57 protein-coding genes are annotated in these 54,825 nt (G+C 67.3%); 19 read left to right on the forward strand and 38 right to left on the reverse strand.

Translation table 11 applies throughout. From position 1 onward, the window contains the following. Positions 1 to 418: 418 nt before the first annotated feature. Positions 419 to 814, forward strand: a complete 396-nt coding sequence (locus F793_RS0111420; protein ID WP_018882464.1) for a hypothetical protein — start codon at positions 419 to 421, stop codon at positions 812 to 814. Between the two features lie 184 nt (positions 815 to 998). Here the strand turns inward: F793_RS0111420 and F793_RS0111425 are convergent, their stop codons facing one another. After that, positions 999 to 1,472, reverse strand: a complete 474-nt coding sequence (locus tag F793_RS0111425; protein WP_026279162.1) for a YhcB family protein — start codon at positions 1,470 to 1,472, stop codon at positions 999 to 1,001. Positions 1,473 to 1,578: 106 nt separating this feature from the next. Between F793_RS0111425 and F793_RS0111430 the strand changes: the two genes are divergently transcribed. Beyond that, positions 1,579 to 2,130 carry a hypothetical protein gene (locus F793_RS0111430; RefSeq protein ID WP_018879928.1) on the forward strand — a complete coding sequence of 184 codons (552 nt, stop codon included), beginning with the start codon at positions 1,579 to 1,581 and terminating at the stop codon, positions 2,128 to 2,130. A 6-nt stretch (positions 2,131 to 2,136) separates the two neighbouring features. Next, positions 2,137 to 2,766, forward strand: coding sequence for a hypothetical protein (locus tag F793_RS0111435; RefSeq protein ID WP_018882465.1), 630 nt, complete (start codon positions 2,137 to 2,139; stop codon positions 2,764 to 2,766). A 223-nt stretch (positions 2,767 to 2,989) separates the two neighbouring features. Here the strand turns inward: F793_RS0111435 and dacB are convergent, their stop codons facing one another. The 3 genes from dacB to efp all read right to left on the reverse strand — a co-directional run bounded on the left by dacB (position 2,990) and on the right by efp (position 6,119). Continuing rightward, on the reverse strand, positions 2,990 to 4,390 hold the full coding sequence (gene dacB, locus F793_RS0111440; RefSeq protein WP_026280883.1) for a D-alanyl-D-alanine carboxypeptidase/D-alanyl-D-alanine-endopeptidase: 1,401 nt from the start codon (positions 4,388 to 4,390) through the stop codon (positions 2,990 to 2,992). Between the two features lie 174 nt (positions 4,391 to 4,564). Then, complete coding sequence (gene epmA, locus F793_RS0111445; protein WP_018882466.1) at positions 4,565 to 5,530, reverse strand: EF-P lysine aminoacylase EpmA; 966 nt, start codon at positions 5,528 to 5,530, stop codon at positions 4,565 to 4,567. Between the two features lie 25 nt (positions 5,531 to 5,555). Then, entirely contained in the window at positions 5,556 to 6,119 is a 564-nt protein-coding gene (gene efp / locus F793_RS0111450) for an elongation factor P (RefSeq protein ID WP_026280884.1), read from the reverse strand. A 77-nt stretch (positions 6,120 to 6,196) separates the two neighbouring features. On the opposite strand from efp, the gene epmB reads away from it, so the two are divergent. From epmB to F793_RS0111465, 3 genes are all read left to right on the forward strand, one after another. Beyond that, on the forward strand, positions 6,197 to 7,225 hold the full coding sequence (epmB, locus tag F793_RS0111455; protein ID WP_018882468.1) for an EF-P beta-lysylation protein EpmB: 1,029 nt from the start codon (positions 6,197 to 6,199) through the stop codon (positions 7,223 to 7,225). A 134-nt stretch (positions 7,226 to 7,359) separates the two neighbouring features. Beyond that, a complete protein-coding gene (locus tag F793_RS0111460) occupies positions 7,360 to 9,252 on the forward strand; it encodes a hypothetical protein (protein ID WP_018882469.1) in 1,893 nt (630 codons plus the stop codon). Beyond that, positions 9,249 to 11,321 carry an EAL domain-containing protein gene (locus F793_RS0111465; RefSeq protein ID WP_018882470.1) on the forward strand — a complete coding sequence of 691 codons (2,073 nt, stop codon included), beginning with the start codon at positions 9,249 to 9,251 and terminating at the stop codon, positions 11,319 to 11,321. Before F793_RS0111460 ends, F793_RS0111465 begins: the two co-directional genes overlap by 4 nt. 292 nt (positions 11,322 to 11,613) lie before the next feature. On the opposite strand, the gene dnaJ is transcribed toward F793_RS0111465, so the two are convergent. From dnaJ to hrcA, 4 genes are all read right to left on the reverse strand, one after another. Beyond that, the gene (dnaJ, locus tag F793_RS0111470; RefSeq protein WP_018876097.1) at positions 11,614 to 12,762 is read right to left on the reverse strand and encodes a molecular chaperone DnaJ; all 1,149 of its coding nucleotides are present in this window, start codon (positions 12,760 to 12,762) and stop codon (positions 11,614 to 11,616) included. A 121-nt stretch (positions 12,763 to 12,883) separates the two neighbouring features. Beyond that, a complete protein-coding gene (gene dnaK, locus F793_RS0111475) occupies positions 12,884 to 14,815 on the reverse strand; it encodes a molecular chaperone DnaK (protein ID WP_018882471.1) in 1,932 nt (643 codons plus the stop codon). A gap of 137 nt (positions 14,816 to 14,952) precedes the next feature. Further along, positions 14,953 to 15,537 carry a nucleotide exchange factor GrpE gene (gene grpE, locus F793_RS0111480; RefSeq protein WP_018882472.1) on the reverse strand — a complete coding sequence of 195 codons (585 nt, stop codon included), beginning with the start codon at positions 15,535 to 15,537 and terminating at the stop codon, positions 14,953 to 14,955. Between the two features lie 120 nt (positions 15,538 to 15,657). Then, the gene (hrcA, locus tag F793_RS0111485) at positions 15,658 to 16,716 is read right to left on the reverse strand and encodes a heat-inducible transcriptional repressor HrcA (RefSeq protein ID WP_018881216.1); all 1,059 of its coding nucleotides are present in this window, start codon (positions 16,714 to 16,716) and stop codon (positions 15,658 to 15,660) included. A 115-nt stretch (positions 16,717 to 16,831) separates the two neighbouring features. Between hrcA and F793_RS0111490 the strand changes: the two genes are divergently transcribed. Beyond that, positions 16,832 to 17,710 carry an NAD(+) kinase gene (locus F793_RS0111490; protein WP_018865770.1) on the forward strand — a complete coding sequence of 293 codons (879 nt, stop codon included), beginning with the start codon at positions 16,832 to 16,834 and terminating at the stop codon, positions 17,708 to 17,710. A 4-nt stretch (positions 17,711 to 17,714) separates the two neighbouring features. Next, positions 17,715 to 19,376, forward strand: coding sequence for a DNA repair protein RecN (recN, locus tag F793_RS0111495; protein WP_018882473.1), 1,662 nt, complete (start codon positions 17,715 to 17,717; stop codon positions 19,374 to 19,376). Positions 19,377 to 19,474: 98 nt separating this feature from the next. Here the strand turns inward: recN and F793_RS0111500 are convergent, their stop codons facing one another. From F793_RS0111500 to F793_RS0111510, 3 genes are read right to left on the reverse strand one after another with little or no spacing between them, the layout of a single operon-like run. Next, entirely contained in the window at positions 19,475 to 19,957 is a 483-nt protein-coding gene (locus F793_RS0111500; protein ID WP_018882474.1) for a gamma-glutamylcyclotransferase, read from the reverse strand. 2 nt (positions 19,958 to 19,959) lie between these two features. After that, a complete protein-coding gene (locus F793_RS0111505; RefSeq protein ID WP_018882475.1) occupies positions 19,960 to 20,472 on the reverse strand; it encodes a YcgN family cysteine cluster protein in 513 nt (170 codons plus the stop codon). Then, the gene (locus tag F793_RS0111510) at positions 20,465 to 21,166 is read right to left on the reverse strand and encodes a hypothetical protein (RefSeq protein WP_018865774.1); all 702 of its coding nucleotides are present in this window, start codon (positions 21,164 to 21,166) and stop codon (positions 20,465 to 20,467) included. The genes F793_RS0111505 and F793_RS0111510 overlap by 8 nt, the downstream gene beginning before the upstream one ends. Positions 21,167 to 21,266: 100 nt before the next feature. Here F793_RS0111510 and F793_RS0111515 point away from each other — a divergent pair, with 100 nt between their 5' ends. From F793_RS0111515 to F793_RS0111525, 3 genes are all read left to right on the forward strand, one after another. Continuing rightward, entirely contained in the window at positions 21,267 to 22,400 is a 1,134-nt protein-coding gene (locus tag F793_RS0111515) for a hypothetical protein (RefSeq protein WP_018882476.1), read from the forward strand. Between the two features lie 90 nt (positions 22,401 to 22,490). Beyond that, a complete protein-coding gene (locus F793_RS0111520) occupies positions 22,491 to 22,706 on the forward strand; it encodes a hypothetical protein (RefSeq protein WP_018865776.1) in 216 nt (71 codons plus the stop codon). Between the two features lie 53 nt (positions 22,707 to 22,759). Further along, on the forward strand, positions 22,760 to 23,194 hold the full coding sequence (locus tag F793_RS0111525; RefSeq protein WP_018876090.1) for a hypothetical protein: 435 nt from the start codon (positions 22,760 to 22,762) through the stop codon (positions 23,192 to 23,194). Between the two features lie 249 nt (positions 23,195 to 23,443). Here the strand turns inward: F793_RS0111525 and F793_RS0111530 are convergent, their stop codons facing one another. Next, on the reverse strand, positions 23,444 to 24,121 hold the full coding sequence (locus F793_RS0111530) for a tetratricopeptide repeat protein (protein ID WP_018865778.1): 678 nt from the start codon (positions 24,119 to 24,121) through the stop codon (positions 23,444 to 23,446). 206 nt (positions 24,122 to 24,327) lie between these two features. Between F793_RS0111530 and F793_RS0111535 the strand changes: the two genes are divergently transcribed. After that, positions 24,328 to 24,582: a hypothetical protein gene (locus F793_RS0111535; protein ID WP_018877321.1), complete on the forward strand. Its 255-nt coding sequence runs from the start codon at positions 24,328 to 24,330 to the stop codon at positions 24,580 to 24,582. Between the two features lie 96 nt (positions 24,583 to 24,678). Here F793_RS0111535 and F793_RS0111540 read toward each other — a convergent pair whose 3' ends face one another. The 18 genes from F793_RS0111540 to ffh form a co-directional block, all read right to left on the reverse strand. Then, entirely contained in the window at positions 24,679 to 24,867 is a 189-nt protein-coding gene (locus F793_RS0111540) for a hypothetical protein (RefSeq protein ID WP_018865780.1), read from the reverse strand. 229 nt (positions 24,868 to 25,096) lie between these two features. Then, the gene (locus F793_RS0111545) at positions 25,097 to 27,235 is read right to left on the reverse strand and encodes a TonB-dependent receptor domain-containing protein (RefSeq protein WP_026280885.1); all 2,139 of its coding nucleotides are present in this window, start codon (positions 27,233 to 27,235) and stop codon (positions 25,097 to 25,099) included. Positions 27,236 to 27,468: 233 nt separating this feature from the next. Continuing rightward, complete coding sequence (gene hemP / locus F793_RS13870; protein WP_018865782.1) at positions 27,469 to 27,642, reverse strand: hemin uptake protein HemP; 174 nt, start codon at positions 27,640 to 27,642, stop codon at positions 27,469 to 27,471. Next, positions 27,639 to 28,055, reverse strand: a complete 417-nt coding sequence (locus F793_RS0111555) for a biopolymer transporter ExbD (RefSeq protein WP_018865783.1) — start codon at positions 28,053 to 28,055, stop codon at positions 27,639 to 27,641. Before F793_RS0111555 ends, hemP begins: the two co-directional genes overlap by 4 nt. Before the next feature lie 3 nt (positions 28,056 to 28,058). After that, positions 28,059 to 28,808, reverse strand: coding sequence for a MotA/TolQ/ExbB proton channel family protein (locus tag F793_RS0111560; RefSeq protein WP_018865784.1), 750 nt, complete (start codon positions 28,806 to 28,808; stop codon positions 28,059 to 28,061). A gap of 42 nt (positions 28,809 to 28,850) precedes the next feature. After that, on the reverse strand, positions 28,851 to 29,651 hold the full coding sequence (locus tag F793_RS13875; protein WP_369772387.1) for an energy transducer TonB: 801 nt from the start codon (positions 29,649 to 29,651) through the stop codon (positions 28,851 to 28,853). Positions 29,652 to 30,079: 428 nt separating this feature from the next. Further along, complete coding sequence (locus tag F793_RS0111570; protein ID WP_018865786.1) at positions 30,080 to 30,562, reverse strand: peptidylprolyl isomerase; 483 nt, start codon at positions 30,560 to 30,562, stop codon at positions 30,080 to 30,082. A 105-nt stretch (positions 30,563 to 30,667) separates the two neighbouring features. Beyond that, positions 30,668 to 32,578 carry a molecular chaperone HtpG gene (htpG, locus tag F793_RS0111575; RefSeq protein WP_018882480.1) on the reverse strand — a complete coding sequence of 637 codons (1,911 nt, stop codon included), beginning with the start codon at positions 32,576 to 32,578 and terminating at the stop codon, positions 30,668 to 30,670. Continuing rightward, positions 32,575 to 33,483: a 23S rRNA (adenine(2030)-N(6))-methyltransferase RlmJ gene (locus F793_RS0111580; RefSeq protein ID WP_018882481.1), complete on the reverse strand. Its 909-nt coding sequence runs from the start codon at positions 33,481 to 33,483 to the stop codon at positions 32,575 to 32,577. The genes htpG and F793_RS0111580 overlap by 4 nt, the downstream gene beginning before the upstream one ends. Positions 33,484 to 33,573: 90 nt before the next feature. Then, positions 33,574 to 34,260 (reverse strand): sulfur oxidation c-type cytochrome SoxX, encoded by a 687-nt coding sequence (gene soxX, locus F793_RS0111585; protein ID WP_018882482.1) that lies wholly within the window; start codon positions 34,258 to 34,260, stop codon positions 33,574 to 33,576. Between the two features lie 231 nt (positions 34,261 to 34,491). Further along, positions 34,492 to 35,181 (reverse strand): sulfur oxidation c-type cytochrome SoxX, encoded by a 690-nt coding sequence (gene soxX, locus F793_RS0111590; RefSeq protein WP_018877314.1) that lies wholly within the window; start codon positions 35,179 to 35,181, stop codon positions 34,492 to 34,494. 28 nt (positions 35,182 to 35,209) lie between these two features. Beyond that, a complete protein-coding gene (soxA, locus tag F793_RS0111595; RefSeq protein WP_018877313.1) occupies positions 35,210 to 36,019 on the reverse strand; it encodes a sulfur oxidation c-type cytochrome SoxA in 810 nt (269 codons plus the stop codon). A gap of 412 nt (positions 36,020 to 36,431) precedes the next feature. Continuing rightward, positions 36,432 to 36,998, reverse strand: a complete 567-nt coding sequence (locus tag F793_RS0111600) for a methylated-DNA--[protein]-cysteine S-methyltransferase (RefSeq protein WP_018882483.1) — start codon at positions 36,996 to 36,998, stop codon at positions 36,432 to 36,434. Between the two features lie 23 nt (positions 36,999 to 37,021). After that, positions 37,022 to 37,378, reverse strand: coding sequence for a 50S ribosomal protein L19 (rplS, locus tag F793_RS0111605; protein ID WP_018865793.1), 357 nt, complete (start codon positions 37,376 to 37,378; stop codon positions 37,022 to 37,024). A 9-nt stretch (positions 37,379 to 37,387) separates the two neighbouring features. Further along, positions 37,388 to 38,155, reverse strand: a complete 768-nt coding sequence (gene trmD, locus F793_RS0111610; protein ID WP_018882484.1) for a tRNA (guanosine(37)-N1)-methyltransferase TrmD — start codon at positions 38,153 to 38,155, stop codon at positions 37,388 to 37,390. A gap of 9 nt (positions 38,156 to 38,164) precedes the next feature. Next, a complete protein-coding gene (gene rimM, locus F793_RS0111615) occupies positions 38,165 to 38,674 on the reverse strand; it encodes a ribosome maturation factor RimM (protein ID WP_018865795.1) in 510 nt (169 codons plus the stop codon). Positions 38,675 to 38,712: 38 nt separating this feature from the next. Then, positions 38,713 to 38,973: a 30S ribosomal protein S16 gene (gene rpsP, locus F793_RS0111620; protein WP_018865796.1), complete on the reverse strand. Its 261-nt coding sequence runs from the start codon at positions 38,971 to 38,973 to the stop codon at positions 38,713 to 38,715. A 128-nt stretch (positions 38,974 to 39,101) separates the two neighbouring features. After that, the gene (gene ffh / locus F793_RS0111625) at positions 39,102 to 40,490 is read right to left on the reverse strand and encodes a signal recognition particle protein (RefSeq protein WP_018879957.1); all 1,389 of its coding nucleotides are present in this window, start codon (positions 40,488 to 40,490) and stop codon (positions 39,102 to 39,104) included. Between the two features lie 163 nt (positions 40,491 to 40,653). Here ffh and F793_RS0111630 point away from each other — a divergent pair, with 163 nt between their 5' ends. The 3 genes from F793_RS0111630 to radA all read left to right on the forward strand — a co-directional run bounded on the left by F793_RS0111630 (position 40,654) and on the right by radA (position 44,184). Beyond that, positions 40,654 to 41,454 (forward strand): inner membrane protein YpjD, encoded by an 801-nt coding sequence (locus F793_RS0111630; protein WP_018881227.1) that lies wholly within the window; start codon positions 40,654 to 40,656, stop codon positions 41,452 to 41,454. A 97-nt stretch (positions 41,455 to 41,551) separates the two neighbouring features. Continuing rightward, positions 41,552 to 42,838 carry an HlyC/CorC family transporter gene (locus F793_RS0111635; RefSeq protein ID WP_018876078.1) on the forward strand — a complete coding sequence of 429 codons (1,287 nt, stop codon included), beginning with the start codon at positions 41,552 to 41,554 and terminating at the stop codon, positions 42,836 to 42,838. After that, positions 42,838 to 44,184 (forward strand): DNA repair protein RadA, encoded by a 1,347-nt coding sequence (radA, locus tag F793_RS0111640; RefSeq protein ID WP_018865800.1) that lies wholly within the window; start codon positions 42,838 to 42,840, stop codon positions 44,182 to 44,184. The genes F793_RS0111635 and radA overlap by 1 nt, the downstream gene beginning before the upstream one ends. A gap of 275 nt (positions 44,185 to 44,459) precedes the next feature. Here radA and F793_RS14175 read toward each other — a convergent pair whose 3' ends face one another. The 5 genes from F793_RS14175 to F793_RS0111660 all read right to left on the reverse strand — a co-directional run bounded on the left by F793_RS14175 (position 44,460) and on the right by F793_RS0111660 (position 48,046). Then, positions 44,460 to 44,666, reverse strand: a complete 207-nt coding sequence (locus F793_RS14175) for a hypothetical protein (protein WP_081618695.1) — start codon at positions 44,664 to 44,666, stop codon at positions 44,460 to 44,462. 427 nt (positions 44,667 to 45,093) lie between these two features. Further along, positions 45,094 to 45,705, reverse strand: coding sequence for a DUF3501 family protein (locus F793_RS0111645; RefSeq protein WP_018876077.1), 612 nt, complete (start codon positions 45,703 to 45,705; stop codon positions 45,094 to 45,096). A gap of 47 nt (positions 45,706 to 45,752) precedes the next feature. After that, the gene (locus F793_RS0111650; protein ID WP_018142071.1) at positions 45,753 to 46,058 is read right to left on the reverse strand and encodes an encapsulin-associated ferritin-like protein; all 306 of its coding nucleotides are present in this window, start codon (positions 46,056 to 46,058) and stop codon (positions 45,753 to 45,755) included. A gap of 62 nt (positions 46,059 to 46,120) precedes the next feature. Beyond that, the gene (locus F793_RS0111655) at positions 46,121 to 47,473 is read right to left on the reverse strand and encodes a heterodisulfide reductase-related iron-sulfur binding cluster (RefSeq protein ID WP_018865802.1); all 1,353 of its coding nucleotides are present in this window, start codon (positions 47,471 to 47,473) and stop codon (positions 46,121 to 46,123) included. A gap of 153 nt (positions 47,474 to 47,626) precedes the next feature. After that, positions 47,627 to 48,046 carry a rubrerythrin family protein gene (locus tag F793_RS0111660; RefSeq protein ID WP_017940769.1) on the reverse strand — a complete coding sequence of 140 codons (420 nt, stop codon included), beginning with the start codon at positions 48,044 to 48,046 and terminating at the stop codon, positions 47,627 to 47,629. 235 nt (positions 48,047 to 48,281) lie between these two features. On the opposite strand from F793_RS0111660, the gene F793_RS0111665 reads away from it, so the two are divergent. From F793_RS0111665 to queD, 4 genes are read left to right on the forward strand one after another with little or no spacing between them, the layout of a single operon-like run. Continuing rightward, positions 48,282 to 48,587: an exodeoxyribonuclease VII small subunit gene (locus F793_RS0111665; protein WP_017940770.1), complete on the forward strand. Its 306-nt coding sequence runs from the start codon at positions 48,282 to 48,284 to the stop codon at positions 48,585 to 48,587. 10 nt (positions 48,588 to 48,597) lie between these two features. Continuing rightward, positions 48,598 to 49,491 (forward strand): (2E,6E)-farnesyl diphosphate synthase, encoded by an 894-nt coding sequence (gene ispA, locus F793_RS0111670; protein ID WP_018877307.1) that lies wholly within the window; start codon positions 48,598 to 48,600, stop codon positions 49,489 to 49,491. Between the two features lie 14 nt (positions 49,492 to 49,505). Next, positions 49,506 to 51,407, forward strand: a complete 1,902-nt coding sequence (gene dxs / locus F793_RS0111675; protein ID WP_026280390.1) for a 1-deoxy-D-xylulose-5-phosphate synthase — start codon at positions 49,506 to 49,508, stop codon at positions 51,405 to 51,407. Between the two features lie 42 nt (positions 51,408 to 51,449). Continuing rightward, entirely contained in the window at positions 51,450 to 51,833 is a 384-nt protein-coding gene (gene queD, locus F793_RS0111680) for a 6-carboxytetrahydropterin synthase QueD (RefSeq protein WP_018865805.1), read from the forward strand. Positions 51,834 to 52,155: 322 nt separating this feature from the next. Here queD and F793_RS0111685 read toward each other — a convergent pair whose 3' ends face one another. Genes F793_RS0111685 through F793_RS0111695 form a run of 3 tightly spaced genes read right to left on the reverse strand, consistent with a single transcriptional unit; the run spans position 52,156 to position 54,695 of the window. Then, positions 52,156 to 53,574 carry a PhoH family protein gene (locus tag F793_RS0111685; RefSeq protein WP_018876072.1) on the reverse strand — a complete coding sequence of 473 codons (1,419 nt, stop codon included), beginning with the start codon at positions 53,572 to 53,574 and terminating at the stop codon, positions 52,156 to 52,158. Between the two features lie 32 nt (positions 53,575 to 53,606). Continuing rightward, positions 53,607 to 54,083 (reverse strand): peroxiredoxin, encoded by a 477-nt coding sequence (locus F793_RS0111690; protein ID WP_018876071.1) that lies wholly within the window; start codon positions 54,081 to 54,083, stop codon positions 53,607 to 53,609. A gap of 57 nt (positions 54,084 to 54,140) precedes the next feature. Continuing rightward, on the reverse strand, positions 54,141 to 54,695 hold the full coding sequence (locus tag F793_RS0111695; RefSeq protein ID WP_018865808.1) for a glycine cleavage system protein R: 555 nt from the start codon (positions 54,693 to 54,695) through the stop codon (positions 54,141 to 54,143). Positions 54,696 to 54,825: the final 130 nt, after the last annotated feature.

Genomic DNA, 54,825 nt, shown 5'->3' on the forward strand with positions numbered 1-54,825 from the left:
TGCGCCGTGGAATGCGCCCGCTGGGGCTGCTGCGTTCGCTGGGCGTGATCCGCCGTTAGGGAGACGCTGATTGAATCGCACGTCCGCGTTGGTGCCCCCTGTTTTCCGAGACAAGGCGCGTCGTGCAGCGGGTAGTGGTTCTACCCGCAAGCGGCGCAACGCAGGATCGGGGAACAGGGGGCACCAACCCCACAAGCCATTGAAAGCAGGGGCTCGGCCGCTTTTGCGCGGGAACGGCGTTGCGGCTCCCTTGTGCAGAATGACTGCACGGCAGTCACCGCGCCTTGTTCGCACGCAAAAGCGACTCGAGCGCGGACGTGCGATTCAATCAGCGTCTCCCTAGACGCACGCCCCGGTGCCCTTGGAAACGACGCTTCCGCAGGTCTACACTCCCCGCGCATCCATTAAGGGAAACACTATGAATACCAAGACGTTGCTGGTGATCATCTTCGCCGCCCTGATCGCGCTGGCGGGCTGCCGCGGCACGGTTCCCGTGCAGGACATCAGCGATACCACGGTCACGAATGTCGACGGCGACCGTCCGAGCGCCGAGCAGATGGAACGCGCGATCCGCACCGCCGGGGCTTCGCTGGGCTGGCGCATGGAAGAGGCCGAGCCCGGGCTGCTGGAAGGCCGGCTCAGCCTGCGCGACCACGTCGCCGTGGTGGAGATCCCGTTCGCTGCGGGCGAATACAGCATCCGCTACAAGGACAGCGCCAACCTGAACTACGAAGACGGCACGATCCACCCGAACTACAACAACTGGATCCAGAACCTGGACAACCAGATCCGCGCCCAGATCTCCGCCCCCTGATCCATCGCCGAAAAAGGGCATCTACAGGAAGACTGGAAGAGCGGAAGGAATACAGGGGGAATAATCCGCATGGATTTTCCCAACGCCACAACCCATCTTCCGGTCTTCGTACCTTCCTGTTAGCGCTTTTCGCCTTTTTCCGTCAGCTTCGTGGAGTGATAACCGGTTGGTTCCGCGGCGGCGGTCAGTCGGGGCGCGGGCGGTCGTCCGGCTTGCGGGGCTCTTCCCCCGAACCCTTGGCGGCGGGCTCGTCGTCCTGGGCGTCCGATTCGTTGGCGCCGCCGGCGGCCTCGCCCGGGCCGGTCCCGTAATCGCGGCGTGTCATGTGCGACAGCAGCTGGCCGGCGCGGTCCTCGAGGCGGTCGCGGGTCGGTTTGTCCGCCAGCTCCTCGGCGCTCTGGGCCAGGTGGTGATAGAGGTCGCGGTAGGACCCGGCCATGGTCGCGAACAACGTGGCCGTGCGGTCGAAGTGGTCGTTGACCTGGCTGCGGTAGCGCGTCAGTTCCTGCATGCGCCGATCCAGTTCCTCTTCCAGCTCGCGGATCAGCTTGCGTTCGTCACTGGTCACGCGCCCCACCCAGAAACCCACCAGGGCGGCGATCACGATGGCCAGGATCCCGAGGGCCACCCACAGCCCCACTGCTGTCTGCTCTTCCACCACGACATCCTCTGCAAATGGAGGGGCCATTGTGCCGCAGGCCCCGGTCGAACGCACTTCCGGGCATGCTAACCTCGCCACACAGCCAGGAACCCGGAAGACCCGCATGATCGATCCACAACACGCGCAACAGATCCGCCAGGCCCAGGCCGGCCTGATCAACCTGGTGGTCCAGGCCACCCAGAACCCGGAAACCCGCCGCGAGCTGGAGCCGGTCCTGAACCAGGCCCACGAGGCTGGCTGGGGCGAACTGATCCAGCGCATTCGCCGGGTACTCGACGGCGAGCGCGACCCTTCCCTGCTGCAGGGTCTGGACGACGAGGACACGGTGATCCTGACGGCCATCCTGAACGGGCTGCAGGACCCCTCCACCCTGCCCGACCCGGAGCAAAGCGGAGACCCGGCCCAGGCGGCCCCGGGACTGGCGCAGATGATCCACGGAGCCGCCCGCGGCGATGCCCAGTCGCTGCACTGGCTGTCCCAGATGGCCGAGCAGATGAGCCGCGCCGGGGGCGACATGGCCCGCCTGGGCGGCATTACCAAGCGCCTGGTGGACGGCGAGCGCGACCCCGACGTGCTGTGTCGCGGCATGGGCTCGCAAGGCGAATCGCTGGTGCTGTCCATCCTGTCGGAACTGGGCAAGCTCGAACGCCACTGACCCGACATGCGCCGTCGCAGCGACAACGCGGCCCCGCTACGGCGCCGCTTCCGTCTTCCGCCCTGGCTCCTTGCGGTACTCAGTCTGTGGCTGCTGCAGGGCTGCGCGGCCGTGACGCTGCAACCACCGGACGACCCGGAAGGCCCGGTTACCGTGGCCCTGCTGGACCATGGACGACACTCCAGCCTGATCCTGCCAGCCGGGAAACCGGGGGCCTGGCTGCGCTACTCCTACGGCGACTGGGTCTTCTATGTCGAACGCCGGACCGGACCGCTCCAGGGGATCTCCGGGTTGCTCGTACCGACCCGCGCCGCGCTCGGACGCCAGGTACTGACCGGCCACGAGCTCGGGCCATCCACGGTGGGGCAACTTCGGGTACCACTGGCGGACTTTTACCTGCTGACGGTTCCGGGGGCACGAGTCGAGGTCCTGCGCGACGAGCTGGAAGGCATCTGGCAAGCGGGATACGACGAACGCAAGACCTCGCCGGAATGGGACATGGCCTTCGTCGAGCATCCGGAGGCCTACACCCTGCGCAACAACTCCAACCGCATGGTCGCGCGCTGGCTGACGGCGCTGGACGTCGACGTCTCCCGCGCCCCGATCCTGTCCAACTGGCAGACCGAGTCCCCCTGAGTTCGCAAGGCACTTTTCACCACGAAGCACACGAAGGCACGAAGAAACCCGCAAGAGCATTTACAGGAAGATGCGAAGGTCAGAAGGGGGCGAGAGGGTGCGCAATCCTCGTGGCTTGTGCATCGTCTCAGGAATCTTCCGATCTTCGCGTCTTCCTGTTGGCGCTTTCTGGATTTTCTTCGTGCCTTCGTGTGCTTCGTGGTGAACAAACGGGGTGCACCCGTCAGAGGTCGTGGGCCCACTCGAGGACGGCGTCCTGCAGGTTGCGCCCCATGCCGCGGTGGGCGCGTGGATCGTTGACCAGCACGACCACCGCCAGATCATCGCCACCCCGCGTCCGCACATAGCCGGCCACCGCGGAGACCTCGTTCAGATGCCCGGTCTTCAGGTGCATCTGCCCGCGCAGGTCGCGCTGGCTGCCATTGCGGAAGCGGTTGCGCAAGGTCCCGTCCAGGCCGGCCAGAGCCAGGGAGGACTGGAACTCCGGGCGGTGCGGGTGCTGCCAGCCCGCCTCCAGGATGCCGCCGAGCTGCCGCGCGGTCATCCGGGTATCGCGGCTGAGTCCGGAACCGTTGTCGACCACCATGCCACCGACTTCGACCCCCAACCCGCGCAGGGATTCCAGCAGGGCCTGCTGCCCCTTCTCCAGCGTGGCCGGCGGCGTGAAATGCCGCGCCCCCAGGGTCAGCAGCAGATGGCGGGTCATCACATTGGAGCTCCACTTGTTGGAGACCCGAATCAGATCCGCCAGCGGCCGCGAGGTGTGGCGCAGGATCGGTTCGTCATACAGCACCGGTAGCACGCCCGGGCGGATATCGCCGGTTAACTCGCCGCCCCACTGCGACCAGTGCAGACGGAACATCTCGGCGTGATTGGCCTCCGGCGCCAGGACCGAGCGCAGCAGTTCGTAGTCGCCACAGTTGACCGGGTACTCGCCAGCCAGGGTTACGCGCTGCGCCTCCGGGTCGGCGTCAAAGCGGATCCCGCGCTGCCAGGCCCCGCAGCTTCCGCGCGTCGGCTGCAGGCGATTCACGAGTTCCAGCCCCGGCAGCGGCGGGTCCACGGTCACGTCGATCCCGCTTCCATGCCGTTCCGGGCGCACACGAAAGCGCTGCGCGCTGGCATTCACGTGCAGGGCATAGGGCAGCTGGTTGTAGGCCCGCAGCGGCTGGTCGTTGAAGCCAGACGGATCACCGGGCGGCAGCTCGAAATGCGAGGCGTCGAGGATCACGTTCCCGTCGATGCGCTGCAGCCCGGTCTGGCGCAACTGGCCCAGCATGCGCCAGTGCTCCTCGCTGACCATCCCGGGATCGCCGGTGCCCCGGATCACCAGATCCCCCCGCAGCACGCCGTCGCGCACCGGGCGCGTCGCCCAGACCTCGGTGGTCCAGGTGTAGTCCGGTCCCAGCTCGTGGAGGGCCGCCAGCGAGGTCGCCAGCTTGATGGTCGAGGCCGGGTTGTACGGCTGGTCCACGTTGAGTCGCGCGAGCACCGCGCCATCGGACATCCGCTGGACCCACAACCCGACGTTCTCCGGCGGCAGGCGCTGGCTCTCGATCGCACGCTGCAACGGCTGCGGGAGGTGTTCGAACTGCGCCTTTGTCGCCAGCGGCGCAAGCCACAGCGACAGTATCAGACACAGGGCAATGGCCCATCCGGAACCAACCGGAACAGGGCCAGGGCGGCGCGGAAAAAGACGAGGGGGCATAGGGGTCCGACCATCCTGCAAACGTGCGGGGCAACAGCCCCTATAGTGTGCCGGCGCCCCCGCCGGGACAAGCCCTCCGGACGGACGACGTCACGCCCTGGACCAGGGAAAATCGACCACCTGGTCGATCCTGGAGACGCCCAGCAACTGCATCAGCAATCGGTCCACGCCCAGGGCCACGCCCGCGCAGTCCGGCAGTCCGGATTCCAGTGCCGCCTCCAGATGGCGATCCACAGGTGGAAGCGGCTGGCCCCGGGCACGGCGCAGGGCGATGTCCCGGGCGCGGCGCTGACGGAAGACCTCCGGGTCGGTCAGTTCGTGGTAGCCGTTGGCCAGCTCCAGATCCCCCCAGTAGAGCTCGAAACGGGCGGCATAGCCCGGGCGTTCGGCACAGGGGCGCGCGAGCACAGCCTGACTCTCGGGATAGTCATGAAGGATGGTCAGCCGGTCCGGCGGGAAGCCGGGGGCAATCACCAGACTGATCAGGGCGTCCAGCCAGCCGTCCCGGTCCAGTTCTCCGCCCACCGTGAGCCCGTGCGCCGCCGCGACCCGCTCCAGCCCCGCGGCATCCGCCGCGAGCGGATCCACCCCCAGAGTGGTCTGAAACAGGTCCGCGTAGGCGACCTCCTCGCAACCCCGCGGCGCGCGCCATTCGGGGGACAGCCCCGCCTGGTCCGCGATCAGCGCAACCACCTCGCGCGCCAGCGCCCGGTGGTCCAGCCCGTGGCGATACCACTCCAGCAGGGTGAATTCAGGGTTATGGCGTAGTCCCGACTCACCCGCGCGGAAGACCCGGGCGATCTGATAGATGTCCGGGGCGCCATCCGCCAGCAGGCGCTTCATCGGGTATTCGGGCGAGGTCTGCAGGAAGCCCCGCTCGCCACCGAGGGATCGCGCCTCCCAGCTCTCCAGCATCGGGTCCTGGGGTGCGCCCCGGCCGAGGACCGGGGTCTCGACCTCGAGCACCCCGCGCGCCGCGAAGAACGCCCGCAGCCCGGCCAGCAGGCGCGCACGCGCCATCCGGGCCGGCGCCGCACCCGGCCGCCAGTCGCTCATCTCGTGGAGGCCGGCAGGATCGGGATCAGACGCGCGAGACGTATTCGCCGTTGCGGGTATCCACCCGCACCGTCTCGCCTTCCTCGACGAACAGCGGGACCTTGACCACCGCACCGGTCTCCAGGGTCGCCGGCTTGGTACCGCCCTGAGCGGTATCGCCGCGCACGCCCGGATCGCACTGGGTAATCTTCAGCTCGGTGAAGGCCGGCGACACCACCGACAGCGGCTCGCCGTTCCACAGGGTCACGGTGCAGATATCCTGCTCCTTCAGCCACTGCCCGGAATCGCCCAGCGCGGCCTCGCTCACGGCATACTGCTCGAAGGTGTCCGGCACCATGAAGTGCCAGAACTCGCCATCGTTGTAGAGATACTGCATCTCGGTGTCCATCACGTCGGCCGCCTCCACCGACTCGCCGGACTTGAAGGTCTTCTCCAGCACCCGGCCCGTACGCAGATTGCGCAGCTTGACCCGGTTGAAGGCCTGGCCCTTGCCCGGCTTGACGAACTCGTTTTCCACGATGGCCTGCGGATCGCCGTCCAGCAGTAGCTTGAGACCGGCCTTGAATTCGTTGGTACTGTAGGTTGCCATTGCGTGCTGTTCCTCGATGATGCGTGGCGCGGGCATACCGCCCCGTCCGGAAACGATTCATGCCCACAAAGCCCGTCATGATAACGCGCGAGCCGCGCGGAACCCAGCCACCCGCGCCGCCTGCCACGCCGGCCTGGCAGCAGGCGCTGGCGCGCTCGGTCGCCGATCCCGAGGCCCTGGCCGCACGCCTCGGGTTGCCGCTCGACGACCTGCCGGGCATGCAGACCGGGCACCGACTGTTTCGCACCCGCATCCCGGAGAGCTACCTGGCGCGCGTGCGCCCGGGGGACCCGCGCGACCCGCTGCTGCTGCAGGCCCTCCCGGATGCCCGCGAGGCCCTGGAGGCCCCGGGCTTCGTCAGCGACCCGGTCGGCGATCACGACGCCCTGGCCGCACCCGGCGTGGTGCACAAGTACCACGGCCGCGTGCTGCTGCTGACCACCGGGGCCTGCGCCATCCACTGCCGGTACTGCTTTCGCCGCGAATTCGACTATTCCGAGCACAATCCGGCCCGGGATGACTGGGCGCCCGCGCTGGAGTACATCGCGGCGCATCCGGACATCCGCGAGGTCATCCTCAGCGGCGGCGATCCGCTGAGCCTCTCCGATACCCGCCTGGCCCGACTGGCCCAGCGGCTGGACGCCATCCCGCACCTGGAACGCCTGCGCATCCACTCGCGCCTGCCGGTCGTCCTGCCGGAGCGGGTCGACGACCGCCTGCTGGATTGGCTCGGTCAGGGGCGGCTGCAGCACATCCTGGTGCTGCACGCGAACCACCCGCGCGAATTCGCCGCCCCGGCCGACGCGGCACTCGTCCGCCTGCGCGCCGCCGGCGTTATGCTGCTCAACCAGGCGGTCCTGCTGGCCGGGATCAACGACGATGCCGAGACCCTGAGCGAACTGCAGGAGGCCGGCTTCCGCCTGGGCGTCCTGCCCTACTACCTGCACCAGCTCGACCGCACCCGCGGCACGGCCCATTTCGAGGTTTCGGATCGCCGCGCACAAGAACTCCACCGGGCCCTCCATGCGCGGCTGCCAGGCTACCTGGTTCCACGCCTGGCGCGCGAGATCCCGGGTGCATCCGGGAAGACCCTGCAAGCCCCGTAGGCCGGGCGGGAGCAAAGGCCGACGCCTCCCACACCAAAAACACGGTTTGCTGCTACAGTAGCGCCAGACCCGGGGCGTGAACGCGCCCTCCGGAGAGTCCCACGCAACCGGCCCAGCGACCACTGGACACGCCCATGCTGCACGCCCTGCCCGAGCTGCCCGCCCAACCGGCCGGCCCTGCCAGCTTCCCGCACCGGACGCCGCAGGCTCTGCGGGCCTGGTGCGCGGAACTGCCCGGCAGCGAGCCCGAGCTCGGCATGCAGCAACTCGGCAAGGCCCTCGAAGGGCTCAACCAGATCGCGCTGCGGCCCGGGGTCCGCGCCAGCCTGCTGCGCATACTGGAGGACCACCTCCTGCCCCTGTTCCCCGTGCTGGAGCGCCTGCTGCGCCAGCGCCCCCTGCCACTGGGGCGCCGCAGCCGCGATCGTGCCGAGGTCCTCGGGAGCGCCCTGCGCGCTCTGCTCAGGGCCGAACTGCTGGTGGTCCGGGAGCGCATCGACGCCGACGACACCCGGCATGCGGAACGCCTGACCGCGCCCCTGCAGGCCGCCGTCGCGCTGCTGGGCGCGCTCGCCGTGCACCACTGGCGGCTGTATCAGAACCTGCCCTCCGGTCACTGGCAGCAACTCTACGACCTGCTGCGCCTGGCACGGGCCCAGCACATCGCCGACCACGGCCCCGCCACCGACCAGCGCTTCGGGCCGCTGCATACGGATCGTATCGAGGCCATGAGCGCGCGCCTCATGGTGCTGGGGAGCACCGACCCGAACGCCCTGAAGATGGGCGAGATGGACTTGCTGGTTCGCTGGATCAACGCGATCGCGCTGACCTGCACCGCCGCTCCCGACCCGGACCCGCATCCCGACCTGCCGGTGCTGCGCTGCGAGCTCGAGCGCGACCATGCGCCGGGACTGGTCCTGCGCGACCAGCCCGCCGGCGACCTGGCCTGCTTCGTGGAGCTGGGCCCGGCCCTGGCCGCACTGCGCGACGCCCCGGAAAACCTCGAGCCGGTGCAGACCGGCAATGCACAGGCCCTGGCCGAGCATCTCCTGCGCCTGTGGTCGCACCTGCCCACCCGGCGGCACAGTCGCGAGCGCGCGGGCGACCTGCAGCAGGTCTGCGTCATGGGACTGGAGCGCATCCATGACTTTCTGCTGGCGGAGATGGAGCGTCGCCGTGACGCCAGCGCCCGGGAACTCGACACGGACGAGAACGGCGAGGCCGGCCTGAAGTCCGTGCAGCAGCGTGATCGCGGCGTCAGCGTCTTCGAGATGTCGCCCGCGGCACTGCGGGGGTCGGATCTCGCTCTGGTCGACAGCCCGCCCGCCGCCGGTCGCGACAGCGATCTCCGGCCGCTCGCGGACGACACCCCCGGCCCCGCCGCGACCGCCTGGGAAGACGTCGGGCGCGGCCTCGAGATCGCCGGCCACGACGAACCGACAGGGCCCATCACCAAGCGCCATCCGCCGGAACACTGGCAGGTGGACGACATCGGCGCCGGGGGCGTCCGCCTGTGCCTGGACGCACCACAGCAGCCCTTGTTGATTGGCGACCTGGTCGGGCTGCGCGCCGTGGACGGCCACCGCTGGACGGTCGGGGTGCTGCGCTGGATTCGCTTCGACGATCAGGTCGGCGAACGCATCAGCATCGGCGTGGAGTTTCTTGCCAATCGCTGCCTCCCCATGCAGATCCAGGATTTTCGCAACGGGGTCGCCGCCGGGGTCCCGCAGCCGGGCCTGTTTGCGCCACAACGAACGGATGCCGACGGGGCCGCCCTGTTCCTGCCGGCCCAGGTCTTCGACCACGAAAAACGGGTGGTCTGCTGGCTGAACGACCGCGCCCGCGTTCTGGAACTGGACAGCGAGCGCACGGGGACTACCCTGTTCACCGAGGTGGGCTGCCGCATGACTGCGCTCGAGGTCGGCAGCCCGACCGCGGAATCCCCCGGCACGGAGGCGGACCCCGGCCTCGCGAATGACAACGGACTGTCCCTCACCACCCGCAACCGCGACGACCAGGCCCCATGAACGAGACCATTCGTACCCTCTTCGTTACCAGTAATCCGAACCGGGCGGAAGAGGTCATCAGCAGCATCCGAACCCGCGGCAGTGCGATCCGCCCGGAGCAGGTTTCGACCACCGACGCCCTCGCCGAGGCGCTGGAGAACCGGCGCTTCGACGTGATCGTACTGATCGAACCCGGCCTGAGCCTGGCCCGCGAGCACGTGGACGAGGCCCAGCATGCCTCCGGCCGGCGGATCCCGGTCGTGATCCTGACCGAACGCCCGGAAGCGGAACGCGTGGATGACTACGAGGCCGGTGCGTACGCGGTGGTGGATCACGAACTGCACGAACTGGCCAGCCTCCTCACCATTCGCGCCGCCGAACAGTTCCAGCTGCGCCAGCGACTGGGTCGCATGGACGCGTCGCTGCAGGAGTCCGAGCGCCGCTGCCAGCTGTTGCTGGACAACTCGCGCGACGCCATCGCCTACGTCCACGAGGGCATGCACATCTACGCCAACGCCTCCTGGCGCGAACGCTTCGGCATCGGCGACCCGGAGGACGTTGACGGCCTGCCGCTGATGGATCTGGTCGCGCCGGAGAGCCGCGACGAACTGAAGGGCCTGCTGCGACGCTTCCAGAACGGCGAGGAGGGCGAACAGACCCATCAGGCCTTCCAGCTGCAGGCCTTCGACGGCACTCCGTTCGAGGCCAACCTGCGCCTCTCCACCGCCAGCGTCGAGGGCGAGGCCTGCACTCAGGTCCTGCTGGATTCGGCCCAGGAGGACCCGGAACTGGCGGAGAAGATCGATTACCTGTCGCAGCGCGATCTGGTCACCGGCCTCTACAACCGCCAGCACTTCACCGGCATGATCGAGACCGCGCAGGGCCAGGCCGCGCAGTCGGAGAAGCCCTTCGCCCTGATCACGCTGGCGGTGGACCGCTTCGCGGAGATTCGCGCCAACGTCGGTATGTCCGCCAGCGACCTGCTGCTGGCCGACATCGGCAAGCTGATCGAGGACCAGTTCCCCGAGCCGGCCATCACCGCGCGCCTGGAGGCCGAGCACTTCGGCATCCTGGTGCCGGATACCCGCCGCAACGAGGTGGAGAGCCGCGTCCACGGTCTGATGAAGGCGGTCACCGGGCGCGTGTTCGAGCTCGGCAACGCCTCCACCAACTGCACCCTGTCCGCCGGCATCGTGATCGCCGACGAGACTGCGGTGGATACCGAGGAGCTACTGTCGCAGGCCGACCGCGCACTGCAGGAAGCGGTGGAAGCCGGCGGCGGGACCCACTGCTTCTTCCGCCCGGCCGAGGGCGAGATGACCCAGGCACAGGCCGACCAGCAATGGCGGCTACGCATCCAGGACGCCCTCGATCACGACCGTCTGGAGCTGCTGTACCAACCGATCGTGAACCTGCACGGGGCCGACCGGGCGCGCTATTCGGTGTTCGTGCGGCTGCGCGATGCCGAGGGTCATATCCACGAACCGGAGGCCTTCCTGCCCAGCGCCGAGCGCACGGAGATGGCCCAGCCCATCGACCGCTGGATCCTGAAGACCGCCCTGGGCGTCCTCGCGGAACAGCTGAAGAAGGACCCCGGTACCCAGTTCTTCCTCAAGCTGACCAATGGCTCGCTCGGCGATCCCTCGGTGGTCAGCTGGCTGCACGACGACCTGCACGCCCTGCGCATCCCCGCCGACAACGTGGTGGTGGAGCTGAAGGAACCCACCGTGGTAACCCACCTGAAGCCGGCGATCCACGTGGCCCGGGGCCTGCAGGAGATGCACGGCCACCTGTGCATCGACGACTTCGGCAACGGCCTGAACCCGTTCCAGCTGCTGCAGCACCTGGAGGCGGACCACATCAAGCTGGACCCGTCCTACGTGAAGAACCTGGCCGAGAGCGAGGAAAACCAGCAGCTGATCCGCGAGCATACCGAGGCCGCGCACGCCAAGGGCAAGCAGGTGATCGTGCCGTATGTCGAGGACGCCAGTGTGCTCGCCGTGCTCTACAGCCTGAACGTCAACCTCGTGCAGGGCTACTTCCTGCAGGCGCCGATGCCGGCCCCCACCTTCGACTTCGCCTCGACCTGAGCCCCGCGCGCCCTCACTCCATTTTTCACCACAGAGCGCACAGAGAACACGGAGAAAAGCGGTCTACAGGAAGACGGGAAGATCGGAAGAGGGATGATGTGGGCGGTTGCGTGGGCACTATCGGTGCCGTGCCACGCGGCGGTCAACGGTCCATCCCTTCACCCAAAAAATCTGTCTGTCTTCCAAACTTCCTGTAAATCGCCCTTGCGCCCTTGCCCGTTTTTTCTCCGTGGCCTCTGTGCACTCTGTGGTGCAATAAACACGAGTGGTCCCCGGCACGACTATGGCCGGGTTACTTGGACCAGAAGTTCAGGTCCTCGAAGAAGCCCTTCACCCCGTCCACCCAGGACTGCGCCTGCGGACTGTGCTTGGTCCCACCGGCCTGGGTGGATTCCTCGAACTGGCGCAGGAGCTGCTTCTGCTCCTTGGTCAGGTTGATCGGCGTCTCCACCACCACGCGGCAGATCAGGTCGCCGACGGCACCGCCGTGCACCGACTTCACGCCCTTGCCGCTGACCCGGAACTGCTTGCCGGTCTGCGTCTCCGCGGGGACCTTCAGCTTGACCCGGCCGTCCAGCGACGGGACCTCCAGCTCGCCGCCAAGGGCGGCGGTCGCGAACGACACCGGCACCTCGCAGTGCAGGTCCGAGCCCTCGCGCCGGAACAGCTTGTGCGGCTTGACCCGCACCTGCACGTAGAGATCACCCGGCGGGCCACCATTCATGCCGGCCTCGCCCTGGCCGGCCAGACGGATGCGGTCGCCCGAGTCCACACCGGCCGGGATCTTCACGTCCAGGGTGTTCTGCTCCTGCACCCGACCCTTGCCGTGGCAGGACTTGCAGGGGCTGGAGACGATCTTGCCGGAGCCCTCGCAGCGCGGGCAGGTCTGCTGCACCGAGAAGAAGCCCTGCTGGATGCGTACCTGCCCGACCCCGTTGCAGGTCGGGCAGGTCTCCGGCGAGGTCCCCGGTTCGGCGCCGGAGCCGTCGCAGGCCTCGCAGGAGACGGTGGTCGGGATACGGATCTTGACCTCGGTGCCGAACACGGCTTCTTCGAGCGTCAGGTCCAGGTTGTACTGCAGGTCGGAACCCCGGTAGGCGCGCTGACCGCGGCCGCCTCCACCACCCCCGAAGATATCACCAAAGATATCCTCGAAGATGTCGCTGAAGTTGGAGGCCCCGGCCCCGCCGCCGAAGCCGCCGGCCGAACCGTCCACGCCGGCATGGCCATAGCGATCGTAGGCCGCCCGCTTCTGATCGTCGCTGAGGACGTCGTAGGCGGCACGCGCCTCCTTGAACTTGGCCTCGGCCTCCTCGTCCCCCGGGTTGCGGTCGGGGTGGTACTTCATTGCCAGGCGGCGAAAGGCCTTCTTGATATCGGCGGCCGAGGCGTCCTTGGCGACGCCCAGCACCTCGTAATAGTCGCGTTGTGACATGGTCATTTCCAGGTAGATCGTTCGCGCGAACGCGGAGTGCCTTCACGCAAACGCCCGGAGGTACCGTGTACCCCGGGCGTGGCGTGTGGTCGAAGTCTGGCGGCGCCAAGGCGCCGCCGGACGGGCATCAGCCCTGCTTCTTCTGGTCGTCGTCGACTTCCTCGAACTCGGCGTCCACGACATCGTCGCCCTGCTGGCCGCTGTCGGCCTGCTCGGCACCGGCCTCGCCCGCGGCGTCCGCGTTCTGGGCATAGGCCTTCTCGGCCAGCTTGCCGGAGGCCTCGGCCAGCTTCTGCGTGGCCTGTTCGATGGCGTCGGCGTCCTCGCCTTCCATCGCGGTCTTGACCTCGGCCACCGCCGACTCGATCGCGGAGCGCTCGTCGTCGGAGACCTGGTCGCCCAGATCCTTCAGCGACTTCTCGGCGGAGTGCACCAGGGCATCGGCCTGGTTGCGTGCCTGGACCAGCTGCTGGAACTTCTTGTCTTCCTCGGCATGCGCCTCGGCGTCCTTGACCATCTGTTCGACTTCCTCGTCGGACAGACCGGAGGAGGCCTTGATCACGATCTTGTTCTCCTTGCCGGTGGCCTTGTCCTTGGCGGACACGTTCAGGATGCCGTTGGAGTCGATGTCGAAAGTGACCTCGATCTGCGGCACACCGCGCGGCGCGGCCGGGATGTCCTGCAGGTCGAAGCGGCCCAGCGACTTGTTGGCGCTGGCCATCTCGCGCTCGCCCTGCAGCACATGCACGGTCACCGCGGTCTGGTTGTCCTCGGCGGTGGAGAACACCTGGTTGGCCCTGGTCGGGATCGTGGTGTTCTTCTCGATCAGCTTGGTCATCACGCCGCCCATCGTCTCGATCCCGAGCGACAGCGGGGTCACGTCCAGCAACAGCACGTCCTTGACGTCGCCGCCCAGCACGCCGGCCTGCACCGCGGCGCCGACCGCAACGGCCTCGTCCGGGTTCACGTCCTTGCGCGGCTCCTTGCCGAAGAACTCCTGCACCGCTTCCTGCACCTTGGGCATGCGGGTCTGGCCGCCGACGAGAATCACGTCGTCCACCTCGGAGGCGGACAGGCCGGCGTCCTTCAGCGCGACCTTGCACGGCTCGATGGAGCGCTTGACCAGGTCCTCGACCAGGCTCTCCAGCTTGGCCCGGGTGATCTTCAGCGCCAGGTGCTTCGGCCCGGTGTTGTCGGCCGTGATGTACGGCAGGTTGACCTCGGTCTGCTGGCTGGAGGACAGCTCGATCTTGGCCTTCTCGGCGGCCTCCTTCACGCGCTGCATCGCCAGCGGATCGCCCTTTATGTCGATGCCCTGGTCCTTCTTGAACTCGTCGACCAGGTAGTCGATCAGGCGATTGTCGAAGTCCTCGCCACCCAGGAAGGTGTCGCCGTTGGTCGCCAGCACCTCGAACTGGTGCTCGCCGTCCACCTCGGCGATCTCGATGATCGAGACGTCGAAGGTACCGCCACCCAGGTCATACACGGCGATCTTGCGATCCCCGCGCTGCTTGTCCATGCCGTAGGCCAGCGCGGCCGCGGTCGGCTCGTTGATGATGCGCTTGACCTCGAGCCCGGCGATCTTGCCGGCGTCCTTGGTCGCCTGACGCTGGGAGTCGTTGAAGTAGGCCGGGACGGTGATCACCGCTTCGGTGACCTCCTCCCCGAGGTAGTCCTCGGCGGTCTTCTTCATCTTCTGCAGCACGCGCGCGGAGATCTCCGGCGGGGCCATCTTCTTGCCCTGCACCTCGATCCACGCGTCGCCGTTGTCGGCCTTCACGATGCTGTAGGAGACCAGCTTGATGTCCTTCTGGACCTCGCCTTCGTCAAACTTGCGGCCGATCAGTCGCTTGGCCGCGAACACAGTGTTCTGCGGATTCGTGACCGCCTGGCGCTTGGCGGACTGGCCGACCAGCACCTCGCCGTCGTCACTGAACGCGACGATGGACGGGGTGGTGCGGGTGCCTTCCGCGTTCTCGATGACCTTGGCCTGGTCGCCTTCCATCACGGCGACGCAGGAGTTGGTGGTCCCGAGGTCGATACCGATGATCTTGCCCATGATTGAAATCTCCTGATGCGAAAAAGTGGCGCTGCAGAGCGTCGTTCTCTGCCAACTTGTACGGGAATCTGGGGGCCCGGGCCGGGTTTTCAAGGGGCGATATCCGAGCCGCCCCCTGATCCGCCCGGGTAGCCGGGTCAGGCGCTTTCGTCGATGTTCGGCGAGGTCGGTGCCTTGGAGACCACCACCATGGCCGGGCGCAGTACGCGGTCCTGCAGCATGTAGCCCTTCTGCATGGTCGCCACCACCGTGTTCGGCGGGTACTCCGGGTCTTCCTGCATGGACATCGCCTGATGGCGCTCCGGGTCGAAGCGCTGGCCGGTCGGGTCCTCGGCCTGGATGCCGAACTTGTCGAAGACCTTGGTCAGGTTCTTCAGGGTCAGCTCGGCCCCCTCGATGATGCGCTCGACATCCTGGGTCTCGCGGGCCGCCTTCAGCCCCATCTCCAGCGAGTCGCCGACCTCCAGCATCTCGGAGGCGAACTTTTCCATCGCGTATTTGTGCGCGTTCTCCAGCTCGCGCTCGAAGCGCCGGCGCTGGTTCTCCAGTTCCGCCTGCGTGCGCAGGGCCTGGTCACGCCGTTCCTCGGCCAGGGCCTCGAGCTCCTGCAGCCGTGCCTCGGTATCGCCCTCGCCGGGGTGGTCGCCATCGGCCTCGGGGGCCGCCTCGTTCCCGGTCTCGAGCTCTTCCGGTTGTTCCTGGGGTTCCCGCTGTTCCGACATGCTGGCCTCGCGAATCAATGAAAAGTGGAACCGCCCGCCGGGTCGCCAGCCGGCAGGCGGGGTATTCGGGTTGACTACGGGGACTGTGGGGGCATCCGTTCGGGTTTCAAGGGCGACCCGCTACTTCGGGTCGCCCGGCGGCTGATCGCCCAGGGCCGAGCCGAGCAGACGCGCGGTCACGTCCACGATCGGGATCACCCGGTCGTAGGACATGCGCGTGGGTCCGATGACCCCCAGCACGCCGACCACCTCGCCATCCACACTGTAGGGCGCAGTCACCACCGAGCAGTTCTCGAACCAGTCCAGTCCGGACTCGCGGCCGATGAAGATCTGCACGCGGTCGCTGCGAATGCACTGGTCGAGAATCCCGAGGATCTCCTGCTTTTCGTTGAAGGCCTCGAGCAGCTGCCGCAGGCGCTCCATGTCCGCCAGCTCCTCGTAGCCGAGCAGGTGAGTCTGGCCGGCCACGACCACGTCGTCCGGGTCCTCGTCACCGACCGCCTTCTCGCCCAGATCGATCGCCGCCAGCATCATCGCGTCCAGGTCGTCGCGCACGTCGCGCATCTCGCGCAGCAGCTCGGCCCGCACGGCGTGCAGGCTCTTGCCCGCCAGATGGGCGTTCAGATAGTTCGCCATGCGCTGCAGTTCGTCCTGGCCGAAGTCGCGCTCCAGCTCCAGCACGCGGTTCTGCACCTCCTTGCCGTCGATGACCAGGATCGCCAGGATGCGCCCCTCGCCCAGGCGCAGGAACTCGATCTGGCTCAGCGCCACGTTGCGATGCCGTGGCAGGCGCACCATCCCGGCCATACGCGTGACCTGCGACAACAGGTTGCTGGTGGTGTCCATCAGATCCTGGGTACTGGCGTTCGGATCAAAGCCGGACTGGATCGCGCGCACCTCCTCCGGTGAGGGGTTGCGCACCTCCAGCAGGCTGTCGACGAACAGCCGGTAGCCGGCCGGCGTCGGGATGCGCCCGGCCGAGGTATGCGGCGCATGGATCAGGCCCATGTCCTCGAGATCCGCCATCACGTTGCGCACGGTGGCCGCACTCACGCTGAGCCCGGAGGTGCGGGCCAGGGTACGCGAGCCGACGGGCTGGCCGTCCCGGATGTAGCTCTCGATCAGGGTCCGCAACAGGGTACGGGCCCTGGCGTCCAGATTGATGAAAGCGTTTTCCATGGGTCGTCAGCGCTCCACTCGGTCGAGTGCCAGAAGGTACCAGTCTTGGATGGTGCCGGAATCCGGTCAAGAAACCCCGGGTGCAGTCGCGGTCCCTTTTCCGGATAATGCCGGCATGATGCCAGACTTCAACAAGGTCGGGCTGGTCGGCAAGACCAGCGATTCGCGCACCGCACCGCTGGTCGCCACGCTGGTCGGTCTGCTGCAGGAGCGCGGCCGCCAGGTCTTCATGGAACAGGAGATCGACGGCTTCGAGCGTCCGGAGCGGGTCGGGCTCCTGCCGCTGGAGGAGCTGGCCAGCGCGGTCGATCTGCTGATCGTCATCGGCGGCGACGGAACCCTGCTGGCCACCGCCCGCAAGGTCGCCGATGCCGACACGCCGCTGCTGGGGATCAACCTGGGTCGCCTGGGATTTCTCGTGGATGTCTCCCCGGACACCGCCCCGGAGGAACTGGGCGAGGTCCTGGACGGGGCCTTCGAGCGCGAGCCGCGGGCGATGCTGGAGGCCGAGCTGATCCGCGACGGGGTCACCATCCACCACGGGATCGCGCTGAACGACGTCGTGGTCCATGTACTGAGCGTGGTGCGCATCATCGAGTTCGACACCGCGATCGACGGCATGGACGTCGGCCGGCTGCGCGCCGATGGCCTGGTGGTGGCCACGCCCACGGGTTCCACCGCCTACGCCCTGTCCGCCGGCGGGCCGATCCTGACCCCGCAGCTGGACGCGATGGTCATGGTCCCGGTGTGCCCGCACAGCCTGAACCACCGCCCGCTGGTGGTCAGCGGCCGCTCCACGGTGGAGATCCGCCTGTCCAGTGGCAGCCGTTCCCCGGCCCAGGTCGCGCTGGATGGCCAGGAGAACGTGGACTTCGCCCCGGGCGACCTGCTGCGCATCCACCGTCGCGAACAGGCCCTGACCCTGATCCATCCCCGCGAACATCACTTCCTGCGCGTGCTGCGAACCAAGCTGCGCTGGGGCGAGCAGCCCTGATCCCATGCTGCGACTGATCAGCATCCGCGACTTCGCCATCATCGACCAGCTGGAACTGGAGCTGGACACGGGCCTGAGCGCCCTGACCGGCGAGACCGGGGCAGGCAAGTCCATCCTGATCGACGTGATCGGCCAGCTGCTGGGCGACCGCGCCGACGCCGGCATGGTGCGCGAGGGGGCCGAACAGGCCGACCTGTCCGCGGAGTTCGCCCTGCCCGGGCAGGGCCCGGCCGGCGCATGGCTGGCCGAGCAGGATCTGGCGGACCCCGACGACGACGCGGTGCTGCTGCGCCGGGTCCTGACCCGCCAGGGCAAGAGCCGCGCCTGGATCAACGGCCGCCCGGTCGCGGTCGGCCAGCTGCGCACATTGGGCGAGTGGCTGGTGGACATCCACGGCCAGCACGCCCATCAGCAGCTATTGCAGCGCGACACCCAGCGCCTCTGGCTGGACGGCTTCCTCGAAGGCGACCGGGTCTCCCACGTGCGCGAGGCCCACACGGCCTGGCGCGAGGCCGCCCGCGCGCTGGAGCAGGCCCGCGAGAGCCAGGCCGACACCTCCGACCGCCTCGACCTGCTGCGTTTCCAGACCACCGAGCTGGCCGAACTGGCCCCGGTCCAGGACGAATACCCGCAACTGCTGGCCGAGCAGAACCAGCTCGCCCACGGCACCGAGGTGCTGAGCGCGCTGCAGACCGCCAGCCAGCAGATCGAGGACGACGCCGGCGTCGATGCCCAGATCGGCCATGTGCTGCACGCGCTGCAGGACGCCGCGCAGCACGACGAACGGGTGAACCCGACGCTGGAGCTGCTGGAGTCCGCGCGCATCCAGATCACTGAGGCCGGCGACACCCTGCGTCGGCTGGCCGACGGCATCGAACTGGACCCGGAACGCCTGGCCGAGCTGGACCAGCGCGTCGGCGAGTACCTGCGCCTGGCGCGCAAGCACCGGGTCGATCCCGAGGCCCTCCCGGGCCTGCACGACGAACTGCAGACCGAGCGGGACGCCCTGGAGAACGGCGACCAGACCCTCGAGGCCCTGGAGGCGCGCGAACAGGAGACCCGTACCGCCTTCGACTCGGCTGCCAAGGCGCTGAGCAAGGCCCGCCAGCAGACCGCCAAACGCATCGGCCAGGCGGTCACCGACACCATGCAGGAGCTGGGCATGGCCGGCGGCCACTTCGAGATCGCCATCGAGCCCGCCGACAAGCCACAGGCGCACGGTGTGGATCACATCGAGTTCCGCGTCGCCGCGAACCCCGGCGCCGCCCCCCAGCCGATGGCGAAGGTCGCCTCCGGCGGCGAGCTCTCGCGTATCGGGCTCGCGCTACAGGTGCTGGCCAGCCAGCAGCAGACCGTACCCACGCTGATCTTCGACGAGGTCGACAGCGGCATCAGCGGCGCGGTCGCCGAGGTCGTCGGGCGCAAGCTGCGCACCCTGGGCGAGCGCCATCAGGTCCTGTGCGTGACCCATCTGGCCCAGGTCGCCGCCCAGGCCCACCAGCAGCTGGAGGTGCAGAAATCGCACGGCAAGGACGGCACCCGCACTGCCATCCAGCCGCTGGACGACGAGCGCCGCGTCGAGGCCCTGGCCCGCCTGATCGGCGGCACCCAGCTCACCGAGACCACCCGCACCCACGCCCGCGAACTCCTGTCCTCCGCCGGTTAGTCCAGCACGAAGGCCACAAAGGACAACACGCAGGATGCGATGAGCGCAGCGGATCGTGGAGCGGGCGCTACAGGATCACCACCGCTGAACCATGCGGTTCAGGACCGCGCCGGCCAGATGCCGTCCGCCAGATGGCGCGCACCGGGTGGCAGACGCGGCATCCAGTAGACCCAGAGGGCCGTGGGACCATCCTCGGTCCAGGCGGGCACCAGGGCCCGGCGATACTCCCCGCGGCCGTCCGGGCGCACACCCTCCAGGGCGTCGACGCGCGGCAGGGCCCGCGGCGGATCGGGCAGGCGAATCCACTCGCCGTGCACAAGCTCCTGCGCCGCATCCGGGGCTGATGGCGCGAGCCCCCGGAAGCGGCGCTGACGCCCCGCGTCACGGGCCGGGTCCTGCCCGGCATTTAGCAGAATGCTGTCGGCGGGGATCTGTACGGCGGGATATCCCACGGGTAGGCCGTAGAGCGACCCGGCAATGGTCGCGGCGCGAACCCGGAGGGCGCTGGAGCAGAACGCGCGGTGGTTGGCGAAGCCCTGTTTCAACGTCCCGTACACGAACAGATCGACGTATCGCGACATCGCTATTCCTGGGGGAGCCGCACCACCGGGCGCCACAGACGCGCGGACTCCGGCACCTCACCGGGCCAATCGACCACGTAGTCGATCAGGGGGAGGTCGGGGGCATCACACTCGCGGATGACCCGGCCGGCCACCGAGACGCGGGCGCGCTTGACCGTCTCCGGATCGCCCGTCAGCAGAGGGTGCCAGGTCGGCAGCGGGTGGCCCTCGAAACGCAGGCGATAGGCACAGGTGGGCGGCAACCAGTGATAGTGGGGCAGGTCCTTTCGGGTCAGCTGGATGCAGTCCGGCACGAAGTCCCGGCGGTTGGCGTAGTCCGAGCAGAAACCGGTCTCGCAGTCGAGCAGGTCGCAGGCCAGCCAGGTAAAGGCCAGCTCGCCCGAGTCCTCGTCTTCCAGCTTGTGCAGGCAGCAGCGCCCGCAGCCGTCGCACAGGGCCTCCCACTCTTCGTGGCTCAGGGTCTCGAGCGGGCGCTCCCAGAACGGGCGGGCATCCGGCGCGGCCGATTCACTCATGATCCCCGTAGTCCTCGCCCAGGCGGCGGCGCCCTTCGTCGCGCAGGCGTTCCACGGTCTGTCCCCAGCGCTCCTGGGTCACGTAGTGCATCAGCACACGCCCGCGGCGCGGGACCAGAATGGCCAGCCCGTCCTCGGGGTAGAGCCAGTAGCTGTGATCGGAGTCCATGCGCAGGCGCTCGCGCGGCTCGCCAAAACGCTGGGTAATCAGGTCCTCGGTCCAGTGGGCGCGCGGGATGTAGCTCATCTCGACGATCGGGACGTTGCCCAGCGATGTCAGGGCGTCGTCGCTCAGTCCGTAGCGCCGGGCCCCGCTGGGCATGGGCCGCTCGGACGTCGTCTCGGCCTCGATCCGGTCCAGCGCCGCCTCATCCAGATCCGGGCGCAGGATCAGGTTGGCCTCGAACGGGGGGATGCGCGCGTTCACGTAGTAGGCCTCCACCGAACGCGAACCGTCGGCATCCACGAACAGGCGGATGTCCGGCACCGGCAGGCGGCCCATCAGGTCGGCCATGGTGGTCTCGCCCAGCACGATGCCCAGCACCCGCGTGCGCTGACGATCCCCTACCTCGATCTGCCACGGAAGGTCGGAGAACTGCTGACTGCGCATGCCACCCGGGTTGGAGTAGACCCACATGGCCAGCGCCAGGATGACCCCCATCGCCACCAGCCCGATGATCCAGCGTACATGCATCGCGCAATTCCCCTTGAAGACACAAAGCCCGGCCGTGGCGGGCGCGCCATGCCGCCTCGTATAATGCGACGCTCGCCCGACCACCGGATACCAGCCCGCCATGTTCGCACGTTTGTCTGCCTGGATCACCGCCCGCTCCGTCCCCGGCGACAGCGGCGGGCGCATCCTGATCCTCGCCCCGCGGGCCACCCTCGAGACGGCCGCCGACTGGCTCGCGGAGCTGGCCGACGCCGTCGGGCCGATCACGCTGGGGGTCACCGACTGCGGCCATGACCGCGAGGCGGCCGGCTTGATGGATGCCACCCCGGCGCTGGCGATGCGCCCGGACCTGGCGGCCCCGCGTCTGGCGCGGCTGCGGCCGCGCGCCGTCGTGGTCATCGGGCCCCTGCGGGCCGGCGAGCACGACCTGGGCCCCGCACTGGCCTCGCTCCATGCACCGCGCATCTGGGTGAATGCCGAGGGCGACACCGGGGGCGTCGAGTGGGATGCCGTGTTCGCGGCGCGCGAAGACGCCCCGGCCCCCGGGATCGCCGAAGTGATCGGCGACCCGATCGCCGGGGCGGTGGAACTGCCGGCCCCGCCGTCCGACTCCAGCGCATTCTGCGAACGCTTTCGCGAATACCACGAAAAGGGCCATCCGATCCTGCTGGCACCCAACACCGGCCCGGGCGAGGAGGCCTTCGCGTTTGCCGTGCTGTTCGCGGTTCTGCGCAAGAGCGCGGCCATCCTGCTGCTGGCTCCCGCGGACCCGGCCCGTCACGAGCCGGTCTATCGCGACGCCATCAAGTACTCGCTGCCGATCATCCGCCACAACCGCTTTATGACCTCCTTCGTGCCGCGCAAGAACCGGGTCTACTACATCGAGGATCCGGAGACGGTGCACGCCGCCTACACCTGCGCCCAGGTGACCCTGCCGGGCGGCACCCTGGCCGCCAGCGAGACCCCGCCCGACCTGGGCCTGCCGCTGGCCTGTGGCAGCGCGGTCATCTGCGGCCCGGCGGAGCATGAACGCCACCCGGATGCCGCCACGCGACTGCGTATCGCCGCCGAGCACACCGGCCTCGTCGCCCGCGGCGAGGACCCCGAGCAGGTGGCCGACGAGGTGCTCGCGCGCCTCGCGGAGGGGATCGACCCGGCGGCACGGCGCGCACGCCTCGCTGAATGGCAGTCCCGCCAGTCCGGCGCACGCGCCGCGGTGCACGCCCGCCTGCAGGCCCTGCTCGCCCCCGCCTGACCCGGCGCGGAGCCGCCGGGCGGTGAAATGCAACTAATTGATCTATAATCGGGTCAACGAGTTACAGGTTTACCGGACAGGTTCACGCACATGATCGACGCCAGCCACTCCCTCGCGGGCATCCAGAAGGGCATGACCAGCATGCGCCAGCAGGCCCACACGGTGGCCACCGAGAACGCGGGCAGTCGCGAGAGTATGGGTGCCCAGGTGGGCATGATCGCCAGCCAGAATCAGGTCGAGGCCTCGGTGAAGACCCTGCAGGCCGAGGACCGGATGATCGGCTCGTTGCTGGACGTACGCGCCTGAATCCGGGCAACGCCTGAGAACACGCCTTACCAGGAGGCTCGCCGAGTTACGCGATGGAAGTCCCGGTCACCAACCCGTCTGCTGCGGTACCGGTCGGCACACGCCCGACCGGCAGCGACCGGCTGGGCCTGGGGCAGCTCTCCACCCCGGCCGATTTCGATCGCCCGCTGAACGACCCCGAGGCCGGCGAGGCCCGCCGCCCGATCGAGGATCGCGCGGAACAGGACGAGAACCGCCGCGGCGATGCCGAACAGGACCAGGGCCTGGCCTTCCCCCCGCGCTCGGAACAGGAGATGGCCTCGCGGGCCCGGGTCGCGGCCCAGATCGAGGCCTTCCGCAGTGGCAATGACGCCGAAGGGGCCGCGGCGCCGGACGGTGGCGTGCTGGGCGGCGTCGGTGTCGAGGCCCTGCGCCGCCGCGTGGAACTCGCGGTCAGTCTGGCCGGGCCGGCCGAGGAGCCACGCCGCGAACTGAACGTGGTGGTCTAGCCCTCCGCGGAGCGCACGAAGAAGGTCCACAGCGCTTCACTGGAAGGCCCGGAAGATCGGAAGAAGCGCGTTGGGGTCATGACGCAGTGCCCTCAGGCCCTGCGTGACACGCCACCCCCACGCTCTCGTCATCCCGAACACCAACAGCACCGATCAGCCGTCATCGCGAGGTGCGCAGCACCGTGGCGATCGGCTCGCGAGATCCCGGCGCTTCCTTCAGGTTGCACCCCTGACAGGCGGCCGTGCCGGCTACTGCAGGCGCGGCGCTGCCTTGGCCTGTGCCTGGTTCTGCAGCCACTCCTGGGCGCGTTCGCCCGCGTGCAGGCGCTCGTCGGGGCTCAGCTCGCGCGCCACGCGCTCGCGGTAACGCGCCGCGCTCGCGATCCCCATCTCCGCCGCGATCGCATACCACTTGAACGCCGACACATCGGAGCGTTCCACGCCCTCGCCCATCGCGAACAGCCGCGCGAGATTGGCGGCACCGCGCCCCTCGCCGGCCTCGGCCGCCAGCAGATACCACTGGGCCGCCTGTTCCGCATCCTGCGGCAGGCCCCGGCCCTCGTCGAACTTGAGCCCCAGGTTGAACATCGCCTGGGCATTCCCGCGCTCCGCGGCAATATGGAACCAGCGGGCCGCCTCGTTGGGGTTCGCCTCCAGGCCGTCCCCCTGCTCGAACAGGACGGCCAGGTTGAAGGCGGCATCCGGGAACCCGGCCTCGGCCGAACGCTGATACCACTGCGCGGCCTCGAGGGGATCCCGCGGCAGGTGCTGCCCCTCATCCAGCAGGACCCCCAGGTTGAAGGCGCACTGCGGGTCCCCGGCCTCGGCCCCCTGCCGCCAGAGGGTCATCGCGACGGCGTGTTCGCCGCGGGCCCAGGCATTGCGAGCCTGCTCCAGGAGAGATTCTTGCGAAGAGGATTGCGCCATCACTGCCGTCCGGAATTGCCTTTGTCTCACTCTAGCGACCCCGCGAAGGGCCGTCGACAAACCGCACGAGGATGCGTGACAGAAACCACGCCCCGGGCGAAACGCAAAGCTGTGATGAATTTCCCGAAACACCGGAGGGGGCTCAAGGGTCAAGAGGTGTGAACGCAGTTGCGCGTTTACATCCACCTCAATGGACAGGAGTTTCCATGAAGCATTCCACCAAGATTCTGGCCGCCGCGGCCATCGCACCCTTTGTACTTCTGATGGGCTGCTCCGACGGCGACATGGGCATGGACGAGTTCGAGGAACAACAGATGCAGGAACAGCCCGAGGGGGGTGAAGGCGGCATGCAGAGCGCCCCGCCACCCGAAGGGAGCATGCAGGAGCCGCCGCAAGAGGGCGAGATGCAGCAACCCCCGTCCGATGGCGGCATGGAACCGGAGGGTGACGGCAACTTCTGACCCCCGGACGCCCTGCAGGGGCGTCCAATCCGGATGAAGCAAAAAAGCCCCGGCACGCCGCGCGTGCCGGGGCTTCTTGTTTCGGCTCAGCCGGGATCAGTCGCTGAAGGTATCCTCCATCTCGTCCCCGGCATCCTCCATCGCGTCGCCAGCATCGTCCATGGCGTCATCGATGTTCTCACCGGCCTCTTCCGCCGGGCCCTGATTGTCACACCCCGCGAGGGTCGCGCTGCCCAGCGCCATCATCAGGGCAAGCATCAGAATCGTCAGTCGTGATTTCCACATGGTGTTCTCCTTTACCGTTGCAGTCCGTTCCGGATCATTCCCTACGCACGGGCGGATCACCCGCCGTCGGGACACTCGGCACTAAGGCCCGGTTGAGCGCCGTTGGTTCGATTCGTTCGGGCCCTGGGCCTGCAAACTGTGATGCACACCCACGGAAACCGATCCATAAAAAAGGCCGCGGACAACGCCGCGGCCAATCGGAGGCACATGCAAACCCCGTTCGGGGGTCTCAGAAGCGGTGCTTCAGGCCCACCGAGAAGGTGCGCGGCTCATTGGGCCGGGCCCCGTCCGGGTACCGCGAGATGATGCTCTGCTCGTCCAGCACATTGGTGGCGCGCACGAACAAGTCAGTGTCCTTACCCAACGGATAGCGGCTTACCAGGTCCAGCGTGGTCAGCGACTCGGTACGGTTGAAGTCCCCCGACGCACGATTGCAGCCGTCACTGCTGCAGGTCTCGTCGATGTACTTCAGGATGGCGTAGTTGTTCCAGCCACTGCCATGCTCGAGCCCCGCGCGCAGACTGAACTGGTGACGCGGGATCGCCTGCAGGCGGTCTCCCTTCTGCACACCGGAAACCGCGTTGTCCGCGCTGTATTCGGCGCTGGTGTAGGTATAGCTAGCCTCCAGCGGGGCCCGGAAGCTGCCGAGATCCATGCTTGTGGACGTACGCAGTTCCAGACCGGAAATCACCGCCTCGCCGGTGGTGAAGGTCCCGGAGGTGGATCCGTCCGAGCAGGGCGTGGCGATCGAGCAGTTCTGCACGAAGTCGGAGAAATCGCTGTAGAAGCCGATGGCCTCGACGAAGGCGTTATCACCCTGATAACGGGCACCCAGTTCCCAGTTGGTGCTGGTTTCCGGATCCTGTTCCTCGGTCGCACCGCCGCCCAGGGGGGCAAATCCCCGGTGTACGCCGGCAAGGACCTGCCAGCGATCCGTCACGTCATAGGTAAGCGAGGCCCCGGGCAACCAGATGCTGCTCGAATTGGAACGCCGGGAGTCCACAACCGTGCGCTGCGCGTCGCCGTATTGAGTACGCGAGGTCTCGACGTCCTCGTAGCGCAGCAGGAGGTTGGCGGTCAGCCGATCGTTCACGTACCACTCGTCGGCCACCCAGAAACTCCAGGCCTTGGCATCCTCGAACCGGTTGTTGCTGCCCGTCGGCTGGATCGTATCCTGGTAGACCAGCGAGCCGTTCACCTGGTCATAGATATCATCCGGCTGGAACCGATCCATCTCGTCCTGATGATAGCGGGCACCCGCGCGCAGCCAGTGGTCCCCGAAGTCCATGCTCAACTCGGTCTGGACACCCTCGGAGACATACTCGCGGTTGTTGTTGCGATACGTCAGGTCCGCAACATCCTCCTCGCCCCGGAGGATCCGCTGCGCGGTGGCATCCCCCTGGTTGGCGTCGTCGATAAACGCACTGCCGCCACCAAGTTTGAACCAGTTACGCGCGAATTCGTTGCGGTACAGGGTGGTGGTCATGCGTACGCGATCCGACCAGTCGATGTCGTGCGTCAGGCTCAGCCCGAGGTGATCGTTATTCATCTGGTCGATCTCGGAAAGGCCGTATCGCCGGTTGGGGTCCCGCGCGAAATCCTCGTCGGTCAGACCGAGGTAGGTCTCGTTCGAGGTCTCCTCCGAATACTGGATCTTGGTCTCGATGCTCTGGCGCTCACCCTCCCAGCGCAGTTTTCCGACATAGTCCTGGATGTCGTACCCGGTATCCCGGTTGCTGCGATCGATGTCCTTGAAACCGGCCCCGTCCCGCTGGACCGTCTCGATCATGTAGCTCCAGTCGCCGGAACGGTCGCCAAACATGGCATGCACATCGGTGCCGCCGCGATCGTTCACCACCGCCTCGATGGACCCTTCACGTTCGCGGGGGAGTGGCGTGGACACCAGGTTGATCACCCCCCCGGTCGTCTGGGGGCCATGGCGCAGCAATGGCGCTCCCTTCAGTACCTCGATCTCGTGGATCCGCTTGGCGGTCGGGAAATAGTAGGCCGCCGGGTTGGAATACGGGGCCGGGGCGATCAATACGTTGTCCTCCATCAGGGTCACCTTGCTGCTGCGCCCCGGCGGCGCCGCCCGGATACCGATATTCGGCCGCAGGCCCGCGCCATCCTCCTCTCGGACATAGACGCCGGGCACCGTCTTGAGCGCCTGATGGATATCGGTGGTCCCTTCAGTTTCCAGCTGTTCACGCCCGACAACGGCCGCCGAACCGGGCAGCCGCTGTGTCGCGGTCACATCCCCGAGAATCTGGACCGGCGCAAGCCGGACCTCGGGTTCGGGGACTGTCCCTGGGTCGGCTTCCTGGGCATGGAGCGCGGGAATACCCGCGACCCCGGCGATCGCGAGCACGATCGCCCGCCGTTTCCAGGCGCCGTGGATGGGCGAACGCGTTGCTCGCGGTTCGGTTCGGTGGGTCGGCTGGTGGTTTCGAGCCATGGTGGTCTCCCTTGAATAGCCAGTATCAATACCGCCCGGACGTCGAGACGCCGCGGATCGGTGACGGATTGGAGGCTGGCTGAGGGAGGGGCTCCCCTGGCTGGCAGGTGTCACGGTACGGACCGTGACGGGTGTTTCGTGTGGCTCTACTTGGTCAGGATCAGCTTGTCGTTCGCGGTGCGGCGCAAGGTGTACCACTCGCCACGGTGGCAGATGCGGATCTGCCGCGCGGGTCCCAGCAACTGTTCGCTGGCGATCTCGCGCGGGCCCGTCTGCTCGCGGGCGGCGGGCTTGACCGATTCAGAAGAGCCGGAATTCATCGTTCCCCCTCCGGTTCGGAGACGAAGGCCATGCGGCCCACCCCGGACTGGCGCACCTCGGCCATCACCCGGGCCAGCCGCTCGTAGCGGGTGTCGCGGTCCGCGCGCAGGTAGATCGCGACGTCCGGTTGTGTCTCGAGCACATCGCGCAGGCGCGTCGGGAGCTGCTCCAGCGCAATCGGCTCGTTGTTCCAGTAGAGATCGCCACCCCCGTCCAGCGCCAGGGTGACGCTTTCGGGCAGTTCGTCCACCGGCTCGCTGGTGGCCTGGGGAAGATCCAGATCCACCGAGTGTGTGATCACCGGCGCGGTGATGATGAAGATCACCAGCAGCACCAGCATCACATCCACCAGCGGGATCACGTTCATGTCCGACATCGGCTCGTTGGAATCACCCATGCGTCCGAAGGCCATCGCTCATACCCCCTGATGCAGGCCGTCGTCCGGCAGCGCATGCGGATCGGTACGGCGGTCGCGGGCCTGGCGTGCATTGCCCGGCATCAGGTCAGAGTGCATCAGCAGGGCATGCACATCATGCGCGAAGGCCTCGAAATCCTGGTGCAGCAGACGCTGGGAACGATTGAAGATATTGAAGAATGCGACCGCCGGAATGGCCGCGGCCAGACCGGCGGCCGTCGCCACCAGGGCCTCACCGAGCGGCCCGGCGACCAGGTCCATGGATACCGACGACTCCTGCGAGATGTCGATCAGCGCGCCGTGGATCCCCCAGACCGTACCCAGAAGCCCGACGAACGGTGCCAGCGCCCCGACCGAGGCGAACACGATGTTGCCGGCCTGCATGCGCAACAGCTGGCGGTCCATCGCCTGGCGGATTCGGCGCACCACGTGGTCGTCCAGACGCTGCTCGGCCTTGTCCGAGCCATCCCGCACACCGCGATAGTCGTCGAACGCCGCGAACGCCTCCTGGCCGATCGCCGCCAGCGGACCGCGCTGATCACGGATCGCATCGTGAAAGGCCGGCGCCGTCTGGCTCGCATCAAAGGCCTCCAGCGTCGCGCGGTTGTCGCGGCGCACACCGAACAGCGTGAACAGCTTGCTCGCGGCAATCGCCCAGGTCGCCACCGACATCACCAGCAGGACCAGGAAGACCGCGATCAGCACCGGGTCGCCATGGCGAAACACGTAGAAAACATCGAACTCGTTCATGCAGTCATCCTCGACGGCGCCCCTGCGGCGGGGCTCACGCGTTTATCGAATCGAAAATTCCATTGGCACCAGGACCACGCCCTCCACCGCGCGGCCGCCACGGCGCGCCGGCTCGAACTCCCAGTGCTCGATCGCTGCCTGAGCGGCCTCGTCCAGACGCCGGTGGCCACTGCTCTCCTCCACCGACCAGTCCAGCGGCTGCCCCTGCGCGGAAACCCGGACCCGCAGGAGCACGGTCCCCTCCTCGCCACGACGCAGCGAGATCCGCGGATAGTCGGGCGGCGGATTGCTCAGGTAATCCGCCCCGAAACCCGGCTCCTCGAAGGGCTCGTCCTCCTGCCCCGCCGGCCCACTGGCGGTCGCGCCCGTCTCCGCCCCCTCGTCCCGCTCCGGGGTGAATCCGGCCGGCTCTGGTTCCGGCTCTGGTTCCGGTTCTGGCTCCGGTTCTGGCTCCGGTTCTGGCTCTGGCTCTGGCTCTGGCTCTGGCTCCGGCTCCGGCTCCGGCTCCGGCTCTGGCTCTGGCTCTGGCTCTGGCTCCGGCTCTGGCTCCGGCTCCGGCTCTGGCTCTGGCTCTGGCTCCGGCTCCGGCTCCGGCTCCGGCTCCGGCTCTGGCTCTGGCTCTGGCTCTGGCTCTGGCTCTGGCTCTGGCTCTGGCTCTGGCTCTGGCTCTGGCTCTGGTTCCGGTTCCGGTTCCGGTTCCGGTTCCGGTTCCGGTTCCGGTTCCGGTTCCGGTTCCGGTTCCGGTTCCGGTTCCGGTTCGTCCAGTGTCTCCGCAACGGCCTCGGGTTCAATCGCCGGCTCGCCCGGCAGGACGCTATCCAGATCGACCCAGTGGGCCTCCATGCCACCGCCCCGGGTGCCTATGGATTCCGGCTCGGCATCGCGCATGACCCAAAGCGAACCCAGCACTCCGGCATGCAGCGCGAAGCTGGCGGCCACCCCCAGCGCCAGCGTTCGCCGGCGTCCGGGGGGAGTTGTGTTCGTACGTTTGGCCATCATCGAGCACGCTCGCTGCAAGGACTGGACACCTTCAGCCGGGTCCGGTGATCGTGGCGGGCGCGGAGGATGATCCGGTCGCCGTTGCCATCAACGGAGGGCACCCTATACGGAATGAGAATGGTTTGCAATATCACTATCGGAAATGAAGCCCCGAGCACGGCACATCGGGCGGGCCCGGAACGAAAAAACCCGCCCCGGCGGCACCGGAGCGGGTCGGACTGGCGAGCCTTCACGCCTCGTGGTCAGGCCAGCGTGGCGCCGGCCCGGCACGCTCAGTGCTGGTGACCGCCCTCGCCATGGGCGTGGCCGTGCTCCAGCTCTTCGGCGGAGGCCTCGCGGACCTCGACGATCTCGACGTCGAAGTTCAGGGTCTCGCCGGCCAGCGGGTGGTTCCCGTCGACCGTGGCGGTATCGCCCTCGACCTTGGTCACGGTGACGGTCAGCGGGCCATTTTCGGTCTGCGCCTGGAATTGCATGCCCGGCTCGACGGATTCGACGCCCTGGAACGCATCCATCGGGATCTCCTGGACCATGGCATCGATCTTCTCGCCATAGCCTTCTGCCGGGGAGACCTTGGCCTGGACCTTGTCACCGGCGGCCTTGCCTTCCAGCTCCTTCTCCAGGCCCGGGACGATCTGGCCGTTCCCGTGCAGGTAGGCCAGCGGCTCGCGGCCTTCGGAGCTGTCGATCTTCTCGCCAGCGTCGTTGGTCAGGGTGTAGTGGATGGCCACCACGGCGTTCTGCGCGACTTGCATGGGCTTTGCCCTCTTAATACATGAACTTGTAAGGGTAACGCGGAACAGGGCCGCGCGTCAGGTCCACCCGCCGGCGATACGGTTTCCGGCGGGTGGCCAATCGGGTCAGGCGGCCTTCTGCAACAGGAGGCGATTGAGCCGCGCGACGAACCCGGTCGGGTCCTCCAGTTGCCCGCCTTCGGCCAGCAGGGACTGCTCGAACAGCAGCGAGGCGAGGTCGTTGAAGTCGTCTCCTTCGGCGGCCTTCAGACGCTCGACCAGGGGGTGCCCCGGGTTGACCTCCAGTACCGGCTTGCCGGAGAAGGTCTCCTGGCCGGCCTGCTTGAGCAGTTCCTGCAGGTACAGCGCCATCTCGTGCTCGCCGAGCACGATGCAGGCCGGAGACTCCACCAGCCGCCGCGAGGCGCGCACACTGTCGACCCGATCGCCCAGCGCCTGCTGCAGGCGTTCGGGCAGATCGCCCAGATCGTCGTCGCCCGCCGGCTCGTCGCTACCACTCTTCGGGTCTGCCTCCTCGCCGATGATCTTGTCGAGGTCCAGGTCGCCCTTGGCAACATTCTTGATCGCCTTGCCATCGAACTCGCGCAGGTGCGACAGCAGCCATTCGTCGACCCGGTCGGACAGCAGCAGCACCTCGATCCCGTGCTTGCGGAACACCTCCAGATGCGGGCTGTTGCGCGCGGCGGAGGCATTATCGGCGGTGATCACGTAGATCGCCTCCTGACCGTCCTTCATGCGCTCGATGTAGTCCGCCAGCGCCACGTTCTGGGTGTCGTCACTGTTTTGGGTGCTGGCAAAGCGCAGCAGCTTCGCGATGGTCTCCTGATTGGCGAAGTCCTCGCCGGGGCCTTCCTTGAACACCCGCCCGAAGTTCTTCCAGATCTCGGCGTATTTCTCGGGTTCGTTGTCGGCGATGGACTGCAGAAGCCCGAGGATCTTCTTCACCGAGCCGGAGCGGATCGAGTCGACCAGGCGGTTGTCCTGCAGGATCTCGCGCGAGACGTTCAGCGGCAGGTCAGCCGAGTCCACCACACCGCGCACGAAGCGCAGGTAGTTGGGCAGCAGCTTTTCCGCGTCGTCCATGATGAACACGCGCTTTACGTAGAGCTTGACCCCGTGACGGGCATCGCGGTCCCACAGGTCAAACGGGGCCCGCTTCGGGATGTAGAACAGCGTAGTGTACTCTTGGCGCCCCTCGACGTGGTTATGCGTCCAGGCAATCGGGTCCTCGAAGTCGTGCGCGACGTGCTTGTAGAACTCCTGGTACTCCTCGTCGCTGATCTCGCTCTTCGAACGGGTCCACAGCGCGCTGGCACGGTTGACCGTTTCCCATTCGTCGGTCGGGTTGCCCTCGTCATCCGACTTGCGCATGCGGATCGGGAATGCCACATGATCCGAATACCGCCCGATGATGTGGCGCAGGCGCATGGGCTCGAGGAATTCGTCGGCGTCTTCCTTCAGCGTCAACGTAATCTCGGTGCCAGCCTCGGTGCGCTCGCAGGCGGTGATGGTGTATTCGCCGTCGCCCCGTGACTCCCAGCGGGTACCCGCATCCGGCTCACTGCCGGCGCGGCGGGTCTCCAGGCGCACCTCATCGGCCACGATGAACGAGGAATAGAAGCCCACCCCGAACTGGCCGATCAACTGCGAATCCTTTTTCTGGTCCCCGGTCAGCTTCTCGAGAAACGCCCTGGTGCCGGAACGCGCGATGGTCCCGATATGCTCGACCACCTCGTCCCGGGACATGCCGATGCCGTTGTCGCGCACGGTCACCGTGCGCGCCTCCGGATCCACCTCGACATCGATCGCCAGCTCCGCCGGCTGCGGGATCGCCTCCGGCTGGGCCAGGGCCTCGAAACGCAGCTTGTCGCAGGCATCGGCGCCATTGGAGATCAGTTCGCGCAGGAAGATCTCGCGGCTGGAATACAGCGAGTGGATCATCAGCTGCAGGAGCTGACTGACCTCGGTCTCGAAGCGGCGGGTCTCGGGTTGCGGTGCGGTCTGGGTTTCGCTCATGGCCTGCTCGTCCCTTGATTGGTCTCGACACGTCGCAAGGTTGGGTCGCCCACGCCGTTTTCAAGGACAGCGGCCTGGTAGAGCCCACCGGCACCCTGCGGATCCAGGATCTCCCACACCGGTGCCAGCAACTCGGGGAGATGCACCTCCAGCTGCCACGGGGGGCGCAACACCAGCATCCCGGAACCCGCCAGCCCCAGGTGGCGTTCGGGGTCGGGCGCGATGCGCAGCTCGCTGGCCAGCCACGGATCCGCCAGCTCGGCGCGCAACTGCTCGCGCATCGCGTGATCCGGCCGCCCCGCGAGGATGGGGTACCAGACCAGGATGATCCCGGTGTTCCAGCGTCGGCGGATCGTCGTCACCAACTCCGCCACCTCGCGGTATTCGGCCTTGCGCTCATAGGATGGATCCAGCAGGGCCAGGCCGCGGCGCGGCTCCGGGGGAAACAAGGCCCGCGCGGCCTCGCGCGCGTCGCGTTTGTGCACGTGACAGCGCGGATCCCCCGCCAACCGCGCCCGCAGACGTCCGTATGCCTCGGGATGCAGCTCGCAGGCGATCAGTTGATCGCGTTCGCGCAGCCGCGCCTGGATCAGCAAAGGGGATCCCGGGTACTCCGTCAGACGCGGGGGCCGGGGCTGCATAGACCGCAGCGTGCCGAGAAACTCCCGCACGCCCGAGGGCAAGGGCTGTTCCGTCGCCCACAGGCGGGCGATACCGGCCGCGGCCTCGTCGGTCTTGCGCGCCCGCGCACCGGTCAGGTCGTACCCGCCGGCACCCCCGTGCAGGTCCAGTGCCACGAAGGGCTTGTCGCGACCGCGCAGGGATTCCAGAACCTGCCAGAGGACCAGGTGCTTGTGCACATCGGCGAAATTGCCGGCGTGATAGTCGTGTTGGTAGCTGAGCATGCGTCCCTCAAACAAAAAGCCACCGCGAGCGTACCCGCGGTGGCTCAAGAAGGGCAGCCGATAGCGACCGCCCTCGACCGTGTGACCGGTTTACTGGTTGACCGGAGACTCCGGGTCCAGCAGATACGCCATCACGTGCGCGATCTGCTCTTCGGTCAGGAAGTTGTTGTGGCCAAAGCGCGGCATCTTGGTGCACGGGAAGTACTGGTGGGGGTTGGACACCACCTGATGCACGTAATTCACGACCGAGCTGTCGGTTCCACGGGTGGCCCCGTAACCCGCCAGGCTTGGGCCCAGCGTGCCGTAGAGCTCCTCGGCTGGATCCATCTGGTGGCAGGCATAGCAGTTGCCGCCCGGCTCGCGGGTACCGTGGTCGTCATTGCGATGACCGATCCGATAGCCGTAACCGGAACGCGCCAGCTCGGCACCCCGACGCCAGTTCCCCAGGCGCGGGCCGCCCGGCGGCTCTTCGTAGCTCTCGCGCGCCATCGCGATGACCTCGCCGGCCGTATCGGCATCCGGCTCGCCTTCGAGCGAACAGGCCGCCTGGATGCCATCCTGGACCATACGGTCCCGGGCTGATCCACCCTCCTGTGCCTCCTGCTCGAAGCTGTAGCTGTCCGTCTCCAGCACGAGGTATTCCGCATACTCTTCGGCGGTCATCGCCGTAATATCGACTTCGCCGCCTCGCTCGCCCATCCAGCCGTCGCAGCCTGCAATCAGCGCCGTCGACGCCACGATGGCCCAGCTCGCCCCCACTGTCTTGTTACTGAGCATCCCTGATATCTCCTCTTGCGTCGGCTGTTGCCGCTTCTTGCCCGCGGTGAGACCAGCGCCTCAAGGCATTCAGCCCGGCTGCCCTGATGGCTGGAGCCTCTCGTTCCCGTCCGGGACCCGCGCGCGGACGGGAGGCCGAGCGCGATGGGACCCTTTTCTGAATCCCCGCAACCCTGCGCGGGGACTCAAAAAAGGGCAGTCCTTGCGGACTGCCCCGATCCAGCAAATGGCTTACTGGTTGTTGACCGGCGACTCCGGATCCAGCAGGTACGCCATGATATGGCTGATCTGCTCGTCGCTCAGGAGCTGGTGACGGTCGGAGTTGAAGCGCGGCATCTCCGTGCACGGGAAGTACTGGTGAGGGTTGGAAATCACCTCGTGCACGTAGCGCAGGACGGCTTCGCTGGTACCACGGTTGGCACCATAGTTCTGCAGGCTCGGGCCGATGGTGCCCTGCTCGGATACCCGCGGGTCGAACACGTGGCAGTTGTAGCAGTTGCCACCGGCTTCGCGCTGGCTGTGGTCATCGGTGTTATGACCCTGGCGATAGCCGTAGCCGGAGTCGGCCAGTTCGGCACCCTTGCGCCAGTCGCCCAGCTCGATGCTTTCCGGTGCCTCGTAGGACGCGCGCGCCATCGCGACCACACGGCCGGCGGTCTCGCCGTCCGGGTCACCTTCCATGGAGCAGGCCTTCTGCAGTTCATCCTGGGTCATGCGATCACGCCAGGTACCGCCTTCCTGCATCTCCTGATCACGGAAGCTGTCCGTCTCGAAGATGAGATGTTCGGCGAGTTCCTCGGCGCTCATCGCGGTGATGTCGACATCCGAACCCTTGCTCCCGTCGGCAACGGCGCAACCTGCGGTCAGGGCGACGGATGCGAACGCGGCCATGCCGGCCGCAACAGCATTCTTCTTAAACATACTTGGTGTCTCCTATTGCGTCCGTAGGTTACCGCTTCAGGTCAGGCAGGATGGCCGGTTCGCCACGCGCCGCATCGTTCCAGAACGAGATCAGCGCGGTGTTGACCGGGGTGTCCGCCTTGATACCGGCGTGACGCATCTGCCACACGCAACCACGGATACGGTGGTTCTGGCTACGCACGTTGTCGTGGCCAGCGCGGTGGGCGGGCCAGGAGACAGCCTTGGTCCATTCTTGGCCATTGCGCATTTCGGGCAGCACGGAGGCGCGGATCTGCTTGCCGGCATCGCCGTGGCAGGAGGCGCAGTTGAAGTCCATCGCGCCACCGCGGCGGAAGAAGAGCACCTCACCGGCGTCGCGCATGGCCTGCTCTTCCGGGTGATCCAGCGGCGGGTTCCACGCCATCCCGGAGGACTGGTGGGCGATATAGGTGGTCAGCTGCATGATGTCGGAGCCGTTGCCGTGCCGGCGGGCCACCGCGGGATCATCGCTGGTGAAGCCCTGCAGTTCCTTCATGCAGTGCACCAGGCGCATCTCGAAGTCCATTACCTTGCCGGTGTCTTCGAAGTAGCGCGGCAGCTCGACGTAAGCACCCTCAAGCTCGCCCGGGCCCTTGCCGAAGTCGCAGCCTTCCAGGGAGACGTTGTTCGGGCCACGCTCGGCGTAGAACAGTTCTTCGCCTTCGTCGACCAGCCACAGGGCGGGGTTGTCCGGCATCATCATGATGTTCATTTCACTCTGATGCAGGTAGGCGGAATCGGGATTGTTCTGCAGCAGGTTCTGCAGGACATCATTGGGGTCCTGCCACTCGCCAGCCTGAGCCGCAGCCCCAACAGCCATTGCTACGGGCAACGCAAGCAATGCTTTCTTGAACATGGAAACCTCCATCACACGGGTTTTTTTCGATGAAGCCCGGGACTGATCTGGCCCGGACCTGTGTAGCAGAGTGCTGAACCCGAGTCCGTGCTGTCAACACAAAAGACTATATTAGCGTTTCCTAAAAGTCTGTTTTTGAAAGGTTCTTGGGCTTCAACACCGAGGGGCAGACGGGGGACCACTCCAATCTATTCCCGGTTTTGGGAAATTTTTTCAGGCGCCGTTCAGCACGGCCCGGGCACGCAAGAAACTGAAAAAAGAGATGAAGATTCCCCGCAGGGGGAACAAAGCACGCAGACCAGCCGCCGCGGAGGCGGGAAGAATCACCGGGGGGACGGAAGGAAGGGAGAAAAACCGGCACGCGACGGGCGCCGGATCATTCGTGTTTCAGAACCCCCTCGTGCGCCAGCAACAGGCGCTTGACCTGGGCCAGCTCGCCCACCTGATCGCCTGCGTAGCCGCCCACATCATGGGTACGACGAAAGCGGGAGGACACAACCCGATGGCAGGGGATGAACAACGGCCAGGGGTTGGCGCGACAGGCCTGCCCCACGGCGCGGGGCGCCGAGCCCACGCGGGCCGCAATCTCGGAATAGGTGCGGACCTCGCCGACCGGGATCTCCGACAGGGCCGCCCAGACGCGGCGCGCATGGGCACTGCCCGGCGGGACCGCGGGGGTCGGCTGCCAGGCGGACGCATCCCGGCCATAGGCGTCCGGGGCAAACGGTGGCGGGCGACGATCGGCCCCCGGGATGTCGGCCAGCGGGACCAACTCCCGGGGATCATCCGGGTCCTGCCAGTCGCAGGCGAGGAGCTCACCGTTCGCGGATTCCAGCCACGCAAAAGCCAGCGCGACTCCGGGGAGGAGACAGCGCTGGCTGCGGGTCGTCGATCCAGCCGACATCGAATAGCGAAAAGCCAGGGGTGACGGGGTCACGGCCATTTGCCGCACCCCGCCGGCCGGCGTTACTTCGCCGCCTTGACGTCTTCCTTGATGCGGGCGGCCTTGCCGGTGCGGTCGCGCAGGTAGTACAGCTTGGAGCGACGCACCTTGCCGCGGCGCTTCACCTTGATCTCGGCGATCTGGGGGCTGTGGGTCTGGAACGTGCGCTCCACACCGTTACCGTAGGAGACCTTGCGCAGGGTGAACGCGGAGTTGAGGCCGCGGTTGCGCACGGCAATCACCGCGCCCTCGAAGGCCTGCAGGCGCTCGCGGTCGCCTTCGCGCACCTTCACCTGCACCACCACGGTATCGCCGGGCCCGAAGTCGGGCACATCCGACTTCATCTGCTCGGCTTCCAGTTCCTGAATGACGTTATTCATTGCTCGACCTCAATCATCGCTTTCGGTGCGCGAGCCGCCTGTCCGGCCACTCACACGGTATTCGTCCAACAGGGCCGCATCCTCGGCCCCGAGTTCCAGCCGGGCCAGCAGGTCCGGCCGCCGGCTCCAGGTCCTGCCCAGCGCCTCACGGCGGCGCCAGCGACGGATGGCGCCATGGTCGCCACCCAGCAGTACCGGCGGTACTGCCCGCCCGGCCACGGTCTCCGGCCGGGTGTAGTGCGGGCAATCCAGCAGCCCGGCACTGAAGGAATCCTGTTCGGCGGAGTCCGCATGCCCCAGGACCCCCGGGAGCAGACGGGCGCAGCCATCGACGACCGCCATGGCCGCGAGCTCCCCGCCCGAGAGGACGAAGTCGCCCAGCGACCATTCCTCATCGACCCGCGCCTCGATGAAGCGCTCGTCGATGCCCTCGTAGCGCCCGCAAACCAGGGCCACCCGGGGGCGCGCCGCCAGCTCGCGCAGCATCGCCTGCCGGATCGGCCGCCCCTGCGGGGTCAGTGCGATCACGTACGGGACCACCTCCGCGTCCGCCACTGCCGCATCCAGCGCGGACGCCAGCGGCGCGTACTGCATCACCATGCCCGGCCCGCCGCCATAGGGACGGTCGTCCACGGCCTGGTGGAAGCCGGCGCCCCAGGCGCGCGGATTCCAGTATTTCAGGCCCAGCCGGCCGCGCTCGACGGCCCGCCCGGTCACGCCGGCTTCGCCAACCGCCGCGACCAGTTCCGGAAACAGCGTGATGACGTCGAAACGCACCGGCGCCGCTTAAAAATCCGGATCCCAGTCGACCCGCACACAGCGAGCCTCCAGGTCCACATCCAGCACGTACTGCTCGCGCACCCAGGGGATCAGGCGTTCCCGGTCCCCCTGGACCACCAGCACGTCGTTGGCACCGGTCTCGATAAAGCCCGAGATGGTGCCCAGTGCCGTGCCGTCGCGATTCTCGACTGCCATGCCCAGCAGGTCGGCCCAGTAGTAGGCGCCCTCTTCGGCCGGGGGCAGCCAGTCGCGTTCGATCGCCAACTCGGCGCCGATCAGCCCGTAGGCGGCATCGCGATCCGCCGCCTCGCGGAACTTCATCACGACGCCCGCGCCATGCGCGCGGCCGCCTTCGATCTCGACCAGGCGCCAGTCGTTCCCGTAGTGCATCCACAACTGCGGGAACTCGGTAATCGCGGCGCGCGGCTCGGTCTCGGAAAACACCCGGACCCACCCCTTGACGCCATAGACCCCGGAGACACGCCCGACGCGGATGCGCTCACCCGCCTCGTTCATGACCGCAGCCAAGCGTCAGTACAGCGGACCGGACGACCTCAGGCCGCCGCGGACTGCTGCTTGCGGTAGCCCTTGACCAGGTGGTTCACGCGCTCGGACATGCCGGCGCCGTGACCCAGCCAGTAGTCCACGCGCTCGAGATCGATGCGCAGCGGCTCTTCCTGACCGCGGGCCACCGGATTAAAGAACCCGATCTGCTCCTTGTAGCCGCTATCGCGACGAGCGCGGGAATCGGTAACCACGATCGAATAAAACGGGCGCTTCTTGGCGCCGCGGCGTAGCAGGCGAATCGTAACCATGTAGTGTTGAACCCCGTGAGTCCGTTTTCTCGAGAAAACGCGCGATTATAACGAATCCGGCCAGCAACACAAGGGAAGCGGCAGGGCTCCCCACGGCTGCAGGCGGTCGTTCGCGCGAACCTTGACCATCAGCGGAACGGCATCCCGCCGCCGGGGCCACCCATACCCCCCATGCCGCCCATCTTGCCCCCCAGGGCGCGCATCATCTTCGACGCGCCGCCCTTGGAGAACTTCTTCATCGCCTTGCTCATTTGGGTGTGCTGCTTGAGCAGGCGGTTCACGTCCTGGATCTGGGTGCCGGACCCGGCCGCGATGCGCCGCTTGCGCGAGCCCTTGATCACGTCCGGATGGCGGCGTTCGTGCTCGGTCATGGACGAGATCACCGCCATCATGCGACCGATCTCCTTGTCGCTGGCCTGGTTCTTGACGGCGTCCGGCAGCTTGCCGCCACCGGGGAGCTTCTCGAGCATGGAGCTCATGCCCCCCATCTTCTGCATCTGGCCGAGCTGATCGCGCAGGTCGTTCAGATCGAAACCACGCCCCTTCTTCAGCTTGCGGGTCAGCTTCGCGGCCTGGTCCTGGTCGACCTGACGGCTGGCCTCCTCGACCAGCGACAGGACATCGCCCTTGCCCAGGATGCGCGAGGCGATACGCTCGGGATGGAACGGCTCCAGCGCATCCGGGCGCTCGCCCATGCCGATGAACTTGATCGGCACCCCGGTGATCTGGCGCACCGACAGCGCCGCACCGCCGCGGGCGTCGCCGTCCGCCTTGGTCAGCACCACGCCGGTCAACGGCAGGGCCTCGCCAAAGGCGCGCGCGGTATTCGCGGCGTCCTGGCCGGTCATGGAATCGACCACGAACAGGGTCTCGATCGGGTCGATCGCCTGATGCAGCGCCCGGACCTCGGCCATCATGTCCTCGTCGACATGCAGCCGGCCGGCGGTGTCTACCAGCAGGACCTCGACCCCCTCGCGGCGGGCGCGGGCCACCGCGTCATCAGCGATCGCCTCGGGCTTCTGGCTGGTGTCGCTGGGATAGAACGTGACACCCACCTGCCCCGCCAGCGTCTCGAGCTGCTGGATCGCCGCCGGGCGGTAGACGTCGCAGCTCACGACCGCGACCTTTTTCTTCTCGCGCTCGCGCAACAGGCGCGCGAGCTTGCCAATGCTGGTGGTCTTGCCCGCGCCCTGAAGACCGGCCACCAGCACCACCGCGGGGGGCTGATGGGCGAGGTTCAGGGAGGCATTCTCGCCCCCCATGGTCGCGATCAGTTCGTCATGGACGACCTTGATCAGGGCCTGGCCCGGCGTCAGGCTGCCGATGACCTCCTTGCCCAGCGCCTTTTCCTTGACGTCCTTGATGAACTCGCGCACCACGGGCAGGGCCACGTCGGCCTCCAGCAGTGCCATGCGCACCTCGCGCAGGGCGTCCTGGATGTTGTCCTCGGTGAGCCGCGCCTGACCCTTCAGGCGCTTCATGGTCTCTTGCAGGCGGCTGGAAAGGCCGTCGAACATCGCGTGTCCTCTTCTGATCCGTGCGCGGGCGGCGGGCTTGGGCCGACCGCGGGACCGGACAGTATACCGGTCTCGCGGCCTTGCATGCAGGCCCGCCGCGGGGCGACCCGCAACCGCCGCCGGTATGTGCAATCCACCGGCATTGCAGCGATAATCCGGCGTCATGATCATTGCCACCGGACTCCTCGCCGTCGCGCTGTATCTCGCCACCGCGGGCTACCTGGCCATCACCGCCCGACGCCAGCCGCTGACACCCGGCCAGCCGCGAGCGGCCCTGGCCCTGTGGGGGCTGGCCCTGCTGGCCCACCTGGGCGCGCTGCTGCCGATGGTGCTCACCGAGGCCGGGCTCAACCTGTGCCTCGGCAACGCCCTGTCGGCGTCGCTGTGGCTGGTGGCCGCGCTGCTGTGGCTGACGAGCTGGCGCCACCCGCTGGCCATCCTCGGCGTGGTGATCCTGCCGTTGACGGCGCTCGCCGCCGTGACCGCGCTGCTGTGCGACGGCGATACCCGCTACGCCACCTCCGCGGGGATCGATCTGCACATCCTGTTTTCCGCGCTGGGCTGGGCCTTCCTCGCGCTGTCGACCGCCCAGGCCGCGGTGATGGCCGCCCAGCATCGCGCGCTGCACAACCACCATGCCTCGGGTTTCGTGCGCGCCCTGCCGCCCCTTTTCTCGATGGAGGTGTGGCTGTTCCGGATGATCTTCATCGGCTGGCTGTTCCTCGGGCTCAGCCTGCTGTCCGGCCTGGTGTTCGTGGACAACCTGTTTGCCCAGCATCTGGTGCACAAGACCACGCTGTCGATCCTGGCCTGGCTGATCTTCTCCACCCTGCTGCTGGGGCGCTGGCGCCTGGGCTGGCGCGGCACCCGCGCGCTGGCCTGGACCACCGGCGGGTTTGTCGTACTGGTGCTGGCCTATTTCGGCTCCAAGCTGGTGCTGGAGGTCATCCTCGGGCGGATCTGAATGCCCCCGAGGCGGCTTGACACCCCGGCGCCCCTTGCCTGAAATGACCCCGACGACGCCACCGCGTCCGCCCCAACCCTGACCGCAGGCCGCGCCCTTGCAAGAGATCCCGCTGTCCGTCCTGTTCGGCGCCCTGGTGGTGCTGTTCCTGCTGTCCGCGTTTTTCTCCGGCTCGGAGACGGCGCTGATGGCGCTGAATCGCTACCGGATGCGCCACCGCGCGCAGACCGGCCACCGCGGCGCGCAACTGGCCGCGCGGCTGCTGGACAAACCGGACCGGCTGATCGGCCTGATCCTGCTGGGCAACAACTTCGTCAACATCCTGATCGCGCAGATCGCCACCTTCATCGGCTGGCGCCTGTTCGGGGATACCGGGGTCGCCATCGCCACGGGCGTGCTGACCCTGACCCTCCTGATCTTCGCCGAGACCGCCCCGAAGACCCTCGCGGCCCTGCACAGTGAGCGCATCGCCTACCCCGCCGCATGGGTCTACTCCGGCCTGATCAAGGTGATGTGGCCGGTAGTGTGGCTGATCAACCTGATGGCCAACGGGGTGCTGCGCCTGTTCGGCGTGCACATGAACGCCGGCCAGCGCGCCGCGCTGAATACCGATGAACTGCGCAGCGTGGTCTCGGAGGCCGGCGCACTGATCCCGGCCAATCACCAGCGCATGTTGCTGAACCTGCTGGACCTCGAGCGCACCACGGTCGAGGACATCATGATCCCGCGCAACGAAATCGTGGTGATCGACCTGAACGAGCCATGGAACGAAGTCGAAGACCAGCTGATCCACGGGAGCTTCACACGCCTGCCCGTGGTGGAAGGCGAACTGGACCGTATCGTCGGCTTCATCCACCGCCGTGACGTGCTGCCCCTGGTCGAGCGCGACGAATTCGGCCCCGACGACCTGCGCCAGGTGGTAACGCCCCCGTATTTCATCCCCGAGGGCACGGCACTCAACCGCCAGCTGATCAACTTCCAGCAACAGAAGAAACGGATTGGCCTGGTCGTGGACGAGTACGGCGATATCGAGGGGCTGATCACCCTGGAAGACCTGCTGGAGGAGATCGTCGGGGAGTTCACCACCGATTCGCCGGCGATGAGCGACGACGTGCTGCGCCAGGAAGACGGCTCCGCCATGGTCGACGGCGGCATCCACCTGCGCGAACTCAACCGCGCCCTCGGTCTGGACCTGCCGCAGGACGGCCCCAAGACCCTGAGCGGCCTGATCGTCGAACACTTGGAGAGCATCCCCGAGGCACCGGTGAGCGTGAAGATCAACGGCGTGGTGATGGATATCGCCCAGATCAAGAACAACACCATCCGCACCGTGCGCGTGGTCGCACCGGACCTGCCCGCCACGCCCGACAACAAGGAAGCCTGATGGCGAAGGCAAAGACCCAGTACGTGTGCCGGGATTGCGGCGCGGTCAGCCCCAAATGGGCCGGCCAGTGCGGCGACTGCGGCGCCTGGAACACCCTCGAGGAGGCCACCCCGGCCGCCAGCGCCGGCCCGCGCGGCGGCTACGCCGGCGAGGCCGCCGGCATCACCCGGCTGGGCGAGGTCGAGCTGGCCGAGGTCCCGCGCACCGGCACCGGGCTGTCGGAGCTGGACCGCGCGCTGGGTGGCGGGCTGGTCCACGGCTCGGTGGTGCTGCTGGGGGGCGACCCGGGGATCGGCAAGTCCACCCTGCTGCTGCAGACCCTGGCGATGCTGCCGGTCGGCGACACGCTCTACGTGACCGGCGAGGAGTCGGCCCAGCAGATCGGCATGCGGGCCCGGCGCCTTGGTCTGGAGGTCGACGGGCTGCGCCTGCTCACCGAGACCCAGGTGGAGAACGTGATCGCCACCTGCGAGCGCGAACGCCCTCGAGTGCTGGTGATCGACTCCATCCAGACGCTCTACACCGCCGCGCTGCAATCCGCGCCCGGCTCGGTCGGCCAGGTGCGCGAGAGCGCCGCCGCCCTGGTGCGCCTGGCCAAGCAGCGCGGCATCACCGTGATTCTGGTGGGGCATGTGACCAAGGACGGCCAGCTCGCGGGGCCGCGCGTGCTGGAGCACATGGTCGACACCGTGCTGTATTTCGAGGGCGACCCGGACGGGCGCTACCGCATGCTGCGCGCGGTAAAGAACCGTTTCGGCGCCGTCAACGAACTGGGTGTGTTCGCCATGCTGGAGAACGGCCTGAAGGCCGTCTCCAACCCTTCCGCAATCTTCCTCTCCCGCCACCAGGGCCCGGTGCCCGGCAGCGTCGTGATGGTCACCCGCGAGGGCACGCGGCCGCTGCTGGTCGAGGTTCAGGCCCTGGTCGCAGAGAGCCATGCCTCGCAACCGCGGCGCATCACCGTGGGGCTGGAGCAGAACCGCCTGACTATGCTGCTCGCCGTGCTTCACCGGCACGGGGGCGTCGCTCTGTTCGACCAGGATGTCTTCATCAATGTGGTCGGCGGCGTGCGCGTGACCGAGACGGCCGCCGACCTGCCGATGCTCGCGGCCGCGCTGTCGAGTTTTCGCGACCGGCCACTGCCGCAGGAGATGCTGGCCTTTGGCGAGGTCGGGCTGGCGGGCGAGATCCGGCCGGTGCCGAATGGGGAGGAGCGCCTGCGCGAGGCGGCCAAGCACGGCTATACCCGGGCGATCGCCCCGGCGGCCAACGCGCCGCGCAAGCCCATCAAGGGCATGGAAGTCGTCGCGGTCTCGCGCCTCTCCGAAGTCCTCGACGCCCTTTAGCGGCCAGCCCCGCCCCTTCCCGGCTGGTCCGCCGGTCACGTTTACGGTGCCTTCGGCTCACCGCCTGCCTCGTGGTGGCTGGTCCTGGTTCGGCCTCGGGTGTTTACGTGCCTTCGGTCCGCCGCCTGCCCGGCGCTGACTCGCCAGCGCGCCCCGAGGCACTTTCTTGCTTGCCCAAGAAAGTACCCAAAGAAGGGCACCCGGATTTCGCCCGGGAACCTCGCTCCGGACGTGCTGGGCCGGCGGCGCTGAACTCGCTGCGCCTCCGCCTCCGCTCAGACATCCAGCGCCTTCTCCCGGCCCATCACGCCCTCCACGAGGGGCTCCATACGGGAGGAGAAGGTCAAGACAGAAGGTGTTCCAGCCCCACGACACCACAACGCGCATTGCCGCCCGAAAGCCCCCGGCGCCCGCGCCGCGGGCGCGGCACGCAACGGCCGAAGGCCGAGCGTGCCCAAGATGTCCGAAGACCTCGCCTTCATCCACTGGCAAGACCGTCGGGATGGCCGTTGTTTGGACCTGCCTCCCCGTTGTCGTCGCGCCGAGCGGAGAGGGTTTTCGCGGGATCAGAGGCGCTGGATGTCTGAGCGGAGCCGAAGGCGTAGCGAGTTCAGCGCCGCCCGCGAAAACCCTCGGAGCGAGGGAAACCCCGGCCCGCACAGCGGGCCGGGGTCGCGGCAGTCGGGCGTGTTTCTTGGTGACTTCTTTGCACGAGCAAAGAAGTCACTCGGGGCGCGCTGGCGAGTCAGCGCCGGGCAGTATGTGGACCGGAACCACCGTAAACACCAAGCGACGATCCAGGGCCAGCCACCACGAGGCAGGCGGCCAGACGAAGCCACAGTCCGGCATGCGCCGGAAACGAAAAAGGCGCCCGGAGGCGCCTTTCGTGAAGCGGGCATAGGGACCGCGTCAGTTGACGGCATCGAGGTCGGCCGCGAGCGACTCGCGCGTGCCCTCGGCGACGGCGTCCAGCCGGTGGCTGTAGTTCTCGTGCTCCACCCCCACGGCAATGGCCGCACCGGACTTCGCTGCGGAGACCATCTCCGGGGTCAGCTCGAAGCGCAGGAAGTGCACCGAGGAGGTCTTGTCGTCGGTCTCGCGATCCAGGTCCTCGTTCGCGATCGGGTAGACCTTGTCGTGGCCTTCGACCTGCACGTAGGTCTTGCGCTCGATCCCGATCAGCTTGGACAGCTGTACCTTGCGCTCGTCCACGTCCGGATACTCGACCATCATGGTCGCCTTCCAGTTGGAGCCATCCGGGATCAGCGGATTGTAGGCGTCGAGCTCGTCCTGGATGCCCTCGGCATCGAAGATCTTCTCGACCCGCAGCATCTCCTGGATCTGGTACTGCATGGTCTTGCGATCCTCGAAATGCAGGGTCACCGCCGGACCCACCTGCACCACACGATCCCGCTTGTGCTGCATCACCTCGCTGCGGAACTGGGGGCGTACCTCGTGGTACTTCTCCAGCGAATACAGGTCTTCACGACTCAGCTTATCCACACTTGCCTCCATCTGCATCTCGATACCTCCGTCTCATCGGACTGGCCCGCCAGGACCGGCACCCCTCAGTGATCGTGGTGGTGCCCCGTCTTCGTGTAGTCCTTGTCGGACCAGAGGTTGTCTTTCAGTTCGTGGTCGAATACCGGGTTATGGCGCCGGATCCACTCCAGCACCATCGCAGCGTGTTCGATCTCCTCATCGCGGTTGTGCGCGAGGATCGCCTTGAGCTCCTCGTCCTTGCAGCCGTCGATGCGCTGCTGGTACCAGTCCACCGCCTCGAGTTCCTCCATCAGCGAGACGATCGCACGGTGCATTTCGCGCGACTCGTCGCTCAGTTCTTCGACGGGTTCGTGGTAGCTGTCACTGGCCATGTCTTTTCTCCATTCCCGGGCGCGTCTTCCGCCCGTGTCGCGTCCTGTGGGTCGAGCGGCGGCTACAGGCCGTAGGCCTGGCGCAGCAGGGTCAGCGGGTGCTCGGGCGCCTTGTCCTCGCCCTTGCCCTGCAACCCGTTTTCGATCATGTGGCCGGCCATCGGGCAGTCGCTCGAGTAATGATCCGACTCGGCCTTCTGCACGCGGCTGACCACCGGGCGGCAGATCTTGCTGGCCGTTTCATAGAATTCGCTCTTCACGCCATAGGTACCGTCGTGCCCGGAGCAGCGTTCGATGACGTCGATCTCGGTATCCGGCACCAGCTTCAGCAGGTCACGGGTCTTGAGCCCCATGTTCTGCACCCGCAGGTGGCAGGCGGCGTGGTAGGCAATCTTGCCGAGCTTTTCGGGGAAGTCGGTGTTGAGCTTGCCGTCCTTGTGCCGCTCCATCAGGTACTCGAACGGGTCGAAGATGCGGTCGCGCACCGCGATCACGTCGGCGTCGTCCGGAAACATCAGCGGCAGTTCCTGCTTGAACATCAGCACGCAGGACGGCACCGGGGCGACGATGTCGTAGCCCTGGTCGATCATGCGCTTCATCGCCGGGATGTTGGCGTCCTTGGAGGCCTCCACCGACTTCAGGTCGCCCAGCTCCAGCTTGGGCATGCCGCAGCACTGTTCCTTGTCGACCAGGGTGACTTCGATGCCGTTGTGTTCGAAGACCTTGACCAGGTCCTCGACCAGATGCGGCTCGTTGTAGTTGCCGTAGCAGGTCGCATAGAGGGCGACCTTGCCCTGGGTGGCGCCGGCTGGCTCGGGGTTGCTGACCCCCTTCGCGGCCTTCGCGAGGCGCGAACGCCCCTTTTTCGAGTGGTATTCGGGGACCGGGGCATCCGGGTGCACGCCCATGGTCTTGTCGAGCATCTTGCGCACGGCACCGTTCTTGTTCGCGGCGTTGACCGCGCCGGCGACCACCGGGATACCCGCCAGCTTGCCGACGGTGTCGGTGCTGGACATCAACTTGTGCGAGGTCTTCGCGCCCTCGTTCTGGAAACGAAAGGCCTTGGCCCGAAGCATCAGGTGCGGGAAGTCCACATTCCATTCGTGCGGGGGCACGTAGGGGCACTTGGTCAGGTAGCACAGATCACACAGATAGCAGTGATCGACGACCTGCCAGTAATCCTTCTTGTCGACCCCGTCGACCTCCAGGGTCTCGGATTCGTCGACCAGGTCGAACAGGGTGGGAAAGGAGTTGCACAGGCTTACGCAGCGACGGCAGCCGTGACAGATATCAAAGACCCGCTCGAGTTCGCTGAACAGCGATTCCTCGTTGTAGAACTCGGGGTTCTTCCAGTCCAGCGGATGACGGGTCGGGGCTTCGAGACTTCCTTCACGTTGGTGCGTCGGCGCAGACATGCATCCCTCCGGTGTCCGTATCAGTACGATGCTTCGGGGGAAACACGGAACAACATGCGGGCCCGGCCGTCAGGCACCGCCCACAGGCTGTTCCGTGTCTCCCGGAAAACGGGGCCGGTAACCGGCCCCGCATACTTCCCAGGCAGGAGACGATCAGTCGTCCAGCTGGTCCAGCGCCTTCTGGAAGCGGTTGGCGTGGGAACGCTCCGCCTTGGCCAGGGTTTCGAACCAGTCGGCGACTTCGTCGAAGCCTTCGTCGCGCGCGGTCTTGGCCATGCCCGGGTACATGTCGGTGTACTCGTGGGTCTCGCCAGCCACGGCGGTCTTCAGGTTCGCGGAGGTGGAACCGAATTCCAGGCCGGTGGCCGGGTCGCCGCAGCTCTCGAGGTATTCGAGGTGGCCGTGGGCGTGGCCGGTTTCGCCTTCCGCGGTGGAACGGAACACGGTGGCCACGTCGTTGTAGCCTTCGACGTCCGCCTTGGAAGCGAAGTACAGGTAACGGCGATTGGCCATCGATTCGCCGGCAAAGGCCTCTTTCAGGGCTTCTTCGGTCTTGCTGCCTTTCAGATCCATGGTGCTCTCCTTCTCTCTATGGGTTCTACACAACCACAGGAATGCCTGTGCAGACGGCGGTTTAGACTGGGTCTAAACTGTACGAAAACTCTAGTCCGCGCCCGGTTCAGTGTCAACCGGAAGCCCTCCGCATCATGGGGGCGTCTGTCCCATAATCAAGGGCGGACCGGCGGTACGTCTTTCCTCGCCGCAGCGGATCGGATACTTTCTCACCTTTTCGACCCGGTGATCCATCATGACCGACCCTTCCAGCGCCGACAGCCCGGCGGAATTCGAAGCCAGCCTGGAAGCCCTGGAGGCCCTGGTTGCCCGGATGGAGTCCGGCGAGCTGGGCCTGGAGCAGTCGCTGGGCGAATTCCAGCGCGGCATGGAACTCGTCAACCGCTGTCAGCGCGCCCTCGACGATGCTCAGCGCCGCATCGAGGCCCTGGCACAAGAAACACCGGCGGACGCCTCTGCCCAGAATGACCACGGCGGGAACACGAACGTTCCCCGGACAGCGGAGCCGAACGACAGCACGGATCCCGATGTCCCGTTCTAGCGAAACGCCGTTGACCGCCATCGATGCCGAACAGGCCCTGTCCCACTACCAGCAGCGCATCGAGGCCGTTCTCGACCGCCACCTGGCCGTAGACGGCGCGCCGGACACGCGCCTGATCGAGGCCATGCGCTACGCCACACTGTCTGGGGGCAAACGCCTGCGCCCGGTACTGGTGTACGCGGCCGGACGGACCACCGCCGCCCCGGACGTGGCCCTGGACGCAATGGCCGCGGCCGTGGAGATGATCCACGTCTACTCCCTGATCCACGACGACCTGCCGGCGATGGACGATGACGACCTGCGTCGTGGCCGCCCCACCTGCCACAAGGCCTTCGACGAGGCCACGGCCATTCTGGCCGGGGACGCCCTGCAGGCGCTGGCCTTCGACGTGCTGACCGGCGGCGTGGCGGAACTGCCCGGGGCGACAGGACTGCACGCCGTGCGCGAACTGGCGGGGGCGGCCGGCCTGCACGGCATGGCCGGCGGTCAGGCGATCGACCTCGGCGCCTGCGGCCAGCCCATCGACCTGCCGGAGCTGGAGCGCATGCACCGGCTCAAGACGGGTGCCCTGATCCGCGCCTCGGTCCGGCTGGGCGCCCTGGCGGGCACACCGGACCCCGAGGCGCTGGGGCGACTGACGCGCTATGCCGAATGCATCGGCCTGGCGTTCCAGATCCGCGACGACGTACTCGACGTCGAGGGCGACCCCGAGGTCCTGGGCAAGGCCTGCGGTGCGGACGCCCGGCTGCACAAGCCCACCTTCCCCTCGCTGCAGGGCCTGGAGGCCTCGCGCGAACGCGCAGTGGCCCTGGTCGACGAGGCCCTGGCCGAGCTGCAACCCTTCGGCCAGGAGGCGGACTTGCTTCGCTTCCTCGCGCGCTACATCGTCGACCGCATGAACTGAACCGGCCCGCACCGATGACCCCAACCCCCTTGCTGGATGCAATCCAATGGCCCGCCGACCTGCGGGAGCGCCCGGCCTCGGAACTCGCCGGGGTCGCCGGCGAGCTGCGCCAGTTCCTGATCGAGAGCGTCTCGCGCACCGGTGGGCACCTGGCCGCCAACCTGGGGACCGTGGAGCTCGCGATCGCGTTGCACTACGCCTTCGACACCCCCGACGACCGCATCGTCTGGGACGTGGGGCATCAGGCCTACGCCCACAAGATCCTGACCGGGCGCCGGGAAGGGATGGCCGGTCTGCGCCAGTATGGCGGCCTGGCCGGCTTCCCCAAGCGCTCGGAGAGTGAATACGACGCCTTCGGGGCCGGCCACTCCAGCACCTCCATCAGTGCCGCGGCCGGCATGGCCCTGGCCGCGAAGCACGCCGGGCTGGACCGCCGCCACGTGGCGGTGATCGGCGACGGCGCGATGACCGCCGGGATGGCCTTCGAGGCGCTCAACCACATCGGCGACCTCGACTGCAATCTGCTGGTCATCCTGAACGACAACGACATGTCGATCTCGCCCAACGTCGGCGCGCTCAATCAGTACTTCACGCGGTTGCTGTCGGGCCCGCTGTACAGCTCGGTACGCGAGGGTTCCAAGCGCATGCTGGAATTCGTCCCGCCGATGAAGGCCTTCGCCCAGCGCGCCGAGGAACACATGAAGGGCATGTTCGTGCCCGGCACCCTGTTCGAGGAGCTGGGTTTTCGCTACTTCGGCCCGGTGGACGGACACGACGTCAACGGTCTGGTCTCGATCCTGAAGAACCTGCGCACCACTCAGGGCCCGCAACTGCTGCATGTGGTCACCCGCAAGGGCCAGGGCTACGCACCGGCCGAGGAAGACCCCTGCCGCTACCACGGCGTGTCCAAGTTCGAGCCGGCCAATGGCCTGGCCCCCGCGGCCCCGAAGGCGCCCACCTACACCGACATCTTCAGCCAGTGGTTGTGCGATCAGGCGGCGGCCGACGAGCGCCTGCTGGGTATTACGCCGGCGATGCGCGAGGGCTCCGGCCTGGTCGCCTTCTCCGAGCAGTTTCCGCAACGCTATTTCGATGTCGGAATCGCCGAACAGCACGCGGTGACCCTGGCCGCCGGCATGGCCTGCGAGGGCCAGAAGCCCGTGGTCGCGATCTATTCGACGTTCCTGCAGCGGGCCATGGACCAGGTAATCCATGATGTCGCCCTGCAGAATCTCCCGGTGCTGTTCGCGGTGGACCGTGCCGGGATCGTGGGCGCCGACGGCCCGACCCATGCCGGCACCTTCGACACCGCACTGCTGCGCACGGTCCCCAACATGCTGCTGATGGCTCCCGCGAACGAACGGGAGTGCCGCCAGATGCTGTCCACCGGCTACGCCCACGAGGGTCCGGCGGCGGTGCGCTACCCGCGCGGCGGCGGGCCCGGCGAGCTGCCGGACGGTGGCCCCGAAGACCTGGAGACCCTGCCGGTCGGCCGTGCCGAGGTCGTGCGCGAGGGCCGGGGCCTGGCGATCCTCAGCTTCGGCGCACTGCTGGACACCGCCCTGGCCGCCGGCGAGGCGCTGGACGCCACCGTGGTGAACATGCGTTTCATCAAACCGCTGGATACCGACGTGCTCACGCGACTGGCCGCCAGCCACGACGGCTTCGTGACCCTCGAGGACCACGCCCGTGCCGGAGGCGCCGGCAGCGCGGTACTGGAATGGCTGTCCGCCGAGGGCCTGACCCTGCCCTGCCAGGTCCTGGGCATCCCGGACGTCTTCACCGAACACGGCTCGCGCGAGCAGATCCTGGCCGACTGCGGTCTCGACACCGCCGGCGTTCTGGCCGCGATTCGCCACGCATCCAGGCAGGAGAATTGCGCGGAAGACGGCGGCCGGCTAGGCTTCGCGGGCTGACAAAACCCCGGCCGGTCGACGGCCGCTCGCCCGGAAAAGATCATGAGTGCCCGCTACACCCTCCGCGTCCTGACCGACTTTGCCTCCGCGCATACCCTGCGCGATTACCCGGGGCAGTGCGCGAACATGCACGGGCACAACTGGAAGGTGGAGGCCGAGGTCCAGGCCGAGACCCTGGACGACGCCGGCATGGCGGTGGACTTCAAGGTGGTCAAGACCGCAGCGCGCGAGATCGCCGGGCAGCTGGATCATCGCTATCTGAACGATGTCCCGCCGTTCGACACGGTCAACCCGACCGCCGAGAACATCGCGCAGTGGTTCTTCCGCCAGATGGCGGAACGCCTGAACCGCCCGGGCCTGCGCATGCATGCCCTGACCCTGTGGGAGACCGACCGCGCCTGCGTACGCTACAGCGAGGACGGCTGAGCCGACCCATCGGCGCCAGCACAGGCACCGTCATTGCGAGGAGCCGAAGGCGACGCGGCAACCTGCGTCCGAAACCAGCAGACCCCGTCACCGCGCCAGCCACCAGAGAGTGCCGCAGCCCCTGTCACGGCCTCGCAACGACACGGACTCGTATCGTCATCGCGAGGAGCGAAGCGACGTGGCGAACTCCGTCCGGAACCATCTGCTGCCATAGCTGGCTCACCACCAACCTCCGGAGGTTGCCGCGGCCCCTGCGGGGCGTCGCAATGACGGTGCCCGTTTCCCGCTCCGTTGCCGCCCCCGGGCGTGCCTTACCCGCCGTCTACAGATGATTCGAGGCGTAGTCCGCCAGCCGCGAGCGCTCGCCGCGGGTCAGTGTGATATGCCCGCTGTGGGTCCAGTTGCGGAAGCGGTCCACCACGTAGGTCAGGCCGCTTGAGGTCTCGGTCAGGTACGGGGTGTCGATCTGCGCGATGTTGCCCAGCGCCACCACCTTGGTCCCCGGTCCGGCGCGGGTGATCAGGGTCTTCATCTGCTTCGAGGTCAGGTTCTGCGCCTCGTCCAGGATGATGTAGCGATTGAGGAAGGTGCGTCCGCGCATGAAATTCAGCGAGCGGATCTTGATGCGGCTGGTCAGCACGTCGTTGGTCGCCGCACGGCCCCATTCCCCGGCGCCCTCGGACTTGGACAACACCTCCAGGTTGTCCATCAGCGCCCCCATCCAGGGTGTCATCTTCTCTTCCTCGGTCCCGGGCAGGAATCCGATGTCCTCGCCCACCGGGACCGTGACCCGGGTCATGATGATCTCCTTGTAGGTGTTGTCCTCCAGCGTCTGCGCGAGGCCGGCGGCCAGGGTCAGCAGGGTCTTGCCGGTACCGGCGGCGCCCAGCAGGGAGACGAAATCCACCTCGGGATCCATCAGCAGGTTGAGTGCGTAGTTCTGTTCGCGATTGCGGGCATTGATGCCCCAGACGCTGTGACGCGGGGTCATGTAGTCGTCAACCAGCTCGATCACCGCGGACTCGTTCGGCTGGTCGATCTCCAGCACGATCGCGGATAGCGGGTTCTCCCCCTCGCGGTAGACGAACTGGTTGGGCTGCCACTCGCTGACCAGCGGCCCGGTCACGCGATAGTAGGTACGCCCGGATTCCTGCCAGGAGTCCATCCTGGTGCCGTGCGTCTCCCAGAAATCCGCCGGCAGCTCGGTCATGCCCGAGAACAGCAGGCTGACATCGTCCAGCACCTGGTCGTTGTAATAGTCCTCCGCGTGCAGGCCGATCACCGCGGCCTTGATGCGCAGGTTGATGTCCTTGGATACCAGCGTGACCGGGGTATCGGGGTATTCCGACTTCAGCGCCTGGGCGGTGGCGAGGATGTCGTTGTCGGCCGAGGACCCCGGCAGGGAGGCCGGCAGGCTGGCGTTGAGATTGCGGGTCTGGAAGAACAGGCGGCCGCTGGGTGCGAACGTCGATTCGCTGAGGGAGTCGGCCTGCAGGGGCAGCCCGGCGGCGATCTGTTCGTGCTGCGCGCCGGTGGTGAGTTCGTCGATGAAGCGCGAGACCTGGCGCACGTTGCGCGCGACCTCGGAAACCCCCTTCTTGCCGCGATCCAGCTCCTCGAGCACGACCATGGGCAGGAAGATGTCGTGTTCCTTGAACCGGAACAGCGCCGTGGGGTCGTGCATCAGGACATTGGTGTCCAGGACAAACAGGCGTTTCGGATCCTGGTCGGTCGCGTTCATGGCACCTCCGGAACGGGGGTAGGGTAAGGGGGTCAGCTCCCCGCGAGTTCGCGCACCGCCGCGAGGACCTCGTCCACGTGGCCCGGCACTTTCACCTTGCGCCACTCCTTGCGCAGCACGCCGTCGGCATCGATCAGGAAGGTGGAGCGCTCGATGCCGCGCACCTGCTTGCCATACATGTTTTTCATCTTGATGACATCGAAGGCATTGCACAGCGTCTCGTCGCCATCGCTCAACAAGTCGAACGGCAGTTCCTGCTTGGTGCGGAAGTTCTCGTGGCTCTTCACGCTGTCGCGCGACACACCCAGGATCACGGCGCCGGCCTCCTGGAAGGCATCCAGGCTGGCGGCAAAGTCGCGGCTCTCGTTGGTGCAGCCCGGCGTGTTGTCCTTGGGGTAGAAGTAGAGGACCACGATCCGGCCCTGGAAGTCGGCCGGGCCCAGGGTCTGGTCGCCGGTCGCCGGGACGCGCAGGTCAGCGGGGACGGGTTGGTTGATTGCGATGCTCATCAGGCGTTGCTCCTTGATTCGTGGGTCTCGAAGCGGAAGGCCGCGTGCCCGGCGGCTTCAGGCCTTGATCGGGTCCAGCACGCCATCCACGTTCAGTTCGTCACAGAAATCCATGAATTCGCCGCGGAGACTGGCGAGGTGCTGCCCGGCGGGGATATCCACCACCATGTTGGCCGCGAACATGCGCGCCCCGGTCTGCTGGGCAATGTAGACCCGGGTCTGAACGTCGCGCAGATTGACCCCGCGGCTGGTGAAGAAATCGGCGAGGGCATTCAGCAGGCCCGGCGCATCCAGGGCTACCGCATCCACGGCATACGGCATGGCGGCCTCGGCGCGCTCCTCCAGTGGCCCGCGGCGTGCCACCACCACCAGCCCCATCTCGGCTTCGAGCCGTTCCAGACGCGATTCCAGCGTGCCGAGGGTCTTCCAGTTGCCGCTGGCACTGAGCGCCATGCAGCAGTACCCGCCCACGACCGTGATCCGGCTCGATTCGAGATTGCAGCCGGTATCCACGATCACGCGGGTCACGCTGGAGACCAGACCCGGCTGGTCGGGCCCGATCAGGTTAAGGATCAGGTGGGTATGGGCACCCGTGCCGACCACTTCAGCCATGCGGCACCCGCCGGCGGCGTGCGGGAACGGGGGCGCGCCATTCCCGGGAGGGACTCGGCATGAAAGCGACAACAGGCATGATGGCTCGCAACATACCACCTTGCCCGGGCGGCGCCAACGGCGTCGCGCC

The organism is Thioalkalivibrio sp. ALE22 (assembly GCF_000381445.1).
Lineage (GTDB): Bacteria > Pseudomonadota > Gammaproteobacteria > Ectothiorhodospirales > Ectothiorhodospiraceae > Thioalkalivibrio.

Excerpts from the sequence above, each read along its gene's own strand:
- F793_RS0111420 (WP_018882464.1), top strand. The coding sequence starts at position 419 with ATGAATACCAAGACGTTGCTGGTGATCATCTTCGCCGCCCTGATCGCG.
- F793_RS0111430 (WP_018879928.1), top strand. The coding sequence starts at position 1,579 with ATGATCGATCCACAACACGCGCAACAGATCCGCCAGGCCCAGGCCGGC.
- F793_RS0111435 (WP_018882465.1), top strand. The coding sequence starts at position 2,137 with ATGCGCCGTCGCAGCGACAACGCGGCCCCGCTACGGCGCCGCTTCCGT.
- epmA (WP_018882466.1), bottom strand. The coding sequence starts at position 5,530 with ATGAGCGACTGGCGGCCGGGTGCGGCGCCGGCCCGGATGGCGCGTGCG.
- efp (WP_026280884.1), bottom strand. The coding sequence starts at position 6,119 with ATGGCAACCTACAGTACCAACGAATTCAAGGCCGGTCTCAAGCTACTG.
- epmB (WP_018882468.1), top strand. The coding sequence starts at position 6,197 with ATGATAACGCGCGAGCCGCGCGGAACCCAGCCACCCGCGCCGCCTGCC.
- F793_RS0111460 (WP_018882469.1), top strand. The coding sequence starts at position 7,360 with ATGCTGCACGCCCTGCCCGAGCTGCCCGCCCAACCGGCCGGCCCTGCC.
- F793_RS0111465 (WP_018882470.1), top strand. The coding sequence starts at position 9,249 with ATGAACGAGACCATTCGTACCCTCTTCGTTACCAGTAATCCGAACCGG.
- dnaJ (WP_018876097.1), bottom strand. The coding sequence starts at position 12,762 with ATGACCATGTCACAACGCGACTATTACGAGGTGCTGGGCGTCGCCAAG.
- dnaK (WP_018882471.1), bottom strand. The coding sequence starts at position 14,815 with ATGGGCAAGATCATCGGTATCGACCTCGGGACCACCAACTCCTGCGTC.
- grpE (WP_018882472.1), bottom strand. The coding sequence starts at position 15,537 with ATGTCGGAACAGCGGGAACCCCAGGAACAACCGGAAGAGCTCGAGACC.
- hrcA (WP_018881216.1), bottom strand. The coding sequence starts at position 16,716 with ATGGAAAACGCTTTCATCAATCTGGACGCCAGGGCCCGTACCCTGTTG.
- F793_RS0111490 (WP_018865770.1), top strand. The coding sequence starts at position 16,832 with ATGATGCCAGACTTCAACAAGGTCGGGCTGGTCGGCAAGACCAGCGAT.
- recN (WP_018882473.1), top strand. The coding sequence starts at position 17,715 with ATGCTGCGACTGATCAGCATCCGCGACTTCGCCATCATCGACCAGCTG.
- F793_RS0111500 (WP_018882474.1), bottom strand. The coding sequence starts at position 19,957 with ATGTCGCGATACGTCGATCTGTTCGTGTACGGGACGTTGAAACAGGGC.
- F793_RS0111505 (WP_018882475.1), bottom strand. The coding sequence starts at position 20,472 with ATGAGTGAATCGGCCGCGCCGGATGCCCGCCCGTTCTGGGAGCGCCCG.
- F793_RS0111510 (WP_018865774.1), bottom strand. The coding sequence starts at position 21,166 with ATGCATGTACGCTGGATCATCGGGCTGGTGGCGATGGGGGTCATCCTG.
- F793_RS0111515 (WP_018882476.1), top strand. The coding sequence starts at position 21,267 with ATGTTCGCACGTTTGTCTGCCTGGATCACCGCCCGCTCCGTCCCCGGC.
- F793_RS0111520 (WP_018865776.1), top strand. The coding sequence starts at position 22,491 with ATGATCGACGCCAGCCACTCCCTCGCGGGCATCCAGAAGGGCATGACC.
- F793_RS0111525 (WP_018876090.1), top strand. The coding sequence starts at position 22,760 with ATGGAAGTCCCGGTCACCAACCCGTCTGCTGCGGTACCGGTCGGCACA.
- F793_RS0111530 (WP_018865778.1), bottom strand. The coding sequence starts at position 24,121 with ATGGCGCAATCCTCTTCGCAAGAATCTCTCCTGGAGCAGGCTCGCAAT.
- F793_RS0111535 (WP_018877321.1), top strand. The coding sequence starts at position 24,328 with ATGAAGCATTCCACCAAGATTCTGGCCGCCGCGGCCATCGCACCCTTT.
- F793_RS0111540 (WP_018865780.1), bottom strand. The coding sequence starts at position 24,867 with ATGTGGAAATCACGACTGACGATTCTGATGCTTGCCCTGATGATGGCG.
- hemP (WP_018865782.1), bottom strand. The coding sequence starts at position 27,642 with ATGAATTCCGGCTCTTCTGAATCGGTCAAGCCCGCCGCCCGCGAGCAG.
- F793_RS0111555 (WP_018865783.1), bottom strand. The coding sequence starts at position 28,055 with ATGGCCTTCGGACGCATGGGTGATTCCAACGAGCCGATGTCGGACATG.
- F793_RS0111560 (WP_018865784.1), bottom strand. The coding sequence starts at position 28,808 with ATGAACGAGTTCGATGTTTTCTACGTGTTTCGCCATGGCGACCCGGTG.
- F793_RS13875 (WP_369772387.1), bottom strand. The coding sequence starts at position 29,651 with ATGGAGGCCCACTGGGTCGATCTGGATAGCGTCCTGCCGGGCGAGCCG.
- F793_RS0111570 (WP_018865786.1), bottom strand. The coding sequence starts at position 30,562 with ATGCAAGTCGCGCAGAACGCCGTGGTGGCCATCCACTACACCCTGACC.
- htpG (WP_018882480.1), bottom strand. The coding sequence starts at position 32,578 with ATGAGCGAAACCCAGACCGCACCGCAACCCGAGACCCGCCGCTTCGAG.
- F793_RS0111580 (WP_018882481.1), bottom strand. The coding sequence starts at position 33,483 with ATGCTCAGCTACCAACACGACTATCACGCCGGCAATTTCGCCGATGTG.
- soxX (WP_018882482.1), bottom strand. The coding sequence starts at position 34,260 with ATGCTCAGTAACAAGACAGTGGGGGCGAGCTGGGCCATCGTGGCGTCG.
- soxX (WP_018877314.1), bottom strand. The coding sequence starts at position 35,181 with ATGTTTAAGAAGAATGCTGTTGCGGCCGGCATGGCCGCGTTCGCATCC.
- soxA (WP_018877313.1), bottom strand. The coding sequence starts at position 36,019 with ATGGCTGTTGGGGCTGCGGCTCAGGCTGGCGAGTGGCAGGACCCCAAT.
- F793_RS0111600 (WP_018882483.1), bottom strand. The coding sequence starts at position 36,998 with ATGGCCGTGACCCCGTCACCCCTGGCTTTTCGCTATTCGATGTCGGCT.
- rplS (WP_018865793.1), bottom strand. The coding sequence starts at position 37,378 with ATGAATAACGTCATTCAGGAACTGGAAGCCGAGCAGATGAAGTCGGAT.
- rimM (WP_018865795.1), bottom strand. The coding sequence starts at position 38,674 with ATGAACGAGGCGGGTGAGCGCATCCGCGTCGGGCGTGTCTCCGGGGTC.
- rpsP (WP_018865796.1), bottom strand. The coding sequence starts at position 38,973 with ATGGTTACGATTCGCCTGCTACGCCGCGGCGCCAAGAAGCGCCCGTTT.
- ffh (WP_018879957.1), bottom strand. The coding sequence starts at position 40,490 with ATGTTCGACGGCCTTTCCAGCCGCCTGCAAGAGACCATGAAGCGCCTG.
- F793_RS0111630 (WP_018881227.1), top strand. The coding sequence starts at position 40,654 with ATGATCATTGCCACCGGACTCCTCGCCGTCGCGCTGTATCTCGCCACC.
- radA (WP_018865800.1), top strand. The coding sequence starts at position 42,838 with ATGGCGAAGGCAAAGACCCAGTACGTGTGCCGGGATTGCGGCGCGGTC.
- F793_RS14175 (WP_081618695.1), bottom strand. The coding sequence starts at position 44,666 with ATGAAGGCGAGGTCTTCGGACATCTTGGGCACGCTCGGCCTTCGGCCG.
- F793_RS0111645 (WP_018876077.1), bottom strand. The coding sequence starts at position 45,705 with ATGCAGATGGAGGCAAGTGTGGATAAGCTGAGTCGTGAAGACCTGTAT.
- F793_RS0111650 (WP_018142071.1), bottom strand. The coding sequence starts at position 46,058 with ATGGCCAGTGACAGCTACCACGAACCCGTCGAAGAACTGAGCGACGAG.
- F793_RS0111655 (WP_018865802.1), bottom strand. The coding sequence starts at position 47,473 with ATGTCTGCGCCGACGCACCAACGTGAAGGAAGTCTCGAAGCCCCGACC.
- F793_RS0111660 (WP_017940769.1), bottom strand. The coding sequence starts at position 48,046 with ATGGATCTGAAAGGCAGCAAGACCGAAGAAGCCCTGAAAGAGGCCTTT.
- F793_RS0111665 (WP_017940770.1), top strand. The coding sequence starts at position 48,282 with ATGACCGACCCTTCCAGCGCCGACAGCCCGGCGGAATTCGAAGCCAGC.
- dxs (WP_026280390.1), top strand. The coding sequence starts at position 49,506 with ATGACCCCAACCCCCTTGCTGGATGCAATCCAATGGCCCGCCGACCTG.
- queD (WP_018865805.1), top strand. The coding sequence starts at position 51,450 with ATGAGTGCCCGCTACACCCTCCGCGTCCTGACCGACTTTGCCTCCGCG.
- F793_RS0111685 (WP_018876072.1), bottom strand. The coding sequence starts at position 53,574 with ATGAACGCGACCGACCAGGATCCGAAACGCCTGTTTGTCCTGGACACC.
- F793_RS0111690 (WP_018876071.1), bottom strand. The coding sequence starts at position 54,083 with ATGAGCATCGCAATCAACCAACCCGTCCCCGCTGACCTGCGCGTCCCG.
- F793_RS0111695 (WP_018865808.1), bottom strand. The coding sequence starts at position 54,695 with ATGGCTGAAGTGGTCGGCACGGGTGCCCATACCCACCTGATCCTTAAC.